The organism is Rhodovulum visakhapatnamense (assembly GCF_004365965.1).
Taxonomy (GTDB): Bacteria; Pseudomonadota; Alphaproteobacteria; order Rhodobacterales; family Rhodobacteraceae; genus Rhodovulum; species Rhodovulum visakhapatnamense.
On record NZ_SOEB01000003.1, the window covers coordinates 159993 to 215852 of the forward strand.

Sequence of the window (55860 nt, forward strand, 5' to 3'; positions counted from 1 at the left end):
TGCCCGGCGTGGCCGAGGAACGGCGCGGCATCATCCGGCATGGCGCCAAGATGCTGTTCGCCTATGCCTCGGCGACGGTGCCGAAGATCACCGTCATCATGCGCAAGGCCTATGGCGGCGCCTATCTGGCGATGTGCAGCCAGGACATGGGGGCCGACCGGGTGATCGCCTGGCCCACCGCCGAGATCGCGGTGATGGGGGCCGAGGGCGCGGTCAACATCCTCTACCGCAAGGATCTGGCCGAGGCCGAGGACCGCGCCGCGCGCGCCCGCGAGCTGGCCGCCGAATACCGCGCCGAATTCGCCTCGCCCTATCTGTCGGCCGGGCGGCTCTTCGTGTCGGATATCGTCCAGCCGCGCCAGACCCGCAGCGCCATCGCGCTGACCCTGCGCGGGCTGTTGTCGAAACGCGAGACCCGGCCGCCCAAGAAACACGGCAACATCCCGCTTTAGGTCCGATCATGCTGGAAAACCTGTCCCTGATCGGAACCGGCTTTGCGGTGGTGCTGCTGGTCCTGGCCTCGCTTTGGGGCGCCTGCGCGCTGATCGGGCGGGCCTTCATCCGGGCCGCGCGCAAGGCCGAGAGGCCCGTTGTCGCGCCCCGGCCGCCCGTCGCGCCGGGCGTGCCCCCCCATCACCTCGCGGCCATCGCGGCGGCGGTGGCCGAAACCCTCGGGCCCGGCCATCGCATCACCCGCGTCGCCGCCCCCGCCCATCGTGTCGATGGCTGGCCGCTGGAAGGCCGGATCGAGACCTTCGCCGCCCATCGCATCCGCACCGGATGGGGCCCGACCCTGCCGCGGCTGGGCGGCAAGACCCCGGACATCATGAGAGGACCCAAGCCATGAAGCGCCTGCGGATCACCGTGGACGGCACCGCCTATGACGTGACGGTGGAAGAGATCGAAACCGGCGCGGCCGAAACCCCGCCAGCGCCGTCCCGTCCGGCCACGGCCACGGCCCCCGCAGCCGCCCCGCGCGCGACCGCCCCGGCCGTCGCCGCCGCCGCCCCCGCAGCCCCGGCCGAGCCCGGCGCGGTGCTGAGCCCGCTGGCGGGCACCACGGTCAGCGTCGCGGTGTCGGTAGGCCAGAGCGTCGCCGCGGGCGATCCGCTGCTGGTGCTGGAGGCGATGAAGATGAACACCGATATCCGCGCGCCGCAGGCCGGGACCGTCAGCGCGCTTCACGTGGCCCCCGGCGCGACCGTGACCGAGGGGCAGGTCCTGCTGGTGCTGTCCTGAGGAGGCGCGTCCGATGCAGCCCGATCCGCTGAGCGCCCGGCTCGAAAGCCTTGTCGGCATGACCGCCCTGCCCGATGTCACCTGGCAGATGGCGGTGATGTGGCTGATCGTGGCGGGGCTTTTCTACCTCGCCATCTTCCGCAAGTTCGAGCCGCTGCTGCTGGTGCCCATCGCCTTCGGCGCCCTGCTGGCGAACCTGCCGACCGAGGGGCTGGTGAACCCGCCCGGCGACGGCGTGGCGGGGGGGCTCTTTCATTACATCTCGCTCGGCGTCGATCTGGAGCTGTTCCCGCCGCTGATCTTCCTGGGCGTGGGCGCGCTGACCGATTTCGGGCCCCTGATCGCCAATCCGCGCACGCTGCTTCTGGGGGGCGCGGCGCAATTCGGGGTCTTCGCCACCTTCCTCGGGGCCACGCTGATCGGCTTTTCCCCGCAGGAGGCCGGCGCCATCGGCATCATCGGCGGCGCCGACGGTCCGACCTCGATCTTTCTGGCCAACAAGATGGCGCCGCATCTGCTGGCCCCCATCGCGGTCGCGGCCTACAGCTACATGGCGCTGGTGCCGCTGATCCAGCCGCCGATCATGCGCGCCCTGACCACCGAGGCCGAACGCAAGATCCGGATGCAGTCGCTGCGCCCGGTCTCGCGGCTGGAAAAGCTGATCTTCGCCGGGCTGGTGACGGTGGTGGTGATCCTCCTGGTGCCCGCGGCCTCGGCGCTGATCGGGATGCTGATGCTGGGCAATGTGCTGCGCGAAAGCCTGGTGACCGAGCGTCTGGCCAAGGCCGCGCAGAACGAGGTGATCAATGTCGTGACGATCCTGCTGGGCACCTCGGTCGGGATCACCATGACCGGCGAGCGGTTCCTCAATGCCGACACGCTGAAGATCCTCGGGCTCGGGGTGATCGCCTTCGGGATCGCCACCGCCGCGGGCGTGCTGATGGCCAAGGCGATGAACCTGGTCAGCCGCACCAAGATCAACCCGCTGATCGGGTCTGCCGGGGTCTCGGCGGTGCCGATGGCCGCCCGCGTCAGCCAGATCGAGGGCCAGCGCGCCGACCCGGGCAACTATCTTCTGATGCATGCCATGGGCCCGAACGTGGCGGGCGTGATCGGCACGGCGGTGGTCGCGGGCTATTTCATCGCCCAGTACGCCGGTTGAAGCAGAGGCCTCTTGTCGCAGGCGGGGCGCTGCCGCCCCGCCGTTTTCGCTGGCCCCTTGCCAACCGGCGGGCAATCCCGCCTGCCTTTGCGTCCGGCCCGGCAAGTTGCCGTTGACCGCCCGGCCGCAACCGGATTTGCTGTCGGGGCCTTCGACAACGAACAGATCACCGGCATGACCGATGGGACAGGGTGCCGGGATCCCATGAAAGGTACAAAATGACCCTACACACGTTTCTCACCACCTCGGCGCTTGCGCTGACCATGGCCACGGCCGCCGCCGCGCAACAGACGCTGGTCTATTGCTCGGAGGGCTCGCCCGAAGGGTTCGACCCGGCGCTCTATACCTCGGGCACGACCTTCGACGCCGCCGGACAGGCCGTCTATGCCCGCCTCGTCGAGTTCAAGACCGGCACCACCGAGGTGATCCCGGGGCTTGCCGAAAGCTATGACATCTCCGAGGACGGCAAGACCTACACCTTCCATCTGCGGCCGGGCATCAAGTTCCAGACCACCGATTTCTTCACGCCGACGCGCGACATGACCGCCGATGACGTGATCTTCAGCTTCATGCGCCAGCTCGACCCCGAGAACCCGTTCCACGACGCCTCGGGCGGCACCTTCGAGTATTTCAACGCCATGTCGATGCCCGACCTGATCGAGAGCATCGAAAAGGTCGACGACCTGACCGTCGCCTTCAAGCTGACCCGGCCCGAGGCCCCCTTCATCGCCAACATGGCGATGGATTTCGCCTCGATCATGTCCAAGGAATATGCCGATCAGCTGCTGGATGCGGGCACGCCCGACATGCTGAACCAGCAGCCGCTGGGTGCCGGCCCCTTCGCCTTCGTCGCCTATCAGAAAGACGCGGTGATCCGGTACCGCAAGCATGAGGGCTTCTACCGCGAGGGGCTGCCGAAGCTCGACAACCTGATCTTCGCGATCACCCCCGACGCCTCGGTCCGCTACCAGAAGCTGAAGGCGGGCGAATGCCATGTCATGCCCTTCCCGAACCCCGCCGATGTCGCGGCGATGAAGTCCGAGGACGGCATCACCGTGCAGGAGCAGGAAGGCCTGAACGTGGGCTACATGGCCTACAACACCCAGCAGCCGCCCTTCGACAATCCGAAGGTGCGCCGCGCGCTGAACATGGCGATGGACAAGCAGGCCATCATCGACGTTGTGTTCCAGGGCTCGGGCGAGATCGCCAAGAACCCGATCCCGCCGACCATGTGGAGCTATAACGACGCGGTCGAGGACGATGCCTACGATCCCGAAGCCGCCAAGGCGATGCTGGAGGCCGAGGGCGTCACCGATCTGTCGATGAAGGTCTGGGCGATGCCGGTGCAGCGGCCCTACAACCCCAACGCCCGCCGCATGGCCGAGCTGATCCAGGCCGATTTCGAGAAGGTCGGGGTCAAGGCCGAGATCGTGTCGTATGAATGGGGCGAATATCTCGACCGCTCGAAAGACGTGGACCGCGACGGCGCGGTGCTGCTGGGCTGGACCGGCGACAACGGCGACCCGGACAACTTCCTGGCCACGCTGCTCAGCTGTGACGGCGTCGGCGGGGCGAACCGGTCGCAATGGTGCTATCAGCCCTTCGAGGACCTGATCCAGAAGGCCAAGACCCTGCCGACCCAGGCCGACCGCGCCAAGCTTTACGAAGAGGCTCAGGTCATCTTCAAGGAGCAGGCCCCCTGGGCCACCATCGCGCATTCGAAGGTCTTCATGCCGATGCGCGACGAGGTGCAGGGCTACAAGGTCCACCCGCTCGGGCTGCACATCTTTACCGAGGTCAGCCTCGAAAATTGATCGCAGATTGATCGAAAAATAGGCGGCGGGGCTTTACAAGCCCCGCCTCTCAGGGCAATGGGCGCGGCCATGACACACGCCCGCCCCCAGAGCTGACACGGGTTTTCCCAACATGCTCAAGTTTTTCCTCGCAAGACTTCTCACCTTCGTCCCGACCTTCATCGGGGTCACGCTGATCTCCTTTGCCTTCATCCGCGTCCTGCCCGGCGATCCGATCATCGTCATGGCGGGCGAACGCGGCCTGTCGGAGGCCCGCTATCAGGAACTGCGCGAACAGTTCGGCTTCGACCAACCGCTGATCGTCCAGTTCTGGGACTACCTGACCGGTATCCTGCACGGCAATCTCGGCATGAGCTACGTCACCAAGAAGCCGGTCTGGGACGAGTTCTTCGCCCTCTTCCCGGCCACGGTCGAGCTGTCGCTCTGCGCCATCGTCATCGCCATCTGCCTCGGCATCCCCGCGGGCGTGATCGCCGCGGTGAACCGGGGCAAGTTCTTCGACCGGGCGCTGATGTCGACGGCGCTTGTGGGCTATTCGATGCCGATCTTCTGGTGGGCGCTGCTCTTGATCATCGTCTTCTCGGGCAACCTGGGCTGGACCCCGGTCTCGGGCCGGATCGACCTTCTGTACTACTTCCCCGACACGACCGGCTTCATGCTGATCGATTCGCTTCTGTCGGGCCAGAAGGGCGCCTTTGCCTCGGCGGTCGATCACCTGATCCTGCCCTCGATCGTGCTGGCGACGATCCCGCTGGCGGTGATCGCGCGGCAGACCCGGTCGGCCATGCTGGAAGTGCTGGGCGAGGACTATATCCGCACCGCCCGCGCCAAGGGTCTGGCCCCGATCCGGGTCAGCGGCCTGCATGCCCTGCGCAACGCCCTGATCCCGGTGGTGACGGTGATCGGGCTTTCCGTCGGCGTGCTGCTGGCGGGCGCGATCCTGACCGAGACGATCTTTTCCTGGCCCGGCATCGGCAAGTGGATGGTCGACAGCATCTACCGGCGCGACTACCCCGTCGTGCAGGGCGGCCTGCTGCTGATCGCCGGCATGGTGATGATCGTGAACCTGATCGTCGATCTGCTTTACGGCGTCATCAATCCCAAGATCCGGAAACGCTGACATGGTTGACGCGACCGCCGATGCGCCCCGCGCGCCCCATCACCGCCCCGGCCGCCTGAAGGAGTTCTGGCGCTATTTCCGCGAGAACCGCGGCGCCGTGATCGGGCTTTACGTCTTCGCCTTCTTCGTCGTGCTGGCGCTGGGCGCGGACATCTTCGCCCCGCACGACCCGACCCAGCAGTTCCGCGACCACACGTTGCTGCCGCCGTTCTGGACCGCCGAGGGCAGCTGGAGCTTTCCGCTGGGCACCGACCCGCTGGGCCGCGACATCCTCTCGCGGCTCCTGCACGGGGCGCGCTATTCCTTCTTCGTGGGCCTCGTCGTCGTGGTCCTGGCCGCCTCGACCGGCATCCTGATCGGGCTGGTCGCGGGGTTCGCGCCGAAATGGCTCGACACCGTCATCATGCGGCTGATGGACATCATCCTGTCCTTCCCCTCGCTTCTGCTGGCGCTGGTGCTGGTGGCGATCCTGGGCCCCACGCTTCTGAACGCGATGATCGCCATCGCCGTCGTGCTGCAGCCCCACTATGTGCGCCTGACCCGCGCCGCGGTGATGAGCGAGCGGACCCGCGACTATGTCACCTCGGCCAAGGTCGCGGGCGCGGGGCTGGGGCGGCTGATGTTCATCACCGTGCTGCCCAATTGCCTGGCGCCGATCATCGTGCAGATGGCGCTGAGCTTCTCGAACGCGATCCTCGACGTGGCGGCTCTGGGCTTTCTGGGCATGGGCGCGCAGCCGCCGACCCCGGAATGGGGCACGATGCTGGCCGAGGCCCGCGAATTCATCCTGCGCGCCTGGTGGGTCGTGACCTTCCCCGGCCTCGCGATCCTGATCACGGTGCTGTCGATCAACCTGATGGGCGACGGGCTGCGCGACGCGCTCGATCCCAAACTGAAGCGGAGCTGATCCCATGGCGCTCCTGTCCATCCGCAACCTTTCGGTGGAGTTCTCGACCGCGGGCGGCCCGTTCCGGGCCGTCGACGGGGTCGACGTGACCGTCGACACGGGCGACATCCTCGCCATTGTCGGCGAAAGCGGGTCCGGCAAGTCGGTCTCGATGATGGCGCTGATGGGGCTTCTGCCCTGGACCGCGCGCATCACCGCCGACGAGATGAGCTTCGACGGCACCGACCTGCGCCGCCTGACCGCCCGCCAGCGCCGCCAGGTGATCGGCCGCGACATCTCGATGATCTTCCAGGAGCCGATGACCTCGCTGAACCCGTGCTTTACCGCCGGGTTCCAGATCAAGGAGACGCTGCGCCAGCACCTCAAGCTCGACCGCCGCGCGCGCCATGCCCGCGCCATCGAGCTGATGGAGATGGTCGGCATCCCCGATCCCGAACGACGGCTGAACGCCTTCCCGCACCAGCTGTCGGGCGGCATGAGCCAGCGGGTGATGATCGCCATGGCGCTGGCCTGCCAGCCGCGCCTGCTGATCGCCGACGAACCCACCACCGCGCTGGACGTCACGATCCAGGCGCAGATCCTCGACCTGCTTCAGGGCCTGCAGCAACGCACCGGCATGGCGCTGATCCTCATCACCCATGACATGGGCGTCGTCGCCGAGACGGCCCAGCGGGTGCAGGTGCAATATGCCGGCCAGAAGGTCGAGGAACAGCCCGTCCGCGCGCTGTTCGAGACCCCGCATCACCCCTATACCGCAGCGCTTCTGGCCGCCCTGCCCGAACGCGCGACCGAACGGCGTCTGCCGACGATCCCGGGCGTCGTGCCGGGGCAGTTCGACCGGCCCGAAGGGTGCCTCTTCTCGCCGCGCTGCCGGTTCGCCGACGACACCTGCCGCCACAGCCCCCCGCCGGTGCAGCCGCCTGCGCTGGGGATCGCCCGCTGTCACTATCCGCTCGACACCGCCGCCACGGAGGCCGCCCGATGACCGTACCTGTCGTCGTCGCCGATCACCTCGCCCGCCATTACGAGGTCGGCGGCGGGCTCTTCTCGAAGCCCGCCACCGTCAAGGCGCTGTCCGAAGCCAGCTTTTCGATCGCGGCCGGAAAGACGCTGGCGGTCGTGGGCGAATCCGGCTGCGGCAAGTCCACGCTGGCGCGTCTGGTGACGCTGATCGAGGAACCCACGGGCGGCGCGCTGACGCTCGATGGCAAGGCCGCGACGCCCGAGAACTGGCGCGGGCTGCGCTCGACCGTGCAGATCGTGTTCCAGGACCCCTACGGTTCGCTCAACCTGCGCCACCGGATCGGCACGATCCTCGAGGAACCGCTGAAGATCAACCGCCCCGACATGTCCGCGAAGGACAGGTCCGAGAAGGCGCGCGAGATGATGCGGCTGGTCGGGCTTCGCCCCGAGCATTACGACCGCTTCCCGCACATGTTCTCGGGCGGGCAGCGGCAGCGGATCGCGGTCGCCCGCGCGCTGATGCTGGAACCCAAGCTGCTGGTGCTGGACGAACCCGTCTCGGCGCTGGATCTGTCGATCCAGAGCCAGGTGCTGAACCTGCTGCTCGATCTGCAGGAACGGATGGATCTGGCCTATCTCTTCATCTCGCACGACCTGTCGGTGGTCCGGCACGTGGCCGACGAGGTGATGGTGATGTATCTCGGCCGCCCGGTCGAGTTCGGGACCAAGGAGGACGTCTTCGCCACTCCGCGCCATCCCTATACCAAGGCGCTTCTGTCGGCGACGCCTTCGACCGAACCCGACCCCGCGCGGCAACGGATCAAGCTGCAGGGCGAGCTGCCCTCGCCGCTGGCGATCCCCGCGGGCTGTCCCTTCGCGCCGCGCTGCTGGAAGGCGCAGGACCGGTGCCGCCAGGACCGGCCCGAGCTGACCGGCGCCCCCCATGCCGCGGCCTGCTTCTTCCCCGAAGGCCTCTGACCCGACAAAACGGCGATGCAGAGTCCGGGCGGGCGACCGCACCCGCCCGCTCAATTGCACCTCGCGCGACATTTTCACCTGGCGGCCGCCGGGCGGCCCCGGCGCGCCCGGCATCGCTTGGAACGTCCGGACGGCTATGTTAACCATTTGACAATCCGAACGGATGAAGCCCGGAGGTGGGACGGCCTCCCGGCAAGAAAAGGGAGAACGAGGTGGCGAAAAAGGTATTCGTCGTCGGCACTTTCGACACCAAGGGCCGCGAGCTTGCGCATGTCGCCGGGCTGGTGGCAGATCAGGGGCTGGAGGTCGTCCAGGTCGACCTCTCGACCTCGCCCGGGCATCGCAGCGGCGCCGATGTGACCCCGGCCGAGGTGGCCGCCTGCCATCCCGAGGGGACGGGTGCGGTCATGACCGGAGATCGCGGCACGGCCGTTGCCGGAATGGCGGCGGCCTTCGAGGCCTTCGTCGCGACCCGCGCCGATATCGGCGCGATGATCTCGCTGGGCGGGTCGGGCGGCACGGCGCTGGCGGCGCCCGGGATGCGCGCCCTGCCCGTGGGTGTGCCCAAGCTGATCGTCTCGACGCTGGCCTCGGGCAATGTGGCGCCCTATGTCGGCCCCTCCGACATCACCATGATGCCTTCGGTGACCGACGTCGCCGGGCTGAACCGGATCTCGCGGGTGATCCTCGGCAATGCCGCCCGGGCCATCGCGGGCATGGCAAAGGCCGCGCCCGAGGCGGCGGGCGACGACCGCCCCGCCGTCGGGCTGACCATGTTCGGCGTCACCACGCCCTGCGTCACGCATCTGACCGACCGGCTCGGGGCCGAGGTCGACCCGATCGTCTTTCACGCCACCGGCACTGGCGGACAGGCGATGGAAAAGCTTGTCGATTCTGGCATGATCTCGTCGGTCATCGACACCACGACGACCGAGATCTGCGATCTGCTGTTCGGCGGCATCCTCGCCGCGACCGAGGACCGGCTGGGCGCCATCGCCCGCACCGGCATTCCCTATGTCGGGTCCTGCGGCGCGCTCGACATGGTCAATTTCGGACCCCGATCTTCGGTCCCCGACCGCTATGCCCACCGGCAGTTCTATCAGCACAACCCGCAGATCACCCTGATGCGGACCACGCCCGACGAATGCCGCCAGATGGGCGAATGGATCGGCGCCCGGCTGAATGCCTGCAAGGGTCCGGTGCGCTTCCTGCTGCCCGAGGGCGGGGTGTCGATGCTGGACGCGCCGGGCATGCCCTTCGAGCTGATCGACGCCCGCAGCGCGCTGTTCGACGCCCTTGAGGCCACGGTCGAGCAGACGCCCGACCGCCGCCTGATCCGGTTGCCCCACAACATCAATGACGAGGCGTTCTCGGACGCGCTTTACACCCACTGGAAGGAGATCGCCTGATGGCCCGGTTCGAACGCAAGGATCTGCTGGAGAAATTCCGCGGCATGATCGCCGAGGGCCGCCCGATCATCGGCGGCGGCGCGGGCACCGGCCTTTCGGCCAAATGCGAGGAAGCCGGCGGCATCGACCTGATCGTGATCTACAATTCGGGCCGCTACCGGATGGCGGGCCGGGGCTCGCTGGCCGGGCTTCTGGCCTATGGCAATGCCAACGAGATCGTGGTCGAGATGGCCCGCGAGGTGCTGCCGGTGACGAAGACCACCCCGGTTCTGGCGGGCGTGAACGGCACCGACCCGTTCTGCAACTTCGATCCGTTCCTGGACCAGCTGAAGGCCATCGGCTTCTCGGGCATCCAGAACTTCCCGACGGTCGGGCTGATCGACGGCACCTTTCGCCAGAACCTTGAGGAAACCGGCATGGGCTACGGGCTCGAGGTCGATCTGGTGGCGCTGGCGCGCGCCAAGGACATGCTGACGACGCCCTATGTCTTCGACACCGATCAGGCCCGGGCAATGGCCGAGGCGGGCGCCGATATCGTGGTGGCGCATATGGGGCTGACCACGGGCGGCGCCATCGGGGCCGATACCGCGATCTCGCTGGAAGACAGCGCGGTCAAGGTCCAGTCCATCGCCGAGGCCGCGCTGAGCGTGCGCAAGGACATCATCGTGCTGTGCCATGGCGGGCCGATCTCGATGCCCGAGGACGCGACCTATGTGCTGTCGAACGCGCCCGACTGTCACGGCTTCTACGGCGCCTCCAGCATGGAGCGGCTGCCGACCGAAACCGCGCTGATCGACCAGACGCGGCGGTTCAAGACCATCACCCGAGGCTGACAAGGGAGGACATCATGGCCAGGGCCTATGCCAGCGCGGTGATCCCCGCGCCCATCGAGAAGGTCTGGGAAATCCTGCGCGACTTCAACGGGCTGCCCAGCTGGCACCCGGCGATCGAGCGCAGCGAGATCGAGGACGGCCGCAGCGCCGATGCGGTCGGAGCGGTGCGGTCCTTCCATCTGGCGGGCGGCGGCGGGCATGTGCGTGAAAAGCTGCTGTCGCTCGACGACAGCGCGTTCACGCTGAGCTACAGCTTCGTCAAGCCGGCCTTCCCGGTCGAGAACTACATCGCCCGGATCGCGCTGTTCCCGGTCTCCGAGACCGGCGAGACCTTCGCGCTCTGGGAAGCGGTCTTCGACGAGGCGCCGGAAGACCGGGGCAAATACGGCCCGGTGATTTCCGAAGGCGTCTTTGCCGCAGGCTGGGCCGCGCTGAAACGCCACCTCGCCTGATCGTCGCTGCGGTCGGCGGCCCGCGCCGCCGACCCGCCCCCTTGCCGGGCCGCCCGCGCCCCGGTCGGACCTGATCCCCCGCTCCCGCCGGACCGCCCCCGGACCCGATCCCGACCGCTCCGGCGGGACCGGGCGCAAAGGTGCGGCCGATGCCCCTCCCCGCCTGCGGTGCCGCGTCCCTTGACCGGTCACGGCCCGGACGCTGACAGCGGCCCGGACGCCCGACGCAAAGCGGCCGGACCTTCCCCTTGGGGAAGGTCATGGCCCGTGGCGTCATCACCCCGGGATGCCGCCTCTGCCCACACAGGCCGCGACAGCGCGGACCTGCCGGTTTGTCACAAGACCGATACATGCCGTCGTTAACCGGACCGCGAGGGACCACCCCCTTCTTCCTTCCACAGCAGAGGTACCCATGCGAACTCTTCTTACAGCGCTCGCCGCCAGCACGATTCTCGCCGGTGCGGCGCAGGCCACGGCGGTCTATCCGCTCGACCGGGCGACGATCCTCGTGTCCTCGCCGTTCGACTTCAAGGTCGAGCTGGACGCGGTGCATCCCGAGGCCGACATTTCCGTGACCGTGAACGGCAAGCCCTATGCCGAAACCTTCGGCACCGCCGCCGAGTATGTCGCCGAAGAAAAGGGCGCCGATGACGCCGTGCTGGGATCGGCGCTGATCCTGCGCGATCTGGCCCTGGCCGAGCCGGGCAGCTACACCGTCGAGGTCAAGGCCGGCGACGAGACCAAGACCGTGACCTGGGAGGTCTACACCACCCCCGAGACGCCCAAGGCTAAGAACATCATCTTCTTCCTCGGCGACGGGCTGTCGGTCGCGCACCGGACCGCGGCGCGGATCATGTCGCAGGGCATGACCGAGGGCAAGGCGGACGGCCGTCTGGCGATGGACGATCTCGACCACATGGCCTTCATCGGCACCTCGTCGACCCATTCGATCGCGACCGACTCGGCCAACACGATGTCGGCCTACATGACCGGCCACAAGTCGCGGGTGAACGCGCTGGGCGTCTATGCCGACCGCACCGCGCCGACCCAGGACGACCCCAGGGTCGAGACCATCGCCGAGGCCCTGCGCCGCACCACCGGAAAATCCATCGGCGTCGTCACCACCTCGGAACTGGAAGACGCGACGCCTGCGGCCGTCGTCTCGCATACCCGCAAGCGCAGCGACAAGGCCGATATCGTGGGCATGTTCTACGACATCCAGCCCGAAGTGATGCTGGGCGGCGGCTCGGCCTATTTCCTCAAGTCCGACATCCCCGGATCGAAGCGGAAAGACGACAAGGACTATGTCGCGATGTTCCGCGAGGCGGGCTACACGCTGGCCACCAGCGCGGCCGAGCTTGACGCGGCGCGCGGCTCGAACAGCGGCAAGCTGCTGGGTCTTTTCCATACCGGCAACATGGACACCAAGCTTGACCGCAGCTTCCTGCATCAGGGCTCGGTCGGCAAGTTCCCCGACCAGCCGGGCCTGGTCGAGATGACCCGGACCGCGCTGGACGAGCTGTCGAAGAACGAGGACGGCTTCTTCCTGATGGTCGAGGGCGCCTCGATCGACAAGATGTCCCACCCGATGGACTGGGACCGCGCCGTCATCGACACCATCGAGTTCGACCAGGCCGTGGCCGCCGCGCGCGCCTTCGCCGAGACCCATCCCGACACGCTGATCGTCGTCACCGGCGACCACACCCATGGCGTTTCGGTGATCGGCACCATCGACGACGACAAGCCCGGCGACGAGATGCGCGAGAAGGTCGGCACCTATGACGACGCCGGCTTCCCGACCTACACCGATGCCGACGGCGACGGCTATCCCGACAAGATCGACGTGTCGCGGCGGCTGGCGATCTTCTCGAGCAACTTCCCCGACTATTACGAAACCTGGGCGCCGAAGATGGACGGCCCGTTCGAGCCGTCGGTGAAGAACGAGAAGGGCGAATACGTCGCCAACGAGGCCTACAAGGACCTCCCCGGCGCCGTGCTGCGGATCGGCAACCTGCCGAAATCGGCCGATACCGCGGTCCATGCGGTCGACGACGTGGTGCTGCAGGCGACCGGGCCGGGCGCCGAGGCGTTCAAGGGCTACATGGAACAGTCGGACGTCTACAAGGTTCTGGCCGACGCCTTCGCGCTGGGCACCGTCCAGAAATGACCTGACGCGGGGCCTGTCCGGGCGGAACACCGTCCGGGCAGGCCCCATTCCTTTCCCCTGCCCCGGAAGACCGCCATGACCGACCCCGCCGCCCCCGACCGGACCCGCAGGCTGTGCCTTGCCGCCCTGCCCGGTCTCATGTTTCTGACCGCCCCCCGCCCGGCCGCCGCCGAAACCCCGCTGATCGGCTTCGACGAGCTTTACAGCGCCTTCAGCCCGCTGGGCCTGACCTTTTCCGACAAGGTGATCGCGCTGACCGGCGAGAGGGTGCGCATCCGGGGCTTCATGGCGCCGCCGCTGAAAGCGGAATCGAATTTCTTCGTGCTGACCGCGATCCCCATGGCGCTGTGTCCGTTCTGTTCGACCGATACCGACTGGCCCGACAACATCGTCGTGGTCTATCTCGACCGCAGCCAGACCTTCGTGCAGCCCAACCAGACCATCGAGGTCATCGGGCGGCTTGACCGGGGGTCCTCGGTCGATCCCGAGACCGGTTTCGTCAGCCAGCTGCGCCTGCGCGACGCGCGCTATTCCAAGGTCTGAACCGCCATGCTGGGTCTTCATCTGTCGTCTGTCGAAGTCGCCTATCCCGGCCTCGCCGCCCCGGTGCTGCGCATCCCCGATCTGGACATTCCCGCCGGTGCCCGCGTCGCGGTGACCGGGCCCTCGGGCTCGGGAAAATCGACGCTTGTGAACATCGTCACCGGCCTCGCCCCGCCCGGCAGCGGCTGCGTGCTGTGGGACGGCACCGATATCGCGCGCCTGCCCGAAGGCGCCCGCGACCGCTGGCGCGGCGCCAATATCGGTCTGGTGATGCAGGATTTCCACCTTTTCCCGGGGCTCTCGGCGCTTGAGAACGTGCTGTTGCCCGCGCGGCTGTCGCGGGTCGCCGACACGGCGATGAAGGACCGCGCCCGGACGCTGCTGGCCGAGGTCGGTCTGGACCGACCCGGCCAGCCGGTCGAGACCATGTCGCGCGGCGAGATGCAGCGCGTGGCGGTGGCGCGGGCGCTTCTGCGCGCGCCGGGGGTGATCGTCGCCGACGAACCCACCGCCAGCCTCGACCCGGAGAACGGCGCGGCCATCGGCGCGCTGCTGATCGACCTCGCCCATCGCTCGGGCGCCACGCTGATCGTGGTCTCGCATGACAGCCGCCTGACCGCGCGGCTCGACCGGGTGCTGAGCCTCTCCGGCGGCGAGATCCTGTCCGACAGCGGCTGCGAAGGAGCCCGGCAATGATCCACTTCGTTCTGGCCGACCTGAAACGGTTTCGCCTCGGCTCGGCGGTCATCGTGCTGCTGATCGCGCTGGCGGTGGCACTGGGAACGACCGTCACCCTGCAGGAACGCGCCCTGCGTCTGGGCAGCGCGCGCGCCTCGGAAAAATTCGATCTGATCGTCGGCGCGCCGGGCAGCGCCACGCAACTGGTGCTGTCTTCGGTCTTCCTGCAGCCCGCGGCGCTGCCGCTGATGCCGGGCGACACGCTGGTCGCGCTGACCGAAGACCCGCGCGTGGCCTGGGCGGCCCCCATCGGCTTTGGCGATTTCGTGGCGGGTTTTCCGGTGATCGGCACCACCACCACGCTGATCGAGATGACGACGACCGGCTTTGCCGAAGGTCGCGCCTTCGCCGCCGAGGGCGAGGCGGTGATCGGCTCGGCGGTCGATCTGGCCCTGGGCGACACGCTGGTTCCGACCCATGGCAAGCAGGCCGAGGGCGGCCATGCCCATGCCGGTATCGCCTATCGCGTCACCGGGCGGCTCGACCCTACCGGCACCCCCTGGGACCGCGCCGTTCTGGTGCCGATCCAGGCGGTCTGGCATGTCCACGGGCTTGGGCACGAGGCGCATGACGGGCACGACCATGAGGCCGAGGGGCATGACGAAGAAGCGCATGACGCGGATGGGCATGACGAGGAGGACCACGCCCATGCCCATGCCGCCGGCGAAGACCACGCCGAAAGCCACGCCGAAAACCATGGCGACGATCACGGCGACGCCGATCACGACGATCACGACAGCCATGACGCCCCGGCCTTCGACCCCGATGCGCCGCTTGACGAAACCTGGGCGGCGGGCGAGGCTCCGGGCCTTCCGGCGATCCTGGTCAAGCCCCGCAGCATCGCCGATGCCTACCGCCTGCGGCAGGACTACCGCGCGACGGGCGACACGCTGGCGGTCTTTCCGGCTGAGGTCCTGACCGGGCTTTACGCAATGCTGGGCGATGCCAAGCGGGTGCTGGTCGCGGTCGCGGTCGGCGCGCAGACACTGGTCGCCGCGGCGCTGTTGCTGGTGACGGTGATCCAGGTCGGCCAGCGGCGGCGCCAGATCGGGGCGCTTCGGGCCTTCGGCACGCCGCGCGGGGCGGTCTTCGGCATCGTCTGGCTGGAACTGGCGCTTTTGTTCGGGACCGGCATCCTGCTGGGCCTAGGGCTGGGCTTTGCCGCGACCGAGGGTCTGTCGCGCGCCTTTGCGGCCGAGCGGGGCTTCCCGCTGCCGGTCGCCTTCGCCCCGGGCGACCTGCTGGGCTTCGGTCTTCTGGTGCTGGGGGCGGCGGGGCTGTCGGCGGTCCCGGCCTGGCTGGCCTATCGCCAACCCCCGGCGGCCGCCCTGCGCGACTGAGCGGTCGCGCGCATCGCGGCGCAGGGCGCCGGATCTGCCGGGGCGTCCTGCGCGGCGATCAATGGGAATCGCAGCCCTCGCATATCCGGCTCCGCGCGGTGCCCGGGTCCGCCTCGACCGGTTCGGCCCCGGCCTGGGGCTTTGCGGGGTCCGGGCGCGTCCGGGCGGTTTCGCCGACCCCGAGATCGGGCGGGGTCCCGACAAAGCGATCGGTGTCGTCCTCGGGCTCGTCCCGCAGCGCCACGACCGTCACGGCGGCGCCGCCGCCGACCATACCGCCCAGCCAGTAACACAGCAGAACGGTCGCCCATCCACTGTCCAGCAGCAAGGCGCCCGCCAAAGCCGAAAGCGCTCCCGCAGCAATCGAGGCGAGTGTGAAAAGCACAAGCATTGCCGTCTGCATCTCCTTCCCGCACCGATCGAGGCGAACACCGGAGCGGATGCGGTATCTCCGGAACGTAAGATAAAGGACTAACTCCCGCAAAAGGCGATTTGTTTCAATATATTCGCGCGCGATCTGCAAGCGGATTCTTGCCGTAGGATCGCCCGGCCGCGGCAAGGCTCCGCCGTCCGGCGCCCCGCCGGACGCCGTGAGGAAAGGGAACGTTGAGCGAACCTGTCAAACCCGTTTTAATGCGCCCCCGCCCACAAGCGGGGCGGGGACCAGCGGAGGACGGAGGCGTGGCGACACTCGACGGCGACCGGACCGGCAACGGCCTGACGGGCACCGACGGGCGCGATCTGATCGAGGGGCACGAGGGCAACACACCATCCCGGGCGGCGCGGGCGACGACACCATCGACGGCGGATCGCAAGGCGACACGATCTTCGGCGGCGACGGCAATGACGCACTGACGGGCGGGTCTGGCGACGATCAGTTGCTTGGCGGCGCGGGCGACGACCAGATCTGGCCGGACGGCCATTCGGGGACGCCAAATACGTGGCCTTCGGCGCTGGCGCGGCAGCGACCATATGCACGGCTTCGATCCCGAGCTCGATTTCGTCCCTATCGGCGATCTCAGCCCGGACGCCACCGTCATCACCCCGACCGAGGACCGCCGGATCTGGACGCTGAGGATCGCGGGCGGCGGCCCGGACGACCGCATGGCGCTGGACCGGTCCTTTTCCTGGAACGATGCCGTCACCGAAGACCAGATCCGGACCCGCCTGGTCGGGTCCGACAGCTACAGGCCGCCCCCGGTCCCAGCCTGCCCTGCTTTGCCGCGGGATCGCGGATCGCCACGCCGAAGGGGCCGCGCCGGATCGACCGGCTGAGGCCCGGCGATCTGGTCGAGACGCGCGCCAACGGCCCGCGCCCGGTCGGACGCCTCCTGCGCCGCCGCGTCGTCCCGCGCGATATGGCGGCCGCGCGAGATGGCGGCCAATGCCGCGCTATGCCCGGTGCGGATCGCGGTCGGCGCGCTGGGGCCGGAGCGGCCGGACCGGGCCATGTTGCTGTCGCGCCAGCACGGGGGTCCGATGCAGGCGCCCGACGGGCGCGAGGTGATTGTGCGCGCCCGCCATCTGGCCGAGAAACTGGGTCTGACCCGCCTGCAACCCGCCCGGCGCAGGACCCCGCTGCTGTATCTGCATCTGCATCTGCATCTGCATCTGAACCTCGGCACGCATGAGCTTGTCTGCGTCGACGGGATCTGGAGCGAGACGCTTTGTATCGGTCCGGAATTGCGGCGAAGCGCCGGGCCGCTCCGGCGCCTTTTCGGCACCGCCCCCCTGCCCGCGATGGCCCGCCGCGTGCGTCCTGTGCTGACCCGCGCCCGGCCCGCCTGAGGGCGCGGCAAGGCCCGACCGGGCCTCGGATGCCTCGGCATCGAAGGCAGGGCCCTGTCCCGGACCTTCTGCGCGATGCCCGCCGGGTCCAAGCCTTCGGCCGGACCTACACCACGCTTTTCGCCCGCCCCACCCCACCCCGCCCCGCGCCCGCGTCGTGGCCTGCCCGTGCCCCACGCAGGAAACGCCGGACAGCGCCCAAGCCGCGCCGGGACATCCGTTCCGGGCCGCAAACCGGCATCAAACCCCAGCTTCCCGGCAGAGCAGCGTGTTTGACAGTTTTGCCAGCAGCTTACTAAGCTCTGCCCGAGGGCCGGCGGGACGGCTGGCCCCGGGAACAGGGAGATTTCCAACATGTGCGATATCTGCGTGATGACGGCGGTCAAGGACCGCATGCTGTCGCGGCGCGGCTTCTTCGCCGGGGCGGCGGGGGCCGGTCTGGCGGCGGCCGCCGGGCTGACCGCCTCGGCGCCCCGGGCGCTGGCGCAGGGCCATGCGGCGGTGACCGACATGACCCATGAGCTTTCGGCCGACTTTCCCACCTTCTTCGGCGAACAGCAGTTCTTCTGGGACCAGAAGTTCAATTTCGCCGAGCACGGCTTCAACCTGGCCGAATACCGCGTGAACGAACATACCGGCACCCATATCGACGCGCCGCTGCATTTCTCGGTCGATGGCGCGGCGGTGAACGAGATCGCGGTCGAAAACCTGGTGGCGCCGCTCTGCGTGATCGACATCGCCGCCCGCGCCGCCGAGGATGCCGACACCACCCTCACCCCCGACGACATCCGCGCCTGGATCGCCGCCCATGGCGAGATCCCGCAAAATGCCTGCGTCGCGATGTTCTCGGGCTGGGGCGACAAGGCCAGCGGCCCGGGCTTTCGCAATGCCGATGCAGAGGGCGTGCAGCACTATCCGGGCTTCCACGCGGAGGCCGCCGAGATGCTGATCGAGGAAACCGCCGCGGCCTCGATCGGGTCCGACACGCTGTCGCTCGATCCGGGCAACTCGCCCGATTTCGCGACCCATTACGCCTGGCTGCCCTCGGGGCGGTTCGGCATCGAATGCCTCGCCAATCTCGACCGGATGCCCGCGGCGGGCGCGACGCTGGTGATCGGCGCGCCCAAGCACAAGGGTGGCACCGGCGGGCCCGCGCGGATCTTCGCGCTGGTCTGAGCTTGTTTTCCCGCCGCTCCCGCGCCCCTGGCCCGGAGCGGCCCCTTTCCCAACCCAAGGAGACCCGATGGCCACGGTGAAGATCTGGAGCGACGCGGAGGCAGAGGCCGACCCGCGCGTCAAGGCGGTGTTCGACGACATCCGCGCCACCCGCAAGACCGATTTCGTGAACAATGTCTGGCGGGCCCTGGCCAGCCAGCCCGCGGTGCTGGAAACGACCTGGGCGCAGGTCAAGGCGGTGATGGCGACCGAAAGCCCGCTCGACCCGCTGACCAAGGAGCTGATCTACATGGCGGTCTCGGTCGCCAATGGCTGTTCCTATTGCGCCCATTCCCATACCGCCTCGGCCCGCGCCAAGGGCATGACCGAGGCCCAGTACCAGGACTTCCTCGCCGTGATCGGGCTGGCCTCGCAGACCAATGCCCTGGTCACCGCGATGCAGGTGCCGGTCGATCCCGAATTCGAGGTCTGAGCCATGGACAAGGCCATCATCGCCCGCGCGCCGGGCGGCCCCGAAACGCTTGACTGGGTCGACTGGAGCCCGCCCGCCCCCGGCCCCGGCGAGGTGCTGGTCCGGCACGGCGCGGTCGGGCTGAATTTCATCGACACCTATTTCCGCTCGGGCCTCTATCCCTGGCCGGGCGAGATCCTGATCCCCGGCAGCGAGGCGGCGGGCCGGATCGAGGCGGTCGGCCCCGGGGTCGAGGGGCTCACGGTCGGCCAGCGCGTGGCCTATACCACGCGCACCGGCGCCTGCTGCACCGCGCGGGTGCTGCCCGCCGACCGGCTGGTGCCCCTGCCCGATGCCATCCCCGACGAGATCGCGGCCTCGATCATGCTGAAGGGGCTGACCGCGCAGTACCTGATGACCTCGAGCTTTCCGGTCCGCGAAGGCCAGACCGTGCTGGTCCATGCCGCGGCAGGGGGCGTCGGGCTTCTGCTGGGGCAATGGCTGGCGGCGAAGGGCGTGCGCGCCATCGGCACCGCGGGCGGGCCCGAAAAGACGGCGCTTGCCCGCGCCCATGGCTATGCCGAGGTGATCGACTACCGCGCGGGCGACTTCGTGGCGCCGGTGATGGCCGCGACCGACGGGCTTGGCGTCGACGCGGTCTATGACAGCGTCGGACAGGACACCTGGCGCGGCTCGCTCGCCTGCCTGAAACCGCGCGGCATGTTCGTGAGCTTCGGCCAGTCCTCGGGCCTGCCCGATGGCTTCCGCCTGTCGGATCTGGCCAAGGGCAGCCTGTCGGCGACGCGACCGGTGCTGTTCGATTTCATCGCCGATCCGGCCGAGCTTCGCACCCGCGCGGCCGAGCTGTTCGCGGCGGTCGCCGAGGGCACGCTGACGCCCCGGGTCGGGAAAACCTGGCCGCTGGCCGAGACCGCCGAGGCCCATCGCGCGCTTGAATCCCGCGCCACCACCGGGGCGACGGTGCTCTTGCCGTAGCTTGTGCGCCGGGCTCCGGGGATCAGCCCCGGAACCCGGTCGCGACCACGAATTTCTCGGAACTGTCCGACCGGCTCGCGGGCGGCTTGACATTGGCGACCTTGGCAAAGCGCTGCTTCAGCAGGGACTGCAACCCGCTCTCGGCCCCGCCCGCCAGCACCTTGGCGACGAAAGTGCCGCCTTCGTCCAGCACGTCGAAGGCCAGAGCCGCCGCCGCCTCGCAAAGCGCGATGATCCGCAAGTGGTCGGTCTGCTTGTGACCCGACGAGGCCGCCGCCATGTCGCTCATCACCACATCGGCGCGCCCGCCGAGCCAGCCCTTGACCAGCTCGTCGGCATCGTCGGCCAGAAAATCCAGCTGATGCAGATCGGCCCCGGCGATGGGCTCGACCTCCTGCAGATCGACCCCCAGCACGGTGCCGATGGCCTTGCCCGATTTCTCGCCCAGCGCATTCACGCGCTTGACCGCCACCTGGCACCAGCCGCCCGGCGCACAGCCCAGATCGACAACCCGGGCGCCCGGCACCAGGAACCGGTACTTGTCATCCAGCTCGAGGATCTTGAAGGCCGCGCGTCCGCGATAGCCCTCGGCCTTGGCGCGCTTGACATAGGGGTCGTTCAGCTGCCGTTCCAGCCAACGCGTCGACGAAAGCCGGCGCCCGCGCGCGGTCTTGACCTTGACCTTCAGGTCGCGCTGTCCGCGCCCGCTCGATCCCTTCTTCTCCGTCATCCCGGCCTTCGTTCTTCTTCTTGGCAAAAATACCCAGACGCGACATCTGCCCCAGCCGGGCCGCCGCGGCAAGGGCGCATCAGAAGGGGCCCTCCTCCAGCACCCCGTCCGCGCTCATCTGCGCGTAAAGCAACCCCTCGCGCAGCCCGCGATCGGCAACCGACATCCGGTCGGTCGGCCAGACCCGCATCAAGGCCTGCAGGATCGCCGCCCCCGACATGATCAGCGCATGCCGGTCGCGCCCGATCCTCGGATCGGCCCGCCGCCCCTCGGGGCCAAGCTCCAGATAGCGGCGGATCACCTCGTCGATCTGCCCCGACGTCATGCGAAGCCCGTCGACCTTGGTCCGGTCGTAGCGCCGAAGACCCAGATGGCTCGCCGCCACGGTCGTCACCGTGCCCGAGGTGCCGATGATCTGAAAGCCGGCCTTGGTCTGCTCGGCGGCATAGGGCGAGAAATTGGCGAGGTTCTCCTCGAAGAACCAGCTCATCAGCGCGAACCGCGCATGGTCGTCCTCGACGTCGTCGAACTGTTCCTTCAGCGTCGCGACCCCCAGCGGCACCGAGATCCAGTCGACGACGCGCGCCGCCGGAAACGGCCCGGTCTCGCTGTGAAAGCCCGCATGCAGCCGCATGATCGCCCGCGGCCGGTCGGCGCGCGGCACCATCGACAGGTCGATCCAGACCAGCTCGGTCGAGCCGCCGCCGATATCGACCACCAGCAGCTGCTCGGTCTTGGTCGAGACCAGCGGGGCGCAGGACACGACCGCCAGCCGCGCCTCTTCCTCGGGCTGGATGATTTCCAGCCGCAGCCCGGTCTCGCGCCGCACCAGCTTGATGAACTCGCGCGCGTTGACGGCGCGGCGGCAGGCCTCGGTCGCCACCAGCCGCATGCGTTCGACCTGGTGCTTTTCCAGCTTGCCCTTGCAGACCCGGAGCGCCTGGACCGTCCGCGCGATCGAGGCACGGCTGAGCCGACCCGACCCTTCCAGGCCGGTGCCCAGCTGGACAGACTTGGAAAAGCTGTCCACGACATGGAACTGACTGCCCTTCGGCTGGGCAATCAGCATACGACAACTGTTCGTTCCGAGATCCAGAGCCGCGTAAAGCGCTGCAGGATCGGGCGGAACTGGCGCGGGGGTCTCTACCGCCTTGGGAAACGCGCCCGCACCATTCGGACGCTTGGGCGCCATAGGATCGCCCTCCAATCGAGTTGGATGCAGGGTAACGGGCCGGGGGCGTTCGTGCAATGGCGCAGATCGCTCCCGGGCGCCGCCATCCGCCCCTCCCGTCCCGATCCGGGGGGACGACCCCCGCCTCCGCGACGATGGCCGCGCGAAGACGGGAACGGTCAGGACCGGCGGCGCGACACCGCCCCGAAACCGGCCATCGCGGCCAGCAGGAAGGCAGCACTCGGCATCAGGGGCACCGGCAGCGGATCGTCAGGCCGGACGCCCGTACCGCCCCCGATATCCTCGCCGCCCGTTCCGCCGTCTCCACTTTCGCCGGACCCGTCGGCTGCGGGGTCAGAACGATGCCGCCCGCCGGTGCCGCCGCTGACAGCGCCGGGGGCCGCCCAAGGCAGTGCCGCGTGACCGTCCGGGCCGCCGCCCCGCCGTCCCGAGCCCAGGGGATCGGGCCAGAACGCGGTGTCGGTCCCGGCATCGGCCCGGGCAAGGAGGGTGGGCCGCGGCGGGAAGTCCCGCGCCCCCGCATTCGCGGCCAGCACAGCGGGCATCATCAGCGCACAGGCAGGCGTCACCCCGGCCGCGGCATGGCGGCAAACGCTGACGCCAAGCGGAATGGCCACCTCGGCCGCAGCACGGCGGTCGGCCGGGCCGTAGCCCCGCCGGACGGGCGTGCGGTCGACAATCAGCAACGGATGCCCGGGCACCGCGCCCGCGACCATCATGCGCCCGCCGTCCGGCGCCAGGGTCGATGCCGGGGCCATGCCGCCCGCCAGCGCCAGAACCAGCCCCGCGACCGTTCCGATTGCCCCTGCCCGATCCGCTTTCATTGTTCTGTCCTTTTCCGCCGGCTGCCACTGCGCCGACCCTTTGCCAAGACCCCGGAGCGGCCGAATTTTCCGGCCTCGGCCCGCGACACCGAAATTATGGCGCAGCCCGGATCTCCTTTGGACCAGAAAAAGGCGCATTCTTTTGAGAATTTCAAGCAATTCCGAGATATTAACCATTTTTCCGGTTGACCCAAGGACAGTTCCAGCATCGTGCGCCGATTGTTTCCACATCAACCGGGACCAGTGCCGCGCCCAGAGGCGCCCGCGACAGTGGATGTCCGTTTCGGGCCTCCGCCGCCCGTTCCGTCGGGTCATCGGCCCGGGACCGCCCCGACCCTGCCACCCGAACGCGCCGAAACCGGGCGGGAGGGGGGGCACGAATGGGGCCGGACCGACGCGCGATCCGGGCCGAGGTCGCAACGCGCGTCCATCCTGTCGAAATCCGCCTCCGGCGCGGCCCGGGGCCGGATTAGAACCGACTCAGGCAAGAAAGGGAATCGGATGCCCGAGCTCGTCATCGTCTACTGGCGCGACATACCGGCGCAGGTGATCGTGGGCCGGGGCCGCCGGGCCGCCAAACGGGTGCTGCCCGAGCGGTTCGAGCAGGCGATCGACCGCTGTGCGATGCAGGTGGGCGCCAGGGACAGCGACGCCTACCTGGCCGAATGGCGCCGGTCCGAACCCGTCGCGTGTGACGGCGACCCCGACGCCCTGGCCGAAGCCGAGGCGGCGCGGATCGACACCGACTACGATGCGGGCCGCCTGAAGGATCTGATTGCCGCTGCCGGCTGGCAACGGGCATGAACAGGCTGCGGGAGAGGGTGATGGCACTGCTGGACTTCAGAAAAAGCGACAGGGTCGCGCAAGGGGCCGCGGGCACGCGTGCCGCGCCGCTGGCCGACTTCGTCCGCGGCTATTCGATCGAGGTCATGCCGAAGACGGCCGCCAGGATCGCCGATTTCCGCGCGCTGCTGCCCGCGGGCACCCGGGTCTATATCGCCCATCTCGACGGCACCCCGATCGAGGACATGGTGGCGACCGCCCGGCGCCTGACCAACGAGGGCTTTGCGCCGATGCCGCATTTCGCGGCGCGCTCGATCCCCGACATCGCGACGCTCTCGGACTGGATCGCGCGCTATGCGGGCGAGGCCGGGGTCACCCGGGGGCTGATCCTCGCGGGCGGCATTTCCGAACCGCGCGGCGATCTGCATTCGTCCATGCAGCTTCTGGAAACCGGGCTTTTCGACAAGGCGGGCTTCACCGATCTGCATGTGGCGGGCCACCCCGAGGGCAGCCGCGACATCGATCCGGACGGGTCGGACCGCAACATGATGGCGGCGCTTGGCTGGAAGCAGGCCTTTGCCGCACGCACCGATGCGCAGATGGCCATCGTCACCCAGTTCGCCTTCGACGCCAGGCCGGTGACGGCCTGGGCCAGACGGGTGCGGGCGCAGGGCGTCGACCTGCCGATCCATATCGGCGTCGCCGGCCCGGCCAAGCTGCAGACCCTGGTCAAGTATTCCATCGCCTGCGGTGTCGGCCCGTCGCTGGCGGTTCTGCAACGGCGCGCGCGCGATGTCAGCAAGCTGGTGCTGCCCTTCACGCCCGATGCCTTCCTGTCGGATCTGGCCGCCGCCGCCGCGCGCGACCCCGATTTTCCCATCCAGAACGTGCATTTCTTCCCGCTCGGCGGAATCGCGACCAACACCCGGTGGCTGGCCGAGCATGGCCTTGCCCCCGCCCAGGACGCCTGAGGAGTTCCATGACCCGTACCGTGCTCGAGTCCAAGTCCAAGACCGTCGTGATCGGTTTCGACGAACCGTTCTGCGTGATCGGCGAACGCATCAACCCCACCGGCCGCAAGAAGCTTGCGGCCGAACTGGAGGCAGGCGATTTCTCGACCGTCGAGAAGGACGCGCTCGAACAGGTGGCCTGCGGGGCCATGGTGCTCGATGTCAATGCCGGGGTGGTCTACAATTCGAACCCCAACCCGAACGAGACCGAACCGCCGCTGATGCGCCGGATGATCGAGCTGGTCCAGGGGCTGGTCGATGCCCCGCTCTGCATCGATTCCTCGGTGCCCGCGGCGCTGGAAGCCGGTCTTGCCGCGGCCCAGGGGCGGCCGCTTCTGAACTCGGTCACCGGCGAGGAGGAACGGATGGACCGCGTCCTGCCGCTGGTCAGGAAATACAACGTGCCGGTAGTGGCGATCTCGAACGACGACACGGGCATTTCCGAGGACCCCGATGTGCGCTTCGAGGTGGCCCGCAAGATCGTCCAGCGCGCGGCCGATTTCGGTATCCCCGCCCATGACATCGTGGTCGATCCGCTGGTGATGCCGGTGGGGGCGATGGCCAGCGCCGGTCAGCAGGTCTTTGCGCTGGTACGGCGCCTGCGCGACGAGCTGGGGGTCAACACCACCTGCGGGGCCTCGAACATCTCCTTCGGGCTGCCGCACCGCCACGGCATCAACGCGGCCTTCCTGCCAATGGCGATCGGCGCCGGAATGACCTCGGCGATCATGAACCCGGTTCGGCCGGTCGAGATGGAGGCGGTGCGTGCCGCCAACCTGCTGATGAATCACGATGCCAACGGGGCGGAATGGATCCGCTTCTCGCGCGTGCTGGACGCGGTCGCCGAGGGCGCAAGCTTCGCCGAAGCCTCGCAAGCGGCGGCCGCCGCGGGCGGCGGGCGGCGGCGGCGGCGCGGCTGAGACCCGCGCCGGGCATAGAAGAGGTAAGGGGTTTTTAACCATGATGGCTGCAGACTGGGACGCATGGACTTTGCCGCCCGCCGCTCGGTTCCCGACAGCTGGATCGCCTCGGTCTTCTCGGCCCAGGCGGTGGCCAAGGGTGGCGTCGTGCGCCGGTCGCGGCGCTGGGTCGAACGCGAGATCGGCATGGAGCGTTTCGTGGCCGAGGTGCAGCTGCGCGGCTTTCACCTGGTCGAATGCGGCGGGCAGCTTATCGTCATCTGCAACCCCCATGGCTTGCGCGTCATCTGCTGACACCGCCGGCTGGCCACCCCGCGCCCGATTTTTCGCAGAAAAATCGCGGCCCCGGCCCCGATGAGCCGCGAGATGCCGCGCGTCGTCTTCACGCCCTCCGGCAAACGCGGCCAGGTGCCCGCCGGAACCACGGTCCTCGAGGGCGCCCGCCAACTGGGCGTCGATCTCGACAGCGTCTGCGGCGGTCGCGGCATCTGCTCAAAATGCCAGATCTCGCCCGGCCGCGGCGCATTCCCCAAACATGGCCTGTCCGTCGCCGAGGATGCCCTCTCGCCGCTCAACGACGTCGAGCGCCGCTATGACGAAAAGCGCGGCTTGGCGCCGGGTCGGCGGCTGGGCTGTCAGGCCCGGATCCTCGCCGATGTCGTGATCGATGTCCCGCCCGAAAGCCAGCTTCACCGCCAGGTCGTCCGCAAGGCCGCCGAGGTCCGCGCGGTCGAGACCGATCCGGCGACGCGGCTCTGCCTGGTCGAGATGGCCGAACCGGACCTGCACGCCCCTTCGGGCGATCTGCAAAGGCTCAACGCGGCCCTTGCCGATCAGTGGGACCTGCCGCCCGCCGCCTGTCCGCTCTCGGTGCTGTCGCGGCTGCAACCCGCGCTTCGCAAGGGCGGATGGACGGTCACCCTCGCGCTCCACCGAGGCGCCTCGGGTCCCGAGATCCTCGACATCTGGCCGGGCTTCTTCGAGGCCCCCCTCTGCGGTCTGGCCATCGATCTCGGCTCGACCACTATCGCGCTCCATCTGACCGATCTGGCGACCGGCGATGTCATGGCCTCGGCGGGCGCGATGAACCCGCAGATCCGCTTTGGCGAGGACCTGATGAGCCGGGTCTCCTACGCGATGATGAACCCGGGCGGCGCGGCCGAGATGACGGCGGCCGTCCGCGCCACGCTTGACGGTCTTGCGGCCGGGATCGCGACCGAGGCCGGAATCGACCCGCGCTGCATCGTCGAGGTGGCGCTGGTCGGTAATCCGGTCATGCATCACCTGCTGCTGGGCATCGACCCGGTCGAGCTGGGCCAGGCGCCCTTCGCGCTGGCCACGTCCGAGGCCGCGACGCTTCCGGCGGCCGCCCTCGGCATCGGGTCGATCAATCCCGAGGCGCGGGCCTATCTGCTGCCGCTGATCGCGGGCCATGTCGGCGCCGACGCCGCCGCCGTCGCGCTCAGCGAGGCGCCCGAGACCTCGGACGACCTGACCCTCATCGTCGATGTCGGCACCAATGCCGAGATCCTGCTGGGCGACCGGACCCGGGTGCTGGCCTGTTCCTCGCCCACCGGCCCCGCCTTCGAGGGCGCGCAGATCAGTTCCGGCCAGCGCGCCGCCCCCGGCGCCATCGAACGGGTGCGGATCGATCCCGAGACGAAGGAGCCGCGGTTCCGGGTCATCGGCTGCGAGCTCTGGTCGGACGACCCGGGCTTTGCCGCCGCGCTCGGCCCGGCCGGGGTCACCGGCATCTGCGGCTCGGGCATCATCGAGGCGGTGGCCGAGATGCGGATGGCAGGCCTTGTCGATGGCTCGGGCCTGATCGGCTCGGCGGCCCAGACCGGATCGGACCGCTGCCGCCCCGAGGGCCGGACCCAGTCCTATCTGCTGCTGGCGGGCGCCGCCTCTGGCGGGCGCGACATCGCCGTGACCCAGGGCGACATCCGGGCGATTCAGCTTGCGAAATCCGCGCTTTACGCGGGCGCGCGGCTGCTGATGGACCGCCGCGGCGTCGACCGGGTCGACCGGGTCGTGCTGGCCGGGGCCTTCGGCGCGCATATCAGCCCGCTGCATGCCATGGTGCTGGGCATGATCCCCGATGTGCCGCTCGACCGGGTCCGCTCGGCCGGAAACGCGGCCGGGACCGGCGCGCGGATCGCACTGTGTTCGGTCGCGGCACGCCGCCTGATCGAAGAGAACGTGCGCCGTATCGAGAAGGTCGAGACCGCCATCGAGCCCCGCTTTCAGGACCATTTCGTGGCCGCGAACGCCCTGCCCCATGCGTCGGACCCGTTCCCCGAACTGGCCCGCATCGCGCCGCTGCCGAGGGTGGATTTCAACACTGGCGGCAGCCGGGGCGAGAGCGAGGGCCGACGGCGGCGGCGGCCGCGCTAGGCGCGGCGCCCCTCAGATCCCCTGTTCGTGCAGGAAGGTGCGGACGCGCGCCATGCAGGTCTGCCAGGCCGGTTCGAAATCGACCAGGACATGGTTCCGGCTGGCCAGCGGCACAAAGGCCGCCGCCGGGATCCAGGCCGCGATCGGCCGCGCCTGCTCGACCGGAATCCTCTGGTCGCTGGGGCGGCGTGCAGCACGATCGTCGCGGCCTCGATCCGCGTCGGCCGGCGGCGCATGTCGATGTCGCAGGACGCCTCCTGAAACCCCGCGGCAATCTCGGCCGAGGTGGTCAGGCGCTGAAACTAGTCGAACCAGGTCAGCTCTTCGGGCGCGGCTTCGGGCATGAAGGTCCGGGAAAAGTTGTGCAGATAGGCCGACTTGCCGGTGCCCCGGCCCAGCCGGGTCAGCGCGCGCACCGCCTGGCGGCGCGACATTTCCTCGGCGCTGGCATGGTGGCGTCAGCCCGAGGCATAGGCTCCGAGCAGGACCAGCCCGCTCACCCGGTCGGAATCGCGCGCGGCATATTCGATGCAGACGGCCGCGCCCTGGGAAATGCCCGGCAGCGGAAACCGCCCCGGATCCATGCCATCGACCACCGCCTCGAGATCCTCGACGAAGGCCGAAAGGCTCAGATCCTCGACCTTCCAGTCCGACAGGCCGCAGCCGCGTTCGTCAGAGCGCACGAAGGTGCGCCGGCGCGCGATCTCGTCGAAACAGGCGCCCCAGATCGGAGTCTTCCAGTCGTGTTCGATATGGGTCAGCCAGTTGGCCGCCTTCACCGGCGGCGGACCGGCGCCCACCGTGGCTCAGGCGATCTTGGTCCCGTCCCGCACCCGGCAAAGCCGATGCGCCGCGCGCGTAGATGGACCCGGCGCCGGGGCGCGCCGACAGACAGGACGGCCTTGGCTGACCCGTCATCGGGGGCGGCCCCGGCACGCGCCGCCTCGGGGTCGGCCTCTTCCCAGAGCCGCAGCCACGTCTGCACGGCCCCGCGCGGCGCGTCGGGATGGCGGGCCAGACGCCCCAGAACCCCGGCCCGAATCACCGCGGCATCCTCGCGCTCGGCCGCCAGCCATGACGCGAAGGCCGCGTCGCCAGCCCCGTCGGGCCCCGTCGAGAAGATCCTCGCCCAGCCGCCGGGCGGCATCCTCCAGTTCGGCATAGCTGGCCGCAGCGTCGCTTAGGCAAGTGCGGATCGCGCGCAGATCGACGTTCAACCCCGCTCCGTCAAAGGCCACCCGCTCGCGGCCGGCGATGATCCGGGGACGGACGGCGGAATCGACCGCCTTGCGGATCCCGGTCAGCGCCCAGCGGAGCGCCGCCTTCGGGTCGGCGGGCAGATCCCAGAACAGCTCGCACAGCTTCTCGCGCCGGTACGGCCGTCCGGTGGCCGTCAGAAAGGCCGGAAGCGCCCGCGACCTCGGCCCCGGCACGCCGATGCCATCCCGGCGAACCCTGAGTTGGCCGAGCAACGGGATCTCGATCGCCTGATCCTGCGGTGGGGCCAACGCGCCCCTCAGTTCCCGATGGCCAGGTCGGTCTACCGGGAAATGCAGGGATCGCCGGAAAACAACGGCCGCGCGGTCCCGGAAACACGGCCGCCACCACGCCGGGCACACCGCCCTGCCCGGATGCGTTGCGCAGCCGACAGGGGCCGAAGGAAGCCCCGGTCGGCGGATCGCGTCAAACGGGGCGCCGGTGGCTGCGGGACGGCCCCGGCCAACAAAGGAACCGACAGGGCGACCAGTCTCGAACCCCGCGGCAATTTGGTCATCGTTGTGATGGGAGGAACGATCGACGCCGCCGCGTGCGGACCGCCCGGCGACGTTCCGGTCGAGAGGACGATCCGGCTGCGCCCGGATTCTGGTGGACGTCTCGCCGGGCGCCCGGGTCCTGCGCGCGGGCATTCGCGGGCGCGCGGCGGCCGCGGCCCTGATGCGCGGGTACCGCGGAAAGAGGCGGGTCGTCGTCGGCACCGGGTCGCTCGGTCAGTTGTTCGCAGTGGCAAGACAAGCCTTGCCGGCGAGAGTTCAACCCGGGATTGATTCGTGGCTTTCTGATTTTATTTCAGTTATTTAGGGGCAATCTCCAAGACCTCGCGTCACCTCCTGCCCCGCCGCATCCGGCCGGACCGGCATGGCACCGCGCCGGACCCTGCTCTTCGGCGAACGCCGCCCGGCACCCGGCGCGTCCCTTTGACGACCCGCCGTCGCGGCCGCCCGGCACTGGACAAGCCCCGCAGGCGGGCGCTAGCTCTGAGACAAACGGAGGGGCGGATGCAGATCAGCGAAACGAGGGCCATCGTCACCGGTGGCGCGTCTGGACTTGGCGCGGCGACGGCGCGGGCGCTTTGCGCGGCCGAGGCGGCGGTGACCATTCTGGACCGGGATACCGACCGCGGCATGGAGCTGGCTGCCGAAATCGGCGCGGGCTTTCAGCCGGTCGACGTGACCGACGAAACGTCGGTCGAACAGGCCGTGGGCGAGGCCTCGGCGCAGATGGGCGGCATCACCGCCTGCATCAGCTGCGCGGGCATCGCGACGGCCGAGCGCACGCTGGGCCGGTCCGGGCCGCACGGGCTGGAAAGCTTTCGCCGCACCGTCGAGATCAACCTGATCGGCAGTTTCAACGTGCTGCGGCTGGCTGCCGCCGAGATGGCGCAGAACACCCCCGATGACGACGGCTGCCGCGGGGTGATCGTCAACACCGCCTCGGTCGCGGCCTATGACGGGCAGAAGGGCCAGGCCGCCTATGCCGCCTCGAAGGGCGGTATCGCGGCGATGACGCTGCCGCTCGCGCGCGATCTGGCCGGGCTGAGGATCCGGGTGATGGCGATCGCGCCGGGGATCTTCCGCACCCCGATGCTGGAGGGGCTGGGTCAGGAGGTCATGGACGGGCTCGCCGCCGATGTGCCGAACCCGCCCCGGCTGGGCGACCCGGCGGAATACGCAGCCCTTGTGCTGCATATCCTGCAGAACGGCTACATGAACGGCGAGGTGATCCGGCTGGACGCAGGGCTGCGGATGAGATGAGCCCGCGGCAGACCCGCGTCACGCCCCTGGGCGAGATCGTGGCCGACCCGGCACGCGGTCTGTTCATGGGCAACCGCGGCTGCCTGCACGATGCCGACGGACGGCTCGGCCGGGCGCGCTGGCGCCACAAGGCCTGGATCTGCTGTCTTTTGCAGTTTCGCGGCCGTCACCGCCCGGTGATGACGCCGGGGCGCTATACCGAGCTTTTCTTTCTGGACGAGGCGGTGGCGCTGTCGGCCGGGCACCGCCCCTGCGCCGAGTGCCGCCGCGCCGATTTCCGGCGCTTCGCCCTGGCCTTCGGGGTCGGGACGGCGGGCAGGCTCGATGCGGCTTTGCATGCGGCGCGGCTTTGCCCGTCCAGCCGGGATCAGCGGCGCCACACGGCCCCGGCTGCCGCCCTGCCCGACGGCGCCTTCGTGCTGCTGGAGGCAACCCCGCATCTGATTCTGGGAAGGGTCGCCCTGCCCTGGAAGCCTTCGGGCTATGGCGCGGCCCGCCCCCGCCCCGTTGGAGAGGTCACGGTTCTGACCCCGGCGCCCACGGTCGCGGCACTGGCGGCGGGCTATCGGCCGGTGCTGCACCCAAGTGCCGCCGCCGGACCGGGCTAGCCTGCGTTTTCGGCCTTTTCGGCCAGCTCCAGCCAGTCTTCCTCGGCCCTGGACAGGGCCTCCTGCCGCGCGACCAGCGCCTCGGTCGCCTTGCGGAACTTGACCGGCTCGCGGGTGAAGAGATCGGGGTCGTCGAGCAGTTCTTCAAGCTTGGCGATCTCGGCCTCCAGCCGCGCGATCTCGGCCGGAAGCGCGTCGAAGCGGTGCTTTTCGGTATAGCTGAGCCCCGGCGCCTTCTTCGAACGGGGCGGCTCCGGTTTGGTCTGCGCGGCGGAGGGTTTCTCGGCGGACTTCCCGACGGTCCGCCCGGGGCCGGTGGCCTCGGCCCGCTGCGCCCGGTAATCGCTCCAGCCGCCGGCATAGACGACCGCGCGGCCATCGCCCTCCATGGCGACAGTCGTGGTCGCGACGCGGTCGAGGAAATCGCGGTCGTGGCTGACCAGAAGAACGGTGCCGTCGAACTCCGACACCAGTTCCTGCAACAGATCGAGCGTCTCGACGTCGAGATCGTTGGTCGGCTCGTCCAGCACCAGCAGGTTCGATTCGCGGGCCATGATCCGGGCCAGCAAGAGCCGCGCCCGTTCGCCGCCCGAAAGGGACCGCACCGGCGCGCGGGCCTGGGCGTCGTCGAAGAGGAATTCCTTGAGATAGCCCACGACATGCTTGGGCTGGCCGCGCACCAGCACCTGGTCGGCCTTGCCCGACACCCGCATCTCGGGATCGCCGGTCAGGCTTTCCCACAGCGTCATGTCGGGATCGAGCGCCGCGCGATTCTGGTCGAAGACGGCCATCTGCAGATTGGTGCCAAGCCGCAGCTCGCCGCTGTCGGGCGCCAGCTCGCCGGTCAGCATCTTCAGAAGCGTGGTCTTGCCGACACCGTTGGGTCCGACCAGAGCCACCCGCTCGCCGCGCTGGACGCGCAGCGAGAAGGGCTTGAGGATGACGCGATCGCCGAAGTTTTTCGAGATCTCGGTCGCTTCGATCACCCGCTTGCCGGATTTGGGCCCCGCCTCCAGCGCCATCGCCGCGGTGCCCTGGCGGCGGATCATCGCCGAGCGGTCGTCGCGCATGGCATGCAGTGCCCGCAGGCGGCCCTGGTTGCGCTTGCGGCGGGCCGAGATGCCCTCGACCGCCCAGCGGGATTCGGCCTTGATCTTGCGGTCGAGCTTGTGGCGGGCCTCGTCCTCGTCGGCCCAGACCTTGTCGCGCCAGTCCTCGAAGTCGGCAAAGCCGCGATCCTGACGGCGGACCTCGCCCCGGTCGATCCACAGCGTGCCCCGGGTCAGGGCGCGCAGGAAGGCGCGGTCGTGCGAGATCAGCACATAGGCCGACCGGGTCTCGGCCAGCTGGGCCTCGAGCCAGCCGATGGCCTCGATATCGAGATGGTTGGTGGGCTCGTCGAGCAGCATCAGGTCGGGTGCGGCGGCCAGCAGGCGCGCCAGCGCCGCCCGCCTGCGCTCGCCGCCCGAGGCGGTGGCGGCCGGGGCGGAAAGATCGAGCTTGAGCCCCTCGGCCGCCATCTCGGCGCGATAGCCTTCGCCCGGGGCCAGCGCCGCGGCGGCGAAATCGCCCAGCGTGGCATAGGCCGAGAGGTCGGGCTCCTGTTCCATATAGCCGACGGAGGTGCCGGGCGACAGCACGCGGGCGCCGGAATCGGGTTCGACGAGGGCGGCCATGACCTTCATCAGGGTCGATTTTCCCGAGCCATTGCGGCCGACCAGCGCGACCCGGTCGCCTTCCTGGATCACCAGATCGAGCCCGGCAAAGACCGGGCCTCCGCCGAAGGTGAGCGAGATCGACGACAGCTGAAGAAGGGGTGCGCGGGCCATGGGCGCTGGGTATGATGCCGGGTTGCGCCGGTCAAGCGGCAGAAGAGGGAAACCCCGGTCGGGGCGGGGCGGGTAAAATTCTTCGGCGAAGAATTTTTGGCCCCCGGGGCGGCGGCGGTGGGGACCGTTCACGGAATTTCGTGCGAAATTCCGCGCGCGCTATCCGGCCGAGGCGCGCAGCAGTCGCTTGCGGGCGGGGGGAATCGCCCGGATTTCGAGCCCGGTGAAGACATGCAGGGTGTTGAGGTCGCGATCGACCACCGCATGGTCCGATACCCAGCCGCCCATCACCAGATAGCTGCGCAGGAGCGGCGGCATCCCCAGCATCGCCCGCCGGGCGTCGGGCTGGCGGCGCCGCAACATCTGCCCGAAGCGGAACACGTTCGGCGCCTTGACGCGCGGCAGCCAGCGTTTCGGCGCCAGATGCCGGTCCTGCAAGAGCGCGAAGGCATCCATGTAGGTCTCGGCCTCGGTGCCCTTGAAGGACGAGCAGCCGAACAGCATCTCGACCTTCTCCTCATCCACGAATCGGGTCATCGCCCCCCAGGCCACGCGCAGGATATCGGGGTCGCGCCAGGCCGGGTGGATGCAGAACCGCCCCATCTCGACCATCGGCCCGTCGAAGGTCTCGAGCGCGGAAAGCTCGTAATACTGGGCCGAATAGCTTTGCCCGATCTCGGCCCCGCCCTTCAGCGGCAGCAGACGGAAGCAGCAGACCAGCGTGCCGCTGCGGGTCTCCTCGACCAGCACATGGCGGCAGACGGCATCGAAACAATCCGCATCGGCCCCTTCGGGATGGGTGTCCGTGGCGCGAAAGGCCAGATAGCGCAGACGCTGCGCGGCGAGGATATCGGCCGGGGTTTCGGCCAGCCGCGCGGCATAGCGGCCCTTGCGAAGTGACAGCATCGTGACGGCTCCACGGGACTGGCGGGACTGGATCGCCCGCCTAGATATTGTCCGAAGGCCGATAGCACACAAGATGTGACGAAACCCTGACAGGACCCGCGAGACCAAATGACCCAGAAAGTTTCCAAACCCGATTCCGAATGGCGCTCCGAGCTGTCGGACCTCGCCTACCGGGTCACCCGCAAGCACGCGACCGAACGCCCCTTTTCGCATGACGACTTTCCGAAGGCGCCCGGCACCTACACTTGCGTCTGCTGCGGCGCCCCGCTTTTCGCGCAATCCGACAAGTTCGACAGCGGCACCGGCTGGCCCAGTTTCACCCGTCCGGCCAGCCCCGACGCGGTCGGCGAGCGGAGCGACCGGAGCCTTCTGATGAAGCGCACCGAGGTGCATTGCCTGGCCTGCGCGGCCCATCTGGGCCATGTCTTTCCGGACGGCCCCGCACCGACCGGGCTGCGCTACTGCATCAACGGCGTGGCGCTCGACTTCACGCCAGACAGCAGCGGCGACGGCAGAGACACCGACGCGGACTAAGGTCAGAGCCAGGTGGCCCCGGGGGGCTGCCATTCCGCGTCCCGGTCGGGACGCGGTGTGCGCTCAGCGGTCGCCGATGATGTCCTCGGCATTGAACTGGCCGATATTGCCCAGCATCTGCCGCAGGAACGAGACGCCCTTGATGTTGCTTTCGGTCACGCGCCGGTTCAGGGCGATCACGCGGCCGTCCTCCAGCCCGAACCGTTCGACATTCTCGACCGTCCCGGACTTGTCGAAGGAGATCGCCACGACCTGACGGTCGGTCTCCTTGGGTTCGCGGAAACCGACCGTCTCCCAGTCGCTTTGCACGTAATACCACGCATCGTCGCGCATCACGCCGCCTATCGTCGGCGGTCCGACCAGTTCGGCCACGCTGTCGCGCGTGTCGACACCGACCGTAACCCCGGCGAGATCCTCGTCGGACGGAGCATAGCCGTGGCTGCGCTGGATCGGAGAGCAGGCCACAAGGCCCGCAGAGAGAATAGCGGCCAGCACCAATCTGGCGTGCACTGCCCGGGGCCTTGCCATCGCAACCTCTTGTCACAGGGGTTTTTCACTTCTATCCCGCTTAGCAGATCGTATGCCCCGGGTTCAAGAATGGAACGTGAACCATGGCCAACACACCTGAAATGCCCAAAGGCACCGTCCCGCCCCTGCGGCTTGACCGTCGCGCAGGCCGCGACCCGGTCGCCTTCACGCTGATCCCCGAACCCGCCGAGCGCGCCGAGCTTGCCGGCCGGCTTGGCCTGTCCGCGCTGAAGAAGCTGCGCTTCGCGGGCCAGATCCGGCCCGAAGGCGCGCGCGACTGGCGGCTCGAGGCCGAGCTTGGCGCCACGGTGGTACAGCCCTGCGTCGTCACGCTGGCGCCGGTGACCACCCGGATCGACAGCCCGGTCCTGCGGCTTTACCGCGCCGACATGCCGTCCCGGCCCGAGGGCGACGAGATCGAGATGCCCGAGGACGACAGCGAGGAGCCGCTGCCCGATACGCTTGACCTGGCGCGGGTGTTGGAAGAGGCGCTGGCCTTGGCGCTGCCGCTTTATCCGCGCGCCGAGGGGGCCGAACTGGGCGAGGCGACCTTTGCCGCGCCCGGAACGGCGCCGATGCAGGATGCCGAGGTCAAGCCCTTTGCCGCTCTGGCCCGGCTTCGCGACCGTGCGGAGGGCGAAACCGGCGACGGCCCGGACGGCGAGACCGGCGGAAGCGACAGCGGAGACTGATCGGGGCGGACGGGTTTTGCCGCGCCCTGCCCCGGCCCGCGACCTCGCCCCGCCCCTTTGGGCGCGCTGCGGGGCCGGTTTCGGGATCGACTGCAGGGTCGGCGTCGGGATCGGGACGCCCCGGTGTCGCAGGGCGACGGAAAATCGCGCCTCGCGCTTGAAAGACAGGGCCAGAAAGGGGCTTGCGCCCGTCCAGAATCGCAGTATGTTCCCGGCCTCGCTTGCACGATGGATCGGACGCCGCGCCAAGGGCGCTGAGAGACGCGCGTTCCCAACGAAAGAACACCGGGCCAAGGCCCCTCCAGACCGAGGTTGAGACATGGCTGTCCCTCAGAATAAAGTCACGCGGTCCCGCCGCAACCAACGCCGTTCGCACGATGCGCTCGTCCCGGGCAACCCGGCCGAATGCTCGAACTGCGGCGAGCTGAAGCGTCCGCACCACGTCTGTGCGGCCTGCGGCCATTATGACGACCGCGAGGTCGTGGCCCAAGCCGACGAGATCGACCTGGACGAAGAAGACGCGGCATAATCCGCCCCAAAAGGCGCGCGTCTCTCCATGACCGAAGAGCATCTCCAGGAGCTGCGCGCCGCCCCGCGCACCGTGATATCGGTGGACGCCATGGGTGGCGACCGCGGCCCTGCGGCTGTTGTCGCGGGCATTGCCTTGTCCGCAGCCAAAAATCCGGACATCCGCTTTATTCTGCACGGGCAGCGCGACGAGCTTGAAAAGCTGGTCGCGCGTCGCAAGCCCCTGCGCGGGCGGGTGGAGATCCGGCATGCGGATGGCGTCGTCACCATGGACGCCAAGCCCAGCCACGTGATGCGCCACGGCCAGGACACCTCGATGTGGTCGGCCATCGACTCGGTGCGGCATGGCGAGGCCACGGTGGCCGTGTCCTGCGGCAATACCGGGGCGCTGATGCTGCTGTCGATCATGCGGCTCAGGAAACTGCCGGGCGTGAACCGGCCGGCCATCGCCTGTCTGTGGCCGTCGCGCAATCCCGGCGGCTTCAACGTGATGCTCGATGTCGGCGCCGATGTGCGCGCGGACGAGCGCGACCTGCTGCAATATGCGCTGATGGGCACCTCTTATGCCCGGAACGGGCTGGGGCTTGACCGGCCGCGGGTCGGGCTTCTGAATGTCGGCACCGAAGAGAACAAGGGCCGGGCCGAGCTGAAGGCCGCCCATGACCTGATCGAGGCTGCGGCCGAAGAGGCGAATTACAGCTTCGTCGGCTTCGTCGAGGGCGGCGATATCCCCTCGTCGAAGGTCGACGTGATCGTGACCGACGGCTTCACCGGCAATGTGGCGCTGAAGACCGGCGAGGGCACCGCCAAGCTGCTGGGCGATTTCATGCGCGAGGCCTTCACCGCGACGCCGCTGTCCAAGGTCGCGGCCCTGCTGGCCTATACCTCGCTCAGGCGTCTCAAGAAAAGAATGGACCCCAGGCGCGCCAATGGCGGGGTGTTCCTCGGGCTGAACGGAACGGTGGTGAAATCGCACGGCTCGTCGGATGCGACGGGCGTGTCGGCCGCGGTCAAGCTCGCCTTCGAGCTGGCGCAGTCGGGCTTCACCGAACGTCTGGCCGCGCGGGTCGCGGCCAGCAATGCGACAGGACCGGAGGCGCTCCGGGAACTTGCCGGCGGGCGTAAGGGGTAGGAATGGGTACGAGGGCGATCGTCCGGGGTGTCGGGCATTATCTTCCGGCGCGCGTTGTGGAAAACGCCGAATTCGAGGCGACGCTCGACACATCGGACGAATGGATCCGCTCGCGCTCGGGGATCGAGCGGCGGCATTTCGCGGCCGAGGGCGAGACCACCTCGCAGATGGCCATCGCCGCCGCCCGGGCCGCGCTGGACGATGCCGGGCTCGGGCCCGACGACATCGACGCCATCGTGCTGGCGACCTCGACCGCCGATCTGACCTTCCCCTCTGCCGCGACCATGGTGCAGGCCGGGCTCGGGATGAGCCGGGGCTTTGCCTATGACGTGCAGGCGGTCTGCGCGGGCTTCGTCTTTGCCATGGCCAATGCCAATGCGATGATCGCCGCGGGCCTGGCCCGCCGGGTTCTGGTGATCGGCGCCGAGACCTTCAGCCGGATCATGGACTGGACCGACCGCGGCACCTGCGTTCTGTTCGGCGACGGCGCGGGCGCGCTGATCCTAGAGGCGGCCGAGGGCACCGGTGCGGCCGAGAATCGCGGCATTCTCGCGGTCGATCTCAATTCCGACGGACGCCACCGCGAGATCCTCTATGTCGATGGCGGGGTGTCGACCGGCACCACCGGACATCTGGTGATGCATGGCAAGGAAGTCTTTCGCCATGCTGTCGAGAAACTGGCCGACACCGCTCATTCCGCGCTGGACAAGGCCGGGCTGACCGGGGCCGATGTCGACTGGCTGGTGCCGCATCAGGCCAATCTGCGGATCATCAAGGCCACCGCGCAGCGGCTGCACCTGCCGATGGAAAAGGTGATCGTCACCGTCCAGGACCACGGCAACACCTCGGCCGCGTCGATTCCGCTGGCCCTGTCGGTCGGGCGGCGCGAAGGCCGGATCAAGGATGGCGATCTGGTCGTGACCGAGGCAATCGGCGGCGGCCTTGCCTGGGGATCGGTCGTCCTGCGCTGGTAGGCGCGCTTCGCGTGCCACCTTCGCCCATCGCGTCAAGTTCCCCGTATTGACACTGAAAATCAAATCTACCTAAGGTTTTGGCAACCAAGGGTTTCAATAGTCGCTGTCAGAGAATGGGGGAGATCATGGCAGGCAACACGCTGACGCGCATGGACCTGACCGAGGCGGTATTCCGCGAGGTCGGTCTGTCGCGCAACGAATCCGCTTCGCTGGTCGAGAGTGTGCTGCAGCACATGTCCGACGCGCTGGTCCGGGGCGAGACGGTCAAGATCTCGTCCTTCGGGACCTTCTCGATCCGCTCGAAGGCGGCGCGGGTCGGGCGCAACCCCAAGACCGGGGAAGAGGTGCCGATCCACCCGCGGAGGGTGCTGACCTTCCGGCCGTCGCATCTGATGAAAGACCGCGTGGCGGCCGGCAACAAGGGCTGACCGGCATTGGCCACGGACAAGTCTCCCGAGGCCTTTCGGACCATCAGCGAGGTATCGACCTGGCTGGATACCCCGGCCCATGTCCTGCGGTTCTGGGAAAGCCGGTTCACCCAGGTCAAGCCGGTCAAGCGGGCGGGCGGGCGACGCTATTACCGGCCCGCCGACATGCTGCTGCTGGGCGGCATCAAGAAGCTCCTGCATGAAGACGGGATGACGATCCGCGGCGTGCAGAAGATCCTGCGCGAAGACGGGGTCAAGCATGTCGCGGCGCTGTCGCAACCGCTCGACGACGAGGAAACCGTCGATATCGCGGGCGCCTTCTCGGACACCGACGAGCCGGACACCGAAGCGCCGATGGCGCTTGATGCCCAGGCCGAGGTGGCCGAGGTGCTGCCGATGCGGCGGCGCCCGCCGCCCGAACCGGACGAGGCGATCCTGCCCGGGCTCGAACTGCGGCGCCCTGCGCCAGCACCGGCCCCTGCACCAATCCCAGCTCCGGCCCCAGCACCAGTCCCTGCACCGGCCCCTGCACCGGCCCCTGCACCGGCAGGGCGCCCTGCCCCTCCGCCCGACATCGCCGATGCCCCCTGGCCCCGGCAGGACCCGGAAAGCGCCGCGGAGGACCTGGCCGAATCGGACGCCTGGGCCTCTCCGCCGCCGATGGCGGAGCCTCTGCCGCAGCCGGCCCGGGACCCCGAGCCCGCGGTCGAACCGGACCACGCCCCCGAGCCGGAGGCCCCGATCGACCTCGCGCCGGCCGAGACCGACCGGCCCGCCGACGCCGCCGACACGCCGGAACCGGCGCCCGAACCGGAACCGGAACCGGACCCCGAGCCGCAACCGCTTGGGACCGATCTGCCCGGCGCAGACCCCGAAGACGACGACCCCGCCTATGCGGCCACGGCCCAGCCCGTCCGCAGCCAGCTGCTGCAACCGGGGCTGCGGCGCCATCTTGCCGCCGATCCCGAGGCCGCTCGCGGTGCCGTCGACCGGCTGAACGACGTCGCCCGGAGGATCGGGGCCGTCTCGCAGGACTGACAGCGCTTTCGGGCGGGATTTCTGTCTTGCCCCCGCCGTCAGACATGCTAAGAAGCGCCCCACGTCGGGCTATAGCGCAGGTGGTAGCGCGTCCGTCTGGGGGGCGGAAGGTCGCAGGTTCAAGTCCTGCTAGCCCGACCATTACCCTCACCCGCCCGCGCCCTCAGGGGTTGCGGGCGGTTGTGTTTCAGGGGCCCCGCGCCGGGCCGAGGAGGGGATCCATGACCGCACCCGGCGTGCTGCCCGCACAGCAAATCCGCCATCTGATCGAGACCGGCGCCATCGGCCTTTCGGCCCCGCTCGATGCGGGCCAGGTCCAGCCCGCCTCGCTCGATCTCCGGCTCGGGGCCAGGGCCTACCGGGTCCGCGCCTCGTTTCTGGCGGGCGAAGGCCGCAGCGTGGCCGACCGGATCGCCGATTTCCAGATGCACGAAATCGACCTCACGCAGGGCGCGGTGCTGGAAAAGGGCTGCGTCTATGTCGTGCCGCTGATGGAGCGACTCGCCCTGCCCCCGGGCATCCAGGCGGTCGCCAATGCCAAGAGCTCGACCGGACGGCTCGACCTTCTGACCCGCACCATCACCGATGGCGGGGTCGAGTTCGACCGGATCCGCGCGGGCTATTGCGGTCCGCTTTACGCCGAGATCTGCCCGCGCTCCTTCTCGGTGCTGGTCCGGCCCGGCCAGCGGCTGAACCAGATCCGTTTCCGCGCGGGTCAGGCGGTGCTGTCGGACGAGGACTTGCGCGCGCTCGATGCCAAGGCGCGTCTGGTGACCGGCGGCCCCGCGGTGATCGACGAGGGCCTTGGCTTTTCGGTCGATCTGAGGCCCGCCGAGGGCGGCCTTGTCGGCTATCGCGCCAAGCCCCATTCCGGCGTGGTCGATCTCGACGGCATCGGGGCGCACGATCCGGCGGAATTCTGGGAGGAAATCCGCTCGACCTCGGGCCGGATCATCCTCGATCCGGGCGCCTTCTATATCCTCGTCAGCCGCGAGGCGGTGCATATCCCGCCCGATTACGCCGCCGAGATGGCGCCCTATCTGGCGATGGTGGGCGAATTCCGGGTCCATTACGCAGGCTTCTTCGATCCCGGTTTCGGGCATGACGACGCCGGAGGTGCGGGCTCGCGCGGCGTTCTTGAAGTGCGCTGCCACGAGGCGCCCTTCGTGCTGGAACATGGCCAGATCGTCGGCCGCCTCGTCTACGAACGCATGTCGGCCCGGCCCGATGCGCTTTACGGCCAGGGTATCGCCTCGAACTACCAGGGCCAGGGCCTGAAACTGTCCAAGCATTTCCGGATGTAGGCCCCCTGTCGGAGACCCGACAAAACCCGACGCAAGCCCGCCATCCCCCGCAGCGCGCGCCCCTTCTTCTTGGCTTAAATACCCAACTCGCGCCCTCGGACACCCTTGAAACGCTGGCCTTTCGCGCGCCCAGCCCGGTCCGGCCCAGTCCTGGCACGCTTCCTGCTTCCGTCAGCATGAAGCAGGGAGACCCGGATGTCCGACGCGCTCAAGCAAACCGTGCAGGAAGCCTTCAACGAGCCCGGCTGCGCCACCAACCGCGCCAAGTCCGCCGAGGCGCGCAAGAAGGGCTGCGCCAAGCCGCTGACCCCGGGGGCCGCAGCGGGCGGCTGCGCCTTCGACGGCGCCATGATCACCCTGCAGCCCATCGTCGACGTCGCCCATCTGGTTCATGCGCCGCTGGCCTGCGGCGGCAATTCCTGGGACAATCGCGGCTCGGCCTCGTCGGGCTCGATGCTGTACAAGACCGGCTTCACCACCGATCTCAGCGAACTCGACATCGTTCTCGGCAAGGGCGAGAAGAAGCTGTATGCCGCGATCCGCGAGATCGTCGAAAAGCACAATCCGCCCGCCGTCTTCGTCTATGCGACCTGCGTCACCTCGATGATCGGCGACGATATCGCCGCGGTCTGCAAGGCCGCGACCCAAGCCTTCGGCACGCCCGCGATCCCGGTCGATGTGCCGGGCTATGCCGGATCCAAAAATCTCGGCTGCAAGCTCGCGGGCGAGATGATGTACCGCCATGTGATCGGCACCATCGAGCCCGAACACACCACCGAGTGCGACATCAACATCATCGGCGACTACAACCTGAACGGCGAGCTCTGGCAGATCAAGCCGCTGCTCGACCGGCTCGGCATCCGCATCCTCGGGTCGCTGGCGGCCGACGCGCGCTACCGGCAGGTGGCGGTGATGCACCGGGCGCGGGTCACGATGCTGGTCTGTTCGCATGCGCTGATCGGGCTCGCGCGCAAGATGGAGGAAACCTGGGGCATCCCGTTCTTCGAGGGGTCCTTCTACGGGGTTTCGGACACCTCCGAGGCGCTGCGCACCATGTGCCGGATGCTGGTCGAGCGCGGCGCGCCCGCCGATCTGATCGACCGCTGCGAGGCGCTGATCGCCGAGGAGGAGGCCAAGGCGCGCGCCGCGCTTGCCCCCTACCGGCCGCGCGTCGCGGGCCGACGGGTGCTGCTTTACACCGGCGGGCATAAAAGCTGGTCGGTGGTCTCGGCGCTGCAGGAACTGGGGATCGAGGTCGTCGGCACCTCGGTGCGCAAGGCCACCGAGACCGACAAGGCCCGCGTCGTCCAGATCATGGGCGACGAAACCCACATGTACGAGAACATGGCGCCGAAAGAGATGTACGCGACGCTCAAGGCCGCCAAGGCCGACATCCTGATGTCGGGCGCGCGCAGCCAGTTCGTGGCGCTGAAGGCGCGCACACCCTGGATCGACGTGAACCAGGAAAAGCACGAACCCTATGCCGGCTACATGGGCATGGTGGATCTGGTGCGGGCCATCGACCGGTCGGTCAACAATCCCGTCTGGGAAGATGTCCGCCGCCCCGCCCCCTGGGACGACCCGCGCCCCGCGACCGGGCTTCGCCTCGCCGCCCAAGCCGACCCGGCCCCGGGTCCCGTCAATGACCCAAAAGATTTCGAGGACTGCTGAGATGGCCCGCCTCACCCGACCCCGCCGCGCCTTGTCGACCAACCCGCTGAAATCGAGCGCCCCGCTGGGCGCCGCGATGGCCTATCTGGGCATCGAGGGCGCGGTGCCGCTGTTTCATGGCGCGCAGGGCTGCACCGCCTTCGCCATGGTCCATATGGTGCGGCACTTCAAGGAAGCGATCCCGCTGCAGACGACGGCGATGAACGAGGTCTCGACCATCCTCGGCGGCCCCGACCAGATCGAGGAGGCCATCGCCAATATCCGCAAGCGCGCCCATCCCCGCTTTATCGGCATCGCCTCGACCGCGCTGACCGAAACCCGCGGCGAGGACGTGCCGGGCGAGCTGCGCGAGATCCTGGCCCGGCGCAAGGATTTCGGCGATCTGAAGGTCGTCTATGCCTCGACCCCCGATTTCGAGGGCGCGATCGAGGATGGCTGGGCCGCCGCCGTCACCGCCATCGTCGAGGCGCTGGTGCCGGAACGCGACCCCGCGCGCTCCGAGACGGTCGCGCGTCAGGTCAACGTGCTGCCCTCGGCCAACGTCACCCCGGCCGAGATCGAGGAAATCGACCGCCTGATCCGGGCCTTCGACCTGACCCCGATCTTCCTGCCCGATCTCTCGACCGCGCTTGACGGCCATCTGGCCGAGGACTGGTCGGGGCGCTCGCTGGGCGGGACCCGGCTTGACGCGATCCCGGCCATGGCGAAATCGGTCGCGACCTTCGCCATCGGCGAAAGCATGCAAGGCGCGGCGCGGCTGCTGGGCCAGCGCGGCCATATGGAGGTGCAGGTCTTTCCGTCGCTGACGGGGCTGCGCGCCGTCGACAGCTTCGTCCATGCGCTGATGGCGCTGGCCGGGACCGCCGATGCGCCCGACGCGATCAAGCGCGACCGCGCCCGGCTGCAGGATGCGATGCTGGATGCGCATTTCCAGACCGGGGGCCTGCGCTATGCCATCGCCGCCGATCCCGACCTTGCCTATGCGCTGAGCTCGGCGCTGGCGGGCATGGGCGCCGAGGCGGTGGCCGTCGTCACCACCTCGGGTGCCAACCCCATCGTCGAGCTGATCCCGGCCGAAGAGGCCGTCCTGGGCGATCTCGGCGATCTCGAGGCCGGAGCGCGGAAGGGCGAGGCGAGCCTTCTGATCAGTCACGCCCATGGCCGCCACGCGGCCCAGGCGCTGGGCCTGCCGCTGGTGCGCGCGGGCTTTCCCATCAACGACCGGCTCGGCGCCCAGGATATCTGCCGGGTCGGCTATCGCGGCACCCGCGCCTTCCTCTTCGAGGTGGCCAATGCGGTGCTGGCCCATCCGCATGCTGTGCGCCCCGAGGATTTCGGCGCAGCCCCCATCGACCCGGAGTTCGACCATGACCGCCCGCAGACTGCGCCTCATTGAGCCGGAGAAAGACATGACCGACAGCGAGATCCCGCTGAAAATCGCCATTGCGACCAACGATATGGAGCGTCTCGACGCGCATTTCGGATCGGCCGCGAAATTCGCCGTCTACGAGGTGACGACCACGTCGTCGCGCCTGGTCGAGGTGCTGGAATTCGATGTCGTCACCGACCAGAAGGGCGGCCATGACAACCTCGACGACCGGATCACCCCCAAGGTCGAGGCGCTGACCGGCTGCGCGCTGCTGTTCGTGCTGGCGATCGGCGGGCCGTCGGCCGCCAAGGTGGTGCGCGCGGGCATCCACCCGATCAAGCGCAAGGACCCTGAGCCCATCGCCGAGGTCATCGCCCAGACCCAGACCATGCTGAAAGGCTCGCCCCCGCCCTTCCTGCGCAAGGTGCTGGGCCGGCCGCAGACCGATTTCGCCTCCGATTATGCCGAGGATTACAGCGAATGAGCACCGAGGCCGACACCCTGCCCCGCGGCGGCGCGCTGCCGACCAGCGAATACCTGACCCAGCTGATCGCGGTGATCCGCGCCGAGGACACCCATGGCAGCTGGGACGGCAAGCCCGATGCCGAGATCCTGGCCGATTTCATCGTGACCAAGGAAGAACGCCGCGAGATCCCGATCATCTGCGACCCCGATCCGGACGTGCTCTGGCGGGTCGAGCGGTTCTATGACGCGGTGGCCCTTCTTCTGGAACGCCGGACCGGCGCCCAGGCGGCGCAGATGTCGCGGATCACCCATGAGGGCTTCGGCCGGATCGTGCTGATCTCGGGGCGGCTCGTCGTGCTGTCGAAACATGTGCGCGACATCCACCGCTTCGGCTTCGAAACCTTCGCCAGGCTGGCCGAAACCGGCGAACAGCTGACGGCGGACGCGGCCGACATGGTGGCGCGCTTCCCCGAGGCCGCCCGCGCCTGAGCCGCGACGACCGGCTCGCAACCCCCATGGCGCCCGACCCCGGCCGGGCCGCCGTTCCGTTTGTGCCCCATCACCCCGAGGACAGCCGATGAGCCTTGAAGAGCTTGAAGCGAAGGTCAGGAAACTGTCGATGCGCGCCACCAACGCCAAGATGAACCTGCACGATCTGGCCGAGGAGCTTCCCGTCGACTGGACGCGCATCCCCGAGGTCGCCGCCGAAACCCATCAGGTCTTCAAGGACCTGGAAGACGCACGCAACGCATTGAAAGCGGCCCGGAAAGCCGCAGAGGAGGCCTGAGCCATGCCGATCACAGCCACGACCCGCGGCGGCACCGAATATATCCCCGAATTCCTGATGGCGATCGATCAGGGCAAATGCATCGGCTGCGGCCGCTGCTTCAAGGTCTGCGCCCGCAGCGTGCTGACCCTGAAGGGCGTCACCGACGAGGACGAGATTGTCGATCTTGACGACGAGGAATTCGAGGACGAGATCGAGCGCAAGATCATGGTCATCGCCGATGGCGACGATTGCATCGGCTGCGGCGCCTGCGCCCGCGTCTGTCCCTCGGGCTGTCAGACCCACGCCCCGGCCTGAGCGGCCCGCCCCCCATCGCCGACCGGCCCCGCGCGCCGGCTCCCCCACCGGGGGCGGCTCGCCTCTTGTCGGGGACCGGTTTGACCGTTCAGCCGGTCCGATACCGATGGTTCACGAGGTTTGATCCCGGAAGACCCCGGCAGTCCACCGGTTATCCGGGATGGCCCGGCGGCGTCCGGCACAAGGTCAGCGGCGTCTGCGGCGCTGCCACCATGCGTGGATTGCGGACTTCGCGACCCTGCGGCCTTCGGGAAATCTGCGCGATAGCTCTGCCGCAATATCGTCGAACGTCATGCGGTCGATGCGGCTGTGACCCCCGATACCTCGTCCATCTGATGCTCGAGTCCGGCCCAAGGCGAGGACCGGACATGAAGAGATCGAAATTCACGGAAGAGCAGATCATCGCGATCCTGCGCGAGCAGGAGGCGGGCGCGAAGACGGCCGAGGTCTGCCGCAGGCACGGGATCAGCGGCGCCACGTTCTACGCCAGGGAGGCGAAGTTCGGTGGCATGAAGCCGTCCGGGGCGAAGCGTCTGAAAGCCCTGGAAGACGAGAACGCCAAGCTTGAGCGCCTGCTGGCCGAGGCATGCTCGACAACACGGCGCTGAAGGATCTGCTGTCAAAAAAATGGGGACGCCCGCCGCCAGGCGAGAGGCCATCGCCCAATTCGAACAGGGCTACGAGATGAGCGAGCGGCGGGCGTGTTGCCTGATCGGGGCGGATAGGTCTTCGGTGCGATGCCGACACCGGCGCCCGGATGACCGCGACCTGCGCAAGGTGCTACGCGGGGCCGCCGGGACGCGTCGGCGGTTCGGCTGTCGCCGCCTGCATGTGATCCTGCGGCGTGACGGCCACGTGCTGAACCGCAAGCGCACCCGGCGGCTCTACCGGGAGGAGGGGCTTTCGGGGCGCCGACGCCGACGCCGACGCCGACGCCGAAGCCGCAAGCGGGCCATAGGAACGCGAGCGCCATTGGTGACCGAAGCCATGGCGAACGCCCGCTGGCCGATTGATTTCGTGCAGGACCAATTTGCCGATGGCCGCCGATTTCGCATCCTGAACGTGATCGGCGACGTCACCAAGGAAAGCCCGTCGGCCGTGGCCGACGCCTCGATTTCAGGCCAACGCGTCGCACGGGAACTGACGGCGCTGATCGCTCGGCGTGGAAAGCCCGGCGTGATCGTCTCGGACAATGGAACCGAGTTCACATCGAATGCGATCCTGGAACGGGCCGGGAAGATGCAGATGAGATGGCACTACATCGCCCCCGGCAAGCCCATGCAGAATGGGAACTGCGAGGCGTTCAACGGCCCGAGGCGGCGGTGGCGGTCCTGCACAACGACGTGCTGCCCTTCCACCGCGCCCTGGACCTGCCGGTGAAGGCGGTGCTGACCGAGCGAGCCATTGAAGGCGCCATTGGTTCGAGCCCAATGGCGAACGGCCGCGACTTCTGCGGCACCGAAAAGCACCCCTACGAGCTCTATCTCGACCTCAACACCATCGAGCACCGCTGCACCAAGGTCCGCACGCCGAAGACCAACGGGTTCGTCGAGCGCTTCAACGGCAGGGTGCTGGAGGAGGTCTTCCGCGTGAAGATGCGCGAGACCTTCTACGAGACTGTCGAGGCGCTCCAGGCCGATCTCGACGCCTGGCTCGTCCACGACACCACCGAGCGCCCGCATCTGGGTTACCGAAACATGGGCAGATACGAGATGTCGATGTGCAGATCGCCGGGCTCGTCGGCCTTGAAGCTGCCATGCGCGGGCTTGGATGCCTTCGGCTTCGGCGCCCGCAGGTTGCCCGGGCCGTGGCGCCGGAGGCAGCGGTCGAGGCCCGAGCGCGAGACATGCGGGTCGAGGAATTCGCGCACCACGGCGAGCAGATCGTCGAGCCGCAGGAGAAGCGCCTTGCGCAGCGCAACGGCGACCTTCTTCGCTGCGATCGGTCCACCGGATCGATCGTTTCACGCTCGAACCCTGCGTCGGCGTCAGCGTCGTCTGCAAGCGGTGCGGCGTGTGGCTCCGGGCGTGGACATCGTCGCGACCCCGCCACGTCCAGACCGTCCGCTCGGAGATCCCGGAGCGCTCGGCAACCAACCGCGTCGGTTCGCTGCTTGCCTGGATCGCTCCCCGGATCTTCGGTGTCGTGGTGGCCTGCCTGTGCAGAGAGATCAGCATGCACCCATCCCATCCCGAACCTCGCGCAGGATCGACCTTGCCATGAACAGGGCAGACCGGCGCGGGGCCATGTGATCATCCGGCATGGAACAGATAGCCCCCGACGGCCCCGAAGCGGACCTCAGCGGACCAGCAGGGCCTCGGGGTCGAAGGTTTCGGCGAAGACCAGCCGTTCCTCGATGATCCGGCGCGGAAAGAGCCGCCCGCCATGCCGCTCGTTGACGGTGTTGTCGGAATAGAACCGCTCGAACTCGCGGACCAGAATGCGGCGCGGTCCCGCACCGCCGGGCAGCGTCACGGTGGCGTCCCAGAAGGCGGGGTCGGGAAGGAACGGGTCGATCGGACGGGTCGGCGTGACCAGATCCCCGATCGCGCCGCCCATCGCGGTGCCCAGCGCGCGGCCGATGGCCAGACTGCGGTCCTCGGCGGGCGGCAGGGTGACCCGGCCACCCGCAGCCGGCGCGACGACCCGGCCCCCGGCGGGTCCGGGCGACACGGTGGCCGAGAGCGCCCCCGTCCCCGCGGGGCGGTCAAGCGACAGAACCCCGTCGCGGGCCGCGGACAGCCCCCCCGGCGCGAAGACCGGGCCGATGCCGCCGTCTTCCTCTTCGCCCACGACATGGTCGTGCAGCACCTGCACGTCTTCCCAGGCCAGATCGCTGTCGATCCCGTCCTTCTGGCGTTGCAGCACGATCTCGACACGGTTGCGGCCGGTCTCGAACGGCCCGTTGACGAAGGACACGTTCTGAAAGGCGGAATCGCGGTCGAAGCGGATCGGGCCGCTTTCCGGGTCCGGCCCGTGCAGGCTGACCGACAGCACCGAGCCCGTGCGCGTCGCCCGCACCCGGCGGCGGGGCAGCACCTGGGCAAACTCGGCCAGAACCACGCGCGAGATCCTGGCCCCCGGCATCGCATTCGGCTGATAGCGCACCAGCGCCAGCCGCACGAAGGGCATGTAGCTCGACCCGGGCGACAGCTCGATATCGCAATACCAAAGCCGCCGGTCGTCATCCCAATGCACCCGATGCCCGACAATGCGAACAGAAGGATCGCCCGGACGCGCTTCCCGCAGCGCCAGCGTTTCGGCGGTCACCCGGGCCGGAAAATCCGCATCGCGGATCGTCTGTTTGGGCGCCGGGCTTTGCCAGAGCGGATCGGTCCCCCATTGGGTGACGAGCTTTTCGAACCGTTCCGGGATTTCATTGAAATTGCCGCCATTGCGGTGAAGGACCACCCCCAGAAGCTCGCCATCGCCCGAACTGAACCAGGGCCGGTCCAGCCAGACCCGAAGCCCGTTGCCGGTGCGGGTCGCGGTATAGCCGGTCGCGCCGGTGCTGCGGCTCCAGCGGAAGGTGGGCACGACATAAAGCAACCGCGGGTCTTTGGGCGGGGCCGAGGCCAGCACCCGGGTCTGGGCAGTCGAACCGGCCGGATCGGGCAGCACGGGCGCCCCCATGTCGTCCTCGGGCGGCAGGGCCATCGGCTCGCCCAGTGCAACCGGCCCCAGCTGCGTGACCAGATCGGTTTGCCCGTAAAGCGCGGGCGGCAGGTATTCGCGGAACCGGGTCGTTGCGCGCATCCGGTAGGCGATCAGCCGGAACCGGGTGTCGCCCAGATCGTGCACGTCGCCGCGCTTGGCCTCGGGGTCGGTCAGCTGCGCCGAGACGGCTGTTGAAAGCACCAGAGCGTTGGGGTGGTTCTCGGCCAGCCGCACCTCGCCCAGCTGGCCGCGGAAGGCGACACGCTCGGGCCGGGGCTTGGCGATGTCATCGACCCATTCCTGCCAGTCGGCCTCGATCTCGATCTTGCCGGTCGAGGGACCGTGCAGTCGCACCTGACGGCAATGAAGCCGCAACTCGCGGTCGCCCCTGCCCCGGCTGGTCGTCATCTGGATCATCTCGGGGCGGCAGACCGGCGCCTGGGTGGCATGGACCAGCGTCAGCGGGCGATAGGGCGTCATCAGCCAGTTGGTGCCCATCGCCGCGGCCTTGCGGCAGGCCTCGGCGGCCTTGGCCGATTCTGTCCAGTGCGGAATTCCGAAGCTGTCCAGATGCCGGGGCGAGACGAAGCTGGCGTAGAAAAGCCGCACGATCCGGCCCTTCTCGACAAAGAGGGTCAGCTCGCGCTTGTCCTCGTCCCAGACCGGCAGGCCTCTGTCGGGGAAATCGACCGCACAGGGCAGGTCGCTGTCGGTTTCGGCGCGTTCGGCCAGAACCAGACGGAACCCCGCCAGATCGGGCCAGTCGCCGCCATGCCGGACCAGCAGGATCAGCCGCTCGCGGTCGTCGCGCACGACCCGGGCGCTGGGGCCAAGCACCATCTCGTCGTCGATCCCCGGCAGCGTATGGCCGCGCGCCGCCCGGATCGAGATGCCGCCCGCCGCCCCGTCGGGCAGATAGGGTGTGGTCAGCGCGGCCTCGCGGTGGATCACATATTGCCCGCCCGCCATCCGGTCGCCCACAGGGTTGCCAGCCGAGGGCAGCGCGGGCGGCACGGCGGCCGTGGTGGCGATGGCATCGAGCGTCTCCGGCGTGATCAGCTCGATCTGGGCGCCGGGCAGCGGATCGTAAAGCGTGCCCGCCTCGCGCGCGGCGATGGCATAGCCCTCGCGGATGCGCTGCCAGTCGCCGAAGAACGGATCGAAGAAACCATGCGTCTCGCATTGCTGCTGCGAGGATTTGGGCGGCACCAGATGGCGCTGGTTGGTTTCGGTATAGGCGAAATCGGCCGAGGCCGGTTCGGCCGCCGCCGCCTGGAAATCGGGATCGTTGAGATATTCGCCGGTCGTTGCGTTGAAATTCGACCGGATCACCAGCCGTTCCAGTTGCTCGCCCTCGCTCAGCCTTTCGCGCTGGACCAGCACGGGCGGATCGACCGGCTCGAAGCGCCAGTAGCCGACCGCGTCGCTGGCCTGTTCCAGATCGCCCAGCGAGGGGTCCTTGAGCCCCAGCGAATTGCCCGCCAGATCGACGACCCGCGCCCGCAGCCGGTACAGCGCGCCGAAGCGCAGGCGCGGCAGGCTGCCCTTTTCGGCGGCAAAGATGACGGCCAGATCGTTGCCCTTTTCGGCGGTGTCGGTGACATCGGCGGGCAGCTCGGCCTGCAGGTTGTCGTCCTCGCCGGTTTCCGACCGGATGGTCTTGCCCGGACGCGGCGCGGCCAGGCTCCAGCCCGACCAGCGGAACAGGCTTTCATGCAGGTACTGTTCGTCCGCGTTGTCGGGATCGCCCGACACCGAATGGCCCGAGACATAGCCCTCGTCGGGCGGGAATTTCAGCTGCTCGCCGGTCGAGATCACGCGATAGTCGCCGACCCGCGCCTGCAGGCTTTGCCAGGGGCCGGGATGGACCCGGTCGGGCACCCGGGCCACGTCGATGCGATAGCCGCGATGCACATCCTCGGCAAACAGCACCACCTTGTCGGCATTGCCCGCCGCGATCTCGGCATTCTTCAGATCGGCCGCGGCGGCCAGCTGCGCCAGATCCATGGCGCGGCCATGATGCGACACGCCGATGCCGCCGGACCGCAGCGCCGCCACGCCCTGCCGGTCGGGCGTCGTGTAGGTCACCTCGCCATGGCTCTGGCGCAGGCTCAGGCTGCGGGCCACGAGGTTCTGCGCGGTCAGCGCAAAGTTCACCGTCTTCAGCGCCGCGCCATCGGGATCGACCTGATAAAGATCGAAAAGGCCGGGCTTTTCGTCCTTGGCCACCTGCCAGCCATCGTCGCTGTCCTCAAGCCGCAGCAGCCCCGCGTCATGCTGCGCGCTGCGCGGGCGCGGCACGAACCGGTCCTTGCGGGCCAGCCAGGCGGTGCGGGGCGTGGCGTCCTTGCCCGGCGCGTCCCCGTCCCATTTCAGCACCAGCTGCATCTGCCCGATGCCGGTGCCGCCGCCCGCCGCGATCCGGTCGTCGATGACCTTGCCGGTCTCGAGCACGCAGTCGATCACCAGCCCAAGGCCGCGTTTCAGACCGCCATAATCGGCATAGGAGGCCACGATCCGGTGGAAGTCGTACTCCGGCGCGGGCGGTGGCGGGGTCACATCCTTGAAATCGGGTCGGCGCTTGAGCTTTTCCAGTTCGCTCGCGCGGGTCCGGCGGTAGAAGCGGTCGGCCTGATAGAAGGTGTATTCGTCCGCCGAGGTGAACTGTGCCATCACCCCGGCGGCCGCGCCCGCGGCGGCCGGCGGCACCCAGTCGGGCGGCAATGCGCGGCGCGGGCGGCTTTCGGCCGCATCGGGCGTGCCGGTCTCGCCCTCGACGCCGGGCCCCGGCACGGCCATCGGGAAGACCGACTCGGGCGAGAAGACAGAGCGGTCCAGGAGCTTGTCGATGTCGTCGCCGAAGAAGCGCGAGAATCCCGGCAGCGGCACCTCGACCGAACGGTCACCGAAATTGATGATCTGGGTGCGCGTCCCGAGATCGCCCAGCATGCCCTTCAGCGCGGGATCGGCATCCTTCCAGGGCAAGAGAACCGGATGGTCGTCGCCCGACTGCGCCGCGAGCCGCCCGTAATGGCGCCGCGCGAAGGCCAGCACGTTGCGCACCGCATAAGACCGCAGGTTGACCCGGCTCATATCGGCATAGACGAAGCCCGCAACCGGAGTCTCTTCGGTGAAGAAGCGTTTCCACAGGTCGCTTTCGGGTTTCGACACCGGCGTCAGCCGCACCAGCGTGCTGCCGATCCTGAGACGAAAATTCGCCCGCGCCAGCGTGGCGGGCCAGTCGAGCCAGGGCTGATACGCCTTCAGCACCTGCTCGTCGGGCGCCTGCGGCGTCAGACGGGGCGAGACCACAAGGCTGACCCGCCACTTGCCGTCATGCTCTCCCCCGTCGGCCATGCGGCCATAGGGCAGGACGGTCCAGACCAGAAACTGCTCTGCCATGGTAATTCCCCCTCAGCCGAAGGCCTCGACATAGTCGCGCCAGGCATAATCCACCCCGGGCCCCGAGATCGCCGCCAGCTCGTCGGCCAGCAGCAGGGTCGCGTCGAAGCCCATCATCTCGCGCAAGCTCGGGTCGCCGTTCGAGCCCGCGAATTTCTTCTGGCAGCGGATGGTCACGCTGCCCGAGAAGAACAGCACCGACACCTCGATCGTCAGCTGGGCCATGCCCACGCATTTGCCCGACGAGAATTCGTAGCGCAGTTCCAGATACAGCTCGAGCGAGGCCGAGATCAGCCCCAGCACGCTGACATGGCCGCCAAGCCGGAAATACCCGGTCAGCGAGGCGTCCTGCAGCTCCATCCGGTAATAGATGCCCGCCATCACCTCGACCCCGCCCGAGGCGACGCCGAAATCGACCGACAGCGAGGCGCCGAATTCCAGCGCGGCCTCGAGGATCTGCACGCCCCTCGGGTCGATGGTGACGCCGAAGAAGCCGCCGCCGCCGAAGCAGTAGACCGTCAGGCAGAAGGGCTGTTCGCGGGTGCAGAAGTTGAAGGCGACCGACAGCGGCTGGCCGATGAAGGGCACGGTGAAGCCCGCGCCGAGGCTGAGATTGTTGATATTCAGCACACCGACGCAGATCGAGGGCAGCGCAATGTCGAACCCCGCATGGATGCCCTGCGGGGTGATGTCGAGATAGGGCGGGTCGGAAAACCCGTCGAGCGGGATCAGGTCGCGCAGGGTCTCGACGAAGGACAGCGGCCCGACGAAGCGGATGTCGTCCAGCACCACGTCGACATCCATCTTGGCGGCGCTGTCGACCGAGAAGACGATGCGGTCGAAGTTCAGTTCCAGGAAAGACGCCTTGCCGATCAGCACCAGATCGAAGCGGTTCAGAGAACAGGTCACGGCGATCTTCGGGCTGGAACTGCCGTTCTTCTTGACCTTGCCCTCGACCGCGACGACGAAGCCGCGCTTGTCATTGGCGCGAAAGATCTCTTCGCCCGCGGCGGCGGGCCAGTTGCCGATTTCGGGCGCCCAGTCGAAACGGATGGTCAACTCGTCCCCGGTCAATGCCTCGATCAGCCTGGCCAGATCGGCCGCGGCCTCCAGCACCTCGCGCACCGCGCCCAGCGCGGTCAGGATCGCGGCCTTGGGCGCCGCGCCCAGAAGGTCGAAGTCGCGGATCGCGGTCTCGAACGGGCCGAGCGCCGCGATGACATCGTTGATCTTCGCTTCCAGCCCGGCCCCGTCGGACAGCAGGTTCGCCAGCACCGTCGGATCGCCCACGATGGCGTCGAGCGCGTCCCAGAGGTCCCTGGCCGCCGAAAACAGCGCGGCACTGTCCCCGACCGCTTCCAGCAGGGTGTCGAGACCGGTCGCGAAGGCCCGGATCTGCTGACGCAGATTGGCCGGAATGGCATCGCCCTGCGGTCCGTTGACGATGGCCAGCAGTTCGGCGATCCGGGTCTGGATCGTCGCGATCTGACCGGGCAGCGCGGCAAAGTCGGGCGCGGCGCCGATGCCGTCAAGCGCCTGGTGCGACAGGCTTTCCAGCGTGGTCCCGAGCCCCGCGATCAGCGCCTCGATCTCGGAGAGCTTCGCCAGCGCGGCCTGCAACGCGGCCGGGGCCACCTGCCCCTGCTGACCCAGATCGGCGATCTTTCCGACCGCCTGGGCCAGCCCGCCCGCCCCCTGCCCCAGCACCCCGCGCGGCAGGTCGTAGGTCAGTCCGAAAAGCTGGACCAGCGCGCCGATGAAGCTTTCGACCTGGGTGCCCGCCTCCGAGACGAAGCGGGGCACCTTCTCGCCCTCGCCCGCAATGTCGGTCACGGCCTTGATCAGTTCGCCCAGCGGGATGCAGCCGAACAGAAGCGGCAGCGGCAGGTCGCTGACCGAGATCGGGAACCCCGCCCCGGGTTCCATCTGCCCGTCGAGAAACTGGGTCACGTCCGACATCACCGGACCTGCCATCCGCGACAGCGCGCGCGGCCTGAGGTTCGGCTGGACGAACCCGCCCGACTTGTCGCCCTGGGACGAGAAGTCGAGCATGCCCATATTGGGGCTTTGCACGATATCGGCGAAGACCTCGCCCACGTTGCGCTGGCCCACCGGCGCGCCGGCACCGGCGGCGAACCCGAATTGCAGATAGCGCGCGTTCCAGCTCAGCCGGTTGGTGCGGGTCGAGCCGGTCAGCTGGTTCACCGGTCCCAGCCGGGCCGTCGTCTCGACGATCTTCGGCAGGAACAGGGCGCGCGACAGATCGCGGCTCCAGGCCTCGATGGTTGCGTTGCGGGTGGGCTGCTGGCCCGGCCCGCCGCGCTTCGGCGCCTCGGCGCCCAGCACCATCTCCTCGACCTCGACGGCGGTGTCGCCGGACCTGGCCGAGGTGGCCAGCGCCACGCGCTGGAAATCGAAGGGCACGCTATGGCGCTGGGGCCATCTCGCGTATTCCTCGGCGGCGGTCGCGGCATTGAAGGCGGCGGCGGGATAGTCCGCGTCCAGCCGTTCGGTCACCGGGTTGAAGATCCGCGGACAGGACACGGTGTTGTCCATGAAGATCATCGGCAGATCGAAGAGCACCCGGTTCCCGTCAAGGTCGGTGCCCGCGCATTGAAACCGGAACGGTTCTCCATTGACCGAGGGCCAGAAGAAAAGCTGGCCCGCGTTCGACACGTCGGTATCGCCCGGATCGTCCAGATCGGGGGTGCGCTCTGTCAGGATCTCGATTTTCGAGAACGGGAACT

Annotated in this window: 54 protein-coding genes, 1 tRNA gene and 4 pseudogenes (2 of these 59 running past the window's edge); 46 read left to right on the forward strand and 13 right to left on the reverse strand. The window is 68.7% G+C overall.

Annotation, left to right across the window (positions count from 1 at the left end; translation table 11 throughout):
- The 16 genes from EV657_RS04015 to EV657_RS04090 form a co-directional block, all read left to right on the forward strand.
- Window positions 1–452: the 3' end of an acyl-CoA carboxylase subunit beta gene (locus EV657_RS04015; protein WP_134077207.1), read on the forward strand. It extends 1102 nt beyond the left edge of the window; 452 of the gene's 1554 nt are visible here — the last part of the coding sequence; its start codon lies beyond the left edge, outside the window; the stop codon is at window positions 450–452.
- A gap of 8 nt (window positions 453–460) precedes the next feature.
- A complete protein-coding gene (locus EV657_RS04020; RefSeq protein WP_134077208.1) occupies window positions 461–847 on the forward strand; it encodes an OadG family transporter subunit in 387 nt (128 codons plus the stop codon).
- Complete coding sequence (locus EV657_RS04025) at window positions 844–1239, forward strand: acyl-CoA carboxylase biotin carboxyl carrier protein subunit (protein ID WP_134077209.1); 396 nt, start codon at window positions 844–846, stop codon at window positions 1237–1239. Before EV657_RS04020 ends, EV657_RS04025 begins: the two co-directional genes overlap by 4 nt.
- A gap of 13 nt (window positions 1240–1252) precedes the next feature.
- The gene (locus tag EV657_RS04030) at window positions 1253–2401 is read left to right on the forward strand and encodes a sodium ion-translocating decarboxylase subunit beta (RefSeq protein ID WP_207802416.1); all 1149 of its coding nucleotides are present in this window, start codon (window positions 1253–1255) and stop codon (window positions 2399–2401) included.
- A gap of 218 nt (window positions 2402–2619) precedes the next feature.
- The gene (locus EV657_RS04035; RefSeq protein WP_113668756.1) at window positions 2620–4215 is read left to right on the forward strand and encodes an ABC transporter substrate-binding protein; all 1596 of its coding nucleotides are present in this window, start codon (window positions 2620–2622) and stop codon (window positions 4213–4215) included.
- Between the two features lie 112 nt (window positions 4216–4327).
- Complete coding sequence (locus EV657_RS04040; protein WP_075785931.1) at window positions 4328–5335, forward strand: ABC transporter permease subunit; 1008 nt, start codon at window positions 4328–4330, stop codon at window positions 5333–5335.
- A gap of 1 nt (window position 5336) precedes the next feature.
- On the forward strand, window positions 5337–6242 hold the full coding sequence (locus tag EV657_RS04045) for an ABC transporter permease subunit (RefSeq protein ID WP_075785930.1): 906 nt from the start codon (window positions 5337–5339) through the stop codon (window positions 6240–6242).
- 4 nt (window positions 6243–6246) lie between these two features.
- Window positions 6247–7227 carry an ABC transporter ATP-binding protein gene (locus EV657_RS04050; protein ID WP_075785929.1) on the forward strand — a complete coding sequence of 327 codons (981 nt, stop codon included), beginning with the start codon at window positions 6247–6249 and terminating at the stop codon, window positions 7225–7227.
- The gene (locus EV657_RS04055; RefSeq protein ID WP_134077210.1) at window positions 7224–8183 is read left to right on the forward strand and encodes an ABC transporter ATP-binding protein; all 960 of its coding nucleotides are present in this window, start codon (window positions 7224–7226) and stop codon (window positions 8181–8183) included. Before EV657_RS04050 ends, EV657_RS04055 begins: the two co-directional genes overlap by 4 nt.
- A 212-nt stretch (window positions 8184–8395) precedes the next feature.
- Window positions 8396–9592: a Tm-1-like ATP-binding domain-containing protein gene (locus EV657_RS04060; protein WP_134077211.1), complete on the forward strand. Its 1197-nt coding sequence runs from the start codon at window positions 8396–8398 to the stop codon at window positions 9590–9592.
- On the forward strand, window positions 9592–10425 hold the full coding sequence (locus EV657_RS04065; protein ID WP_113668753.1) for a phosphoenolpyruvate hydrolase family protein: 834 nt from the start codon (window positions 9592–9594) through the stop codon (window positions 10423–10425). Before EV657_RS04060 ends, EV657_RS04065 begins: the two co-directional genes overlap by 1 nt.
- A gap of 14 nt (window positions 10426–10439) precedes the next feature.
- The gene (locus tag EV657_RS04070; RefSeq protein ID WP_134077212.1) at window positions 10440–10877 is read left to right on the forward strand and encodes an SRPBCC family protein; all 438 of its coding nucleotides are present in this window, start codon (window positions 10440–10442) and stop codon (window positions 10875–10877) included.
- A 412-nt stretch (window positions 10878–11289) separates the two neighbouring features.
- Window positions 11290–13044, forward strand: coding sequence for an alkaline phosphatase (locus EV657_RS04075; RefSeq protein WP_134077213.1), 1755 nt, complete (start codon window positions 11290–11292; stop codon window positions 13042–13044).
- A 75-nt stretch (window positions 13045–13119) separates the two neighbouring features.
- Window positions 13120–13587, forward strand: a complete 468-nt coding sequence (locus EV657_RS04080; RefSeq protein ID WP_134077214.1) for a hypothetical protein — start codon at window positions 13120–13122, stop codon at window positions 13585–13587.
- Window positions 13588–13593: 6 nt separating this feature from the next.
- Window positions 13594–14283 (forward strand): ABC transporter ATP-binding protein, encoded by a 690-nt coding sequence (locus EV657_RS04085; RefSeq protein WP_134077215.1) that lies wholly within the window; start codon window positions 13594–13596, stop codon window positions 14281–14283.
- Window positions 14280–15665: an FtsX-like permease family protein gene (locus tag EV657_RS04090; RefSeq protein WP_134077216.1), complete on the forward strand. Its 1386-nt coding sequence runs from the start codon at window positions 14280–14282 to the stop codon at window positions 15663–15665. Before EV657_RS04085 ends, EV657_RS04090 begins: the two co-directional genes overlap by 4 nt.
- Window positions 15666–15723: 58 nt before the next feature.
- Here the strand turns inward: EV657_RS04090 and EV657_RS04095 are convergent, their stop codons facing one another.
- Entirely contained in the window at window positions 15724–16056 is a 333-nt protein-coding gene (locus tag EV657_RS04095) for a hypothetical protein (protein WP_075785920.1), read from the reverse strand.
- Window positions 16057–16346: 290 nt separating this feature from the next.
- On the opposite strand from EV657_RS04095, the gene EV657_RS22640 reads away from it, so the two are divergent.
- From EV657_RS22640 to EV657_RS04115, 6 genes and pseudogenes are all read left to right on the forward strand, one after another.
- On the forward strand, window positions 16347–16520 hold the full coding sequence (locus EV657_RS22640; protein WP_243837483.1) for a hypothetical protein: 174 nt from the start codon (window positions 16347–16349) through the stop codon (window positions 16518–16520).
- Window positions 16517–16951: pseudogene (locus tag EV657_RS22480) on the forward strand (hypothetical protein); the annotation flags it as partial. The gene EV657_RS22640 and the pseudogene EV657_RS22480, both read left to right, overlap by 4 nt.
- 88 nt (window positions 16952–17039) lie before the next feature.
- On the forward strand, window positions 17040–17453 hold the full coding sequence (locus EV657_RS22485) for a Hint domain-containing protein (protein ID WP_166673636.1): 414 nt from the start codon (window positions 17040–17042) through the stop codon (window positions 17451–17453).
- Between the two features lie 354 nt (window positions 17454–17807).
- A complete protein-coding gene (locus tag EV657_RS04105) occupies window positions 17808–18629 on the forward strand; it encodes a cyclase family protein (RefSeq protein ID WP_134077217.1) in 822 nt (273 codons plus the stop codon).
- 67 nt (window positions 18630–18696) lie between these two features.
- Window positions 18697–19101, forward strand: a complete 405-nt coding sequence (locus EV657_RS04110) for a carboxymuconolactone decarboxylase family protein (RefSeq protein WP_113668744.1) — start codon at window positions 18697–18699, stop codon at window positions 19099–19101.
- A 3-nt stretch (window positions 19102–19104) separates the two neighbouring features.
- Window positions 19105–20076, forward strand: coding sequence for a quinone oxidoreductase family protein (locus EV657_RS04115; RefSeq protein WP_134077218.1), 972 nt, complete (start codon window positions 19105–19107; stop codon window positions 20074–20076).
- Window positions 20077–20098: 22 nt separating this feature from the next.
- Here the strand turns inward: EV657_RS04115 and EV657_RS04120 are convergent, their stop codons facing one another.
- The 3 genes from EV657_RS04120 to EV657_RS04130 form a co-directional block, all read right to left on the reverse strand.
- Entirely contained in the window at window positions 20099–20806 is a 708-nt protein-coding gene (locus tag EV657_RS04120; protein ID WP_134077219.1) for an RlmE family RNA methyltransferase, read from the reverse strand.
- 79 nt (window positions 20807–20885) lie between these two features.
- Window positions 20886–21998, reverse strand: a complete 1113-nt coding sequence (locus EV657_RS04125) for a Ppx/GppA phosphatase family protein (protein ID WP_113668741.1) — start codon at window positions 21996–21998, stop codon at window positions 20886–20888.
- Between the two features lie 158 nt (window positions 21999–22156).
- Window positions 22157–22822 (reverse strand): hypothetical protein, encoded by a 666-nt coding sequence (locus tag EV657_RS04130; protein WP_113668740.1) that lies wholly within the window; start codon window positions 22820–22822, stop codon window positions 22157–22159.
- A 501-nt stretch (window positions 22823–23323) separates the two neighbouring features.
- Between EV657_RS04130 and EV657_RS04135 the strand changes: the two genes are divergently transcribed.
- The 5 genes from EV657_RS04135 to EV657_RS04155 all read left to right on the forward strand — a co-directional run bounded on the left by EV657_RS04135 (window position 23324) and on the right by EV657_RS04155 (window position 27932).
- A complete protein-coding gene (locus EV657_RS04135) occupies window positions 23324–23626 on the forward strand; it encodes a virulence factor (protein WP_113668739.1) in 303 nt (100 codons plus the stop codon).
- Between the two features lie 20 nt (window positions 23627–23646).
- Window positions 23647–24576, forward strand: a complete 930-nt coding sequence (locus EV657_RS04140) for a methylenetetrahydrofolate reductase (protein ID WP_243837478.1) — start codon at window positions 23647–23649, stop codon at window positions 24574–24576.
- Between the two features lie 8 nt (window positions 24577–24584).
- Window positions 24585–25535 (forward strand): methyltetrahydrofolate cobalamin methyltransferase, encoded by a 951-nt coding sequence (locus EV657_RS04145; protein WP_134077221.1) that lies wholly within the window; start codon window positions 24585–24587, stop codon window positions 25533–25535.
- A 63-nt stretch (window positions 25536–25598) separates the two neighbouring features.
- Window positions 25599–25829 carry an N-(5'-phosphoribosyl)anthranilate isomerase gene (locus EV657_RS04150; protein WP_075785909.1) on the forward strand — a complete coding sequence of 77 codons (231 nt, stop codon included), beginning with the start codon at window positions 25599–25601 and terminating at the stop codon, window positions 25827–25829.
- 72 nt (window positions 25830–25901) lie between these two features.
- On the forward strand, window positions 25902–27932 hold the full coding sequence (locus EV657_RS04155; protein WP_425057245.1) for an ASKHA domain-containing protein: 2031 nt from the start codon (window positions 25902–25904) through the stop codon (window positions 27930–27932).
- Between the two features lie 302 nt (window positions 27933–28234).
- On the opposite strand, the gene EV657_RS22490 is transcribed toward EV657_RS04155, so the two are convergent.
- Genes EV657_RS22490 through EV657_RS22095 form a run of 3 tightly spaced genes read right to left on the reverse strand, consistent with a single transcriptional unit; the run spans window position 28235 to window position 29094 of the window.
- Complete coding sequence (locus tag EV657_RS22490; RefSeq protein WP_279587380.1) at window positions 28235–28366, reverse strand: hypothetical protein; 132 nt, start codon at window positions 28364–28366, stop codon at window positions 28235–28237.
- Window positions 28367–28390: 24 nt separating this feature from the next.
- Window positions 28391–28711 (reverse strand): alpha/beta fold hydrolase, encoded by a 321-nt coding sequence (locus tag EV657_RS22090; protein ID WP_243837479.1) that lies wholly within the window; start codon window positions 28709–28711, stop codon window positions 28391–28393.
- On the reverse strand, window positions 28708–29094 hold the full coding sequence (locus tag EV657_RS22095; protein ID WP_243837480.1) for a hypothetical protein: 387 nt from the start codon (window positions 29092–29094) through the stop codon (window positions 28708–28710). The genes EV657_RS22090 and EV657_RS22095 overlap by 4 nt, the downstream gene beginning before the upstream one ends.
- Window positions 29095–30208: 1114 nt before the next feature.
- Here EV657_RS22095 and EV657_RS04165 point away from each other — a divergent pair.
- Complete coding sequence (locus tag EV657_RS04165; RefSeq protein ID WP_113668735.1) at window positions 30209–30964, forward strand: SDR family NAD(P)-dependent oxidoreductase; 756 nt, start codon at window positions 30209–30211, stop codon at window positions 30962–30964.
- Window positions 30961–31572, forward strand: a complete 612-nt coding sequence (locus tag EV657_RS04170) for a hypothetical protein (protein ID WP_134077223.1) — start codon at window positions 30961–30963, stop codon at window positions 31570–31572. The genes EV657_RS04165 and EV657_RS04170 overlap by 4 nt, the downstream gene beginning before the upstream one ends.
- On the opposite strand, the gene EV657_RS04175 is transcribed toward EV657_RS04170, so the two are convergent.
- Window positions 31569–33401: an ABC-F family ATP-binding cassette domain-containing protein gene (locus tag EV657_RS04175; RefSeq protein WP_113668733.1), complete on the reverse strand. Its 1833-nt coding sequence runs from the start codon at window positions 33399–33401 to the stop codon at window positions 31569–31571. The genes EV657_RS04170 and EV657_RS04175 overlap by 4 nt on opposite strands.
- A gap of 159 nt (window positions 33402–33560) precedes the next feature.
- Entirely contained in the window at window positions 33561–34307 is a 747-nt protein-coding gene (locus EV657_RS04180; RefSeq protein ID WP_108027673.1) for a GNAT family N-acetyltransferase, read from the reverse strand.
- A 108-nt stretch (window positions 34308–34415) separates the two neighbouring features.
- Between EV657_RS04180 and msrB the strand changes: the two genes are divergently transcribed.
- On the forward strand, window positions 34416–34841 hold the full coding sequence (gene msrB / locus EV657_RS04185; protein ID WP_075785903.1) for a peptide-methionine (R)-S-oxide reductase MsrB: 426 nt from the start codon (window positions 34416–34418) through the stop codon (window positions 34839–34841).
- Between the two features lie 63 nt (window positions 34842–34904).
- Here the strand turns inward: msrB and EV657_RS04190 are convergent, their stop codons facing one another.
- Complete coding sequence (locus EV657_RS04190) at window positions 34905–35351, reverse strand: outer membrane protein assembly factor BamE (RefSeq protein WP_243627683.1); 447 nt, start codon at window positions 35349–35351, stop codon at window positions 34905–34907.
- 101 nt (window positions 35352–35452) lie between these two features.
- Here EV657_RS04190 and EV657_RS04195 point away from each other — a divergent pair, with 101 nt between their 5' ends.
- From EV657_RS04195 to EV657_RS22105, 16 genes and pseudogenes are all read left to right on the forward strand, one after another.
- On the forward strand, window positions 35453–36061 hold the full coding sequence (locus EV657_RS04195; protein ID WP_243837481.1) for a YceD family protein: 609 nt from the start codon (window positions 35453–35455) through the stop codon (window positions 36059–36061).
- 319 nt (window positions 36062–36380) lie between these two features.
- On the forward strand, window positions 36381–36590 hold the full coding sequence (gene rpmF / locus EV657_RS04200) for a 50S ribosomal protein L32 (RefSeq protein WP_075785900.1): 210 nt from the start codon (window positions 36381–36383) through the stop codon (window positions 36588–36590).
- Between the two features lie 27 nt (window positions 36591–36617).
- A complete protein-coding gene (plsX, locus tag EV657_RS04205) occupies window positions 36618–37721 on the forward strand; it encodes a phosphate acyltransferase PlsX (RefSeq protein WP_075785899.1) in 1104 nt (367 codons plus the stop codon).
- A gap of 2 nt (window positions 37722–37723) precedes the next feature.
- Entirely contained in the window at window positions 37724–38695 is a 972-nt protein-coding gene (locus EV657_RS04210; RefSeq protein ID WP_134077224.1) for a beta-ketoacyl-ACP synthase III, read from the forward strand.
- A gap of 125 nt (window positions 38696–38820) precedes the next feature.
- A complete protein-coding gene (ihfA, locus tag EV657_RS04215; protein ID WP_075787578.1) occupies window positions 38821–39123 on the forward strand; it encodes an integration host factor subunit alpha in 303 nt (100 codons plus the stop codon).
- A 6-nt stretch (window positions 39124–39129) separates the two neighbouring features.
- Entirely contained in the window at window positions 39130–40161 is a 1032-nt protein-coding gene (locus tag EV657_RS22100; protein ID WP_243837482.1) for a MerR family transcriptional regulator, read from the forward strand.
- Between the two features lie 65 nt (window positions 40162–40226).
- Window positions 40227–40302, forward strand: a tRNA-Pro gene (locus tag EV657_RS04225).
- An 80-nt stretch (window positions 40303–40382) separates the two neighbouring features.
- Entirely contained in the window at window positions 40383–41465 is a 1083-nt protein-coding gene (locus EV657_RS04230; protein ID WP_134077225.1) for a 2'-deoxycytidine 5'-triphosphate deaminase, read from the forward strand.
- A gap of 195 nt (window positions 41466–41660) precedes the next feature.
- Window positions 41661–43136: a nitrogenase iron-molybdenum cofactor biosynthesis protein NifE gene (gene nifE / locus EV657_RS04235; RefSeq protein ID WP_113668728.1), complete on the forward strand. Its 1476-nt coding sequence runs from the start codon at window positions 41661–41663 to the stop codon at window positions 43134–43136.
- A 1-nt stretch (window position 43137) separates the two neighbouring features.
- Window positions 43138–44532 (forward strand): nitrogenase iron-molybdenum cofactor biosynthesis protein NifN, encoded by a 1395-nt coding sequence (gene nifN / locus EV657_RS04240; RefSeq protein WP_134077226.1) that lies wholly within the window; start codon window positions 43138–43140, stop codon window positions 44530–44532.
- Between the two features lie 13 nt (window positions 44533–44545).
- Complete coding sequence (gene nifX / locus EV657_RS04245; RefSeq protein WP_165828044.1) at window positions 44546–44989, forward strand: nitrogen fixation protein NifX; 444 nt, start codon at window positions 44546–44548, stop codon at window positions 44987–44989.
- Entirely contained in the window at window positions 44986–45459 is a 474-nt protein-coding gene (locus EV657_RS04250) for a NifX-associated nitrogen fixation protein (RefSeq protein WP_075785892.1), read from the forward strand. The genes nifX and EV657_RS04250 overlap by 4 nt, the downstream gene beginning before the upstream one ends.
- Window positions 45460–45547: 88 nt before the next feature.
- Complete coding sequence (locus tag EV657_RS04255) at window positions 45548–45757, forward strand: CCE_0567 family metalloprotein (protein WP_075785891.1); 210 nt, start codon at window positions 45548–45550, stop codon at window positions 45755–45757.
- Between the two features lie 3 nt (window positions 45758–45760).
- Window positions 45761–46054 carry a ferredoxin III, nif-specific gene (gene fdxB, locus EV657_RS04260; protein WP_081382118.1) on the forward strand — a complete coding sequence of 98 codons (294 nt, stop codon included), beginning with the start codon at window positions 45761–45763 and terminating at the stop codon, window positions 46052–46054.
- Window positions 46055–46422: 368 nt separating this feature from the next.
- Window positions 46423–47374: pseudogene (locus tag EV657_RS04265) on the forward strand (IS3 family transposase); the annotation flags it as partial.
- Window positions 47359–47760, forward strand: a pseudogene (locus tag EV657_RS22105) (integrase core domain-containing protein); the annotation flags it as partial. The pseudogenes EV657_RS04265 and EV657_RS22105, both read left to right, overlap by 16 nt.
- Here the strand turns inward: EV657_RS22105 and EV657_RS22645 are convergent.
- From EV657_RS22645 to EV657_RS04285, 3 genes and pseudogenes are all read right to left on the reverse strand, one after another.
- A pseudogene (locus EV657_RS22645) lies at window positions 47754–48231 on the reverse strand (transposase family protein); the annotation flags it as partial. The pseudogenes EV657_RS22105 and EV657_RS22645 sit on opposite strands and share 7 nt — an antisense overlap.
- A 121-nt stretch (window positions 48232–48352) precedes the next feature.
- Window positions 48353–53113 (reverse strand): hypothetical protein, encoded by a 4761-nt coding sequence (locus EV657_RS04280; protein ID WP_134077227.1) that lies wholly within the window; start codon window positions 53111–53113, stop codon window positions 48353–48355.
- Between the two features lie 12 nt (window positions 53114–53125).
- Window positions 53126–55860, reverse strand: the 3' portion of a protein-coding gene (locus EV657_RS04285; RefSeq protein ID WP_208323219.1) for a hypothetical protein. Its footprint extends 1648 nt past the window's final position; only the last 2735 of its 4383 coding nucleotides appear in the window; the start codon falls outside the window, past its right edge — the gene reads right to left on this strand; the stop codon is at window positions 53126–53128.

Coding starts and splice junctions, on each gene's coding strand:
- EV657_RS04020 (WP_134077208.1), top strand. CDS start 461: ATGCTGGAAAACCTGTCCCTGATCGGAACCGGCTTTGCGGTGGTGCTG.
- EV657_RS04025 (WP_134077209.1), top strand. CDS start 844: ATGAAGCGCCTGCGGATCACCGTGGACGGCACCGCCTATGACGTGACG.
- EV657_RS04030 (WP_207802416.1), top strand. CDS start 1,253: ATGCAGCCCGATCCGCTGAGCGCCCGGCTCGAAAGCCTTGTCGGCATG.
- EV657_RS04035 (WP_113668756.1), top strand. CDS start 2,620: ATGACCCTACACACGTTTCTCACCACCTCGGCGCTTGCGCTGACCATG.
- EV657_RS04040 (WP_075785931.1), top strand. CDS start 4,328: ATGCTCAAGTTTTTCCTCGCAAGACTTCTCACCTTCGTCCCGACCTTC.
- EV657_RS04045 (WP_075785930.1), top strand. CDS start 5,337: ATGGTTGACGCGACCGCCGATGCGCCCCGCGCGCCCCATCACCGCCCC.
- EV657_RS04050 (WP_075785929.1), top strand. CDS start 6,247: ATGGCGCTCCTGTCCATCCGCAACCTTTCGGTGGAGTTCTCGACCGCG.
- EV657_RS04055 (WP_134077210.1), top strand. CDS start 7,224: ATGACCGTACCTGTCGTCGTCGCCGATCACCTCGCCCGCCATTACGAG.
- EV657_RS04065 (WP_113668753.1), top strand. CDS start 9,592: ATGGCCCGGTTCGAACGCAAGGATCTGCTGGAGAAATTCCGCGGCATG.
- EV657_RS04070 (WP_134077212.1), top strand. CDS start 10,440: ATGGCCAGGGCCTATGCCAGCGCGGTGATCCCCGCGCCCATCGAGAAG.
- EV657_RS04075 (WP_134077213.1), top strand. CDS start 11,290: ATGCGAACTCTTCTTACAGCGCTCGCCGCCAGCACGATTCTCGCCGGT.
- EV657_RS04080 (WP_134077214.1), top strand. CDS start 13,120: ATGACCGACCCCGCCGCCCCCGACCGGACCCGCAGGCTGTGCCTTGCC.
- EV657_RS04085 (WP_134077215.1), top strand. CDS start 13,594: ATGCTGGGTCTTCATCTGTCGTCTGTCGAAGTCGCCTATCCCGGCCTC.
- EV657_RS04090 (WP_134077216.1), top strand. CDS start 14,280: ATGATCCACTTCGTTCTGGCCGACCTGAAACGGTTTCGCCTCGGCTCG.
- EV657_RS04095 (WP_075785920.1), bottom strand. CDS start 16,056: ATGCTTGTGCTTTTCACACTCGCCTCGATTGCTGCGGGAGCGCTTTCG.
- EV657_RS22485 (WP_166673636.1), top strand. CDS start 17,040: ATGGCGGCCAATGCCGCGCTATGCCCGGTGCGGATCGCGGTCGGCGCG.
- EV657_RS04105 (WP_134077217.1), top strand. CDS start 17,808: ATGTGCGATATCTGCGTGATGACGGCGGTCAAGGACCGCATGCTGTCG.
- EV657_RS04110 (WP_113668744.1), top strand. CDS start 18,697: ATGGCCACGGTGAAGATCTGGAGCGACGCGGAGGCAGAGGCCGACCCG.
- EV657_RS04115 (WP_134077218.1), top strand. CDS start 19,105: ATGGACAAGGCCATCATCGCCCGCGCGCCGGGCGGCCCCGAAACGCTT.
- EV657_RS04120 (WP_134077219.1), bottom strand. CDS start 20,806: ATGACGGAGAAGAAGGGATCGAGCGGGCGCGGACAGCGCGACCTGAAG.
- EV657_RS04125 (WP_113668741.1), bottom strand. CDS start 21,998: ATGGCGCCCAAGCGTCCGAATGGTGCGGGCGCGTTTCCCAAGGCGGTA.
- EV657_RS04130 (WP_113668740.1), bottom strand. CDS start 22,822: ATGAAAGCGGATCGGGCAGGGGCAATCGGAACGGTCGCGGGGCTGGTT.
- EV657_RS04135 (WP_113668739.1), top strand. CDS start 23,324: ATGCCCGAGCTCGTCATCGTCTACTGGCGCGACATACCGGCGCAGGTG.
- EV657_RS04140 (WP_243837478.1), top strand. CDS start 23,647: ATGGCACTGCTGGACTTCAGAAAAAGCGACAGGGTCGCGCAAGGGGCC.
- EV657_RS04145 (WP_134077221.1), top strand. CDS start 24,585: ATGACCCGTACCGTGCTCGAGTCCAAGTCCAAGACCGTCGTGATCGGT.
- EV657_RS04150 (WP_075785909.1), top strand. CDS start 25,599: ATGGACTTTGCCGCCCGCCGCTCGGTTCCCGACAGCTGGATCGCCTCG.
- EV657_RS04155 (WP_425057245.1), top strand. CDS start 25,902: ATGCCGCGCGTCGTCTTCACGCCCTCCGGCAAACGCGGCCAGGTGCCC.
- EV657_RS22490 (WP_279587380.1), bottom strand. CDS start 28,366: ATGTCGCGCCGCCAGGCGGTGCGCGCGCTGACCCGGCTGGGCCGGGGC.
- EV657_RS22095 (WP_243837480.1), bottom strand. CDS start 29,094: ATGCCGAACTGGAGGATGCCGCCCGGCGGCTGGGCGAGGATCTTCTCG.
- EV657_RS04165 (WP_113668735.1), top strand. CDS start 30,209: ATGCAGATCAGCGAAACGAGGGCCATCGTCACCGGTGGCGCGTCTGGA.
- EV657_RS04170 (WP_134077223.1), top strand. CDS start 30,961: ATGAGCCCGCGGCAGACCCGCGTCACGCCCCTGGGCGAGATCGTGGCC.
- EV657_RS04175 (WP_113668733.1), bottom strand. CDS start 33,401: ATGGCCCGCGCACCCCTTCTTCAGCTGTCGTCGATCTCGCTCACCTTC.
- EV657_RS04180 (WP_108027673.1), bottom strand. CDS start 34,307: ATGCTGTCACTTCGCAAGGGCCGCTATGCCGCGCGGCTGGCCGAAACC.
- msrB (WP_075785903.1), top strand. CDS start 34,416: ATGACCCAGAAAGTTTCCAAACCCGATTCCGAATGGCGCTCCGAGCTG.
- EV657_RS04195 (WP_243837481.1), top strand. CDS start 35,453: ATGGCCAACACACCTGAAATGCCCAAAGGCACCGTCCCGCCCCTGCGG.
- rpmF (WP_075785900.1), top strand. CDS start 36,381: ATGGCTGTCCCTCAGAATAAAGTCACGCGGTCCCGCCGCAACCAACGC.
- plsX (WP_075785899.1), top strand. CDS start 36,618: ATGACCGAAGAGCATCTCCAGGAGCTGCGCGCCGCCCCGCGCACCGTG.
- EV657_RS04210 (WP_134077224.1), top strand. CDS start 37,724: ATGGGTACGAGGGCGATCGTCCGGGGTGTCGGGCATTATCTTCCGGCG.
- ihfA (WP_075787578.1), top strand. CDS start 38,821: ATGGCAGGCAACACGCTGACGCGCATGGACCTGACCGAGGCGGTATTC.
- EV657_RS04230 (WP_134077225.1), top strand. CDS start 40,383: ATGACCGCACCCGGCGTGCTGCCCGCACAGCAAATCCGCCATCTGATC.
- nifE (WP_113668728.1), top strand. CDS start 41,661: ATGTCCGACGCGCTCAAGCAAACCGTGCAGGAAGCCTTCAACGAGCCC.
- nifN (WP_134077226.1), top strand. CDS start 43,138: ATGGCCCGCCTCACCCGACCCCGCCGCGCCTTGTCGACCAACCCGCTG.
- nifX (WP_165828044.1), top strand. CDS start 44,546: ATGACCGACAGCGAGATCCCGCTGAAAATCGCCATTGCGACCAACGAT.
- EV657_RS04250 (WP_075785892.1), top strand. CDS start 44,986: ATGAGCACCGAGGCCGACACCCTGCCCCGCGGCGGCGCGCTGCCGACC.
- EV657_RS04255 (WP_075785891.1), top strand. CDS start 45,548: ATGAGCCTTGAAGAGCTTGAAGCGAAGGTCAGGAAACTGTCGATGCGC.
- fdxB (WP_081382118.1), top strand. CDS start 45,761: ATGCCGATCACAGCCACGACCCGCGGCGGCACCGAATATATCCCCGAA.
- EV657_RS04280 (WP_134077227.1), bottom strand. CDS start 53,113: ATGGCAGAGCAGTTTCTGGTCTGGACCGTCCTGCCCTATGGCCGCATG.